54 protein-coding genes and 3 pseudogenes (1 of these 57 running past the window's edge) are annotated in these 56522 nt (G+C 69.6%); 26 read left to right on the forward strand and 31 right to left on the reverse strand.

What is annotated here, in order from left to right; genetic code table 11:
- Positions 1 to 378: pseudogene (locus AU194_RS21195) on the reverse strand (C40 family peptidase); the annotation flags it as partial.
- A gap of 335 nt (positions 379 to 713) precedes the next feature.
- On the opposite strand from AU194_RS21195, the gene AU194_RS21200 reads away from it, so the two are divergent.
- Positions 714 to 1427, forward strand: coding sequence for a metalloregulator ArsR/SmtB family transcription factor (locus AU194_RS21200; protein WP_059091242.1), 714 nt, complete (start codon positions 714 to 716; stop codon positions 1425 to 1427).
- Between the two features lie 3 nt (positions 1428 to 1430).
- Here AU194_RS21200 and AU194_RS21205 read toward each other — a convergent pair whose 3' ends face one another.
- Genes AU194_RS21205 through AU194_RS21220 form a run of 4 tightly spaced genes read right to left on the reverse strand, consistent with a single transcriptional unit; the run spans position 1431 to position 5362 of the window.
- On the reverse strand, positions 1431 to 2108 hold the full coding sequence (locus AU194_RS21205) for an alpha/beta hydrolase (RefSeq protein ID WP_059091243.1): 678 nt from the start codon (positions 2106 to 2108) through the stop codon (positions 1431 to 1433).
- Between the two features lie 4 nt (positions 2109 to 2112).
- Positions 2113 to 2553: a response regulator gene (locus AU194_RS21210; protein WP_059091244.1), complete on the reverse strand. Its 441-nt coding sequence runs from the start codon at positions 2551 to 2553 to the stop codon at positions 2113 to 2115.
- On the reverse strand, positions 2550 to 4142 hold the full coding sequence (locus AU194_RS21215; protein WP_059091245.1) for a CHASE3 domain-containing protein: 1593 nt from the start codon (positions 4140 to 4142) through the stop codon (positions 2550 to 2552). Before AU194_RS21215 ends, AU194_RS21210 begins: the two co-directional genes overlap by 4 nt.
- A complete protein-coding gene (locus tag AU194_RS21220) occupies positions 4139 to 5362 on the reverse strand; it encodes a fused response regulator/phosphatase (protein WP_082698764.1) in 1224 nt (407 codons plus the stop codon). The genes AU194_RS21215 and AU194_RS21220 overlap by 4 nt, the downstream gene beginning before the upstream one ends.
- A gap of 156 nt (positions 5363 to 5518) precedes the next feature.
- On the opposite strand from AU194_RS21220, the gene AU194_RS21225 reads away from it, so the two are divergent.
- The 3 genes from AU194_RS21225 to AU194_RS21235 all read left to right on the forward strand — a co-directional run bounded on the left by AU194_RS21225 (position 5519) and on the right by AU194_RS21235 (position 8433).
- The gene (locus AU194_RS21225; RefSeq protein ID WP_059091247.1) at positions 5519 to 6262 is read left to right on the forward strand and encodes a M15 family metallopeptidase; all 744 of its coding nucleotides are present in this window, start codon (positions 5519 to 5521) and stop codon (positions 6260 to 6262) included.
- A gap of 160 nt (positions 6263 to 6422) precedes the next feature.
- A complete protein-coding gene (locus tag AU194_RS21230) occupies positions 6423 to 7634 on the forward strand; it encodes an acyltransferase (RefSeq protein ID WP_059091248.1) in 1212 nt (403 codons plus the stop codon).
- A 106-nt stretch (positions 7635 to 7740) separates the two neighbouring features.
- Positions 7741 to 8433, forward strand: coding sequence for a GDSL lipase (locus tag AU194_RS21235; protein ID WP_059091249.1), 693 nt, complete (start codon positions 7741 to 7743; stop codon positions 8431 to 8433).
- 6 nt (positions 8434 to 8439) lie between these two features.
- On the opposite strand, the gene AU194_RS21240 is transcribed toward AU194_RS21235, so the two are convergent.
- The 3 genes from AU194_RS21240 to AU194_RS21250 form a co-directional block, all read right to left on the reverse strand.
- Positions 8440 to 9342 (reverse strand): aminoglycoside phosphotransferase family protein, encoded by a 903-nt coding sequence (locus AU194_RS21240; protein WP_059091250.1) that lies wholly within the window; start codon positions 9340 to 9342, stop codon positions 8440 to 8442.
- Positions 9343 to 9416: 74 nt separating this feature from the next.
- A complete protein-coding gene (gene katG / locus AU194_RS21245; RefSeq protein ID WP_059091251.1) occupies positions 9417 to 11666 on the reverse strand; it encodes a catalase/peroxidase HPI in 2250 nt (749 codons plus the stop codon).
- A 61-nt stretch (positions 11667 to 11727) separates the two neighbouring features.
- Positions 11728 to 12180, reverse strand: coding sequence for a Fur family transcriptional regulator (locus AU194_RS21250; RefSeq protein ID WP_059091252.1), 453 nt, complete (start codon positions 12178 to 12180; stop codon positions 11728 to 11730).
- Positions 12181 to 12371: 191 nt separating this feature from the next.
- Between AU194_RS21250 and AU194_RS21255 the strand changes: the two genes are divergently transcribed.
- The 5 genes from AU194_RS21255 (at position 12372) to AU194_RS21275 (ending at position 19365) form a co-directional block, all read left to right on the forward strand.
- A complete protein-coding gene (locus AU194_RS21255) occupies positions 12372 to 12803 on the forward strand; it encodes an SRPBCC family protein (RefSeq protein WP_059091289.1) in 432 nt (143 codons plus the stop codon).
- Between the two features lie 37 nt (positions 12804 to 12840).
- Entirely contained in the window at positions 12841 to 14352 is a 1512-nt protein-coding gene (locus tag AU194_RS21260) for an acyl-CoA carboxylase subunit beta (RefSeq protein ID WP_059091290.1), read from the forward strand.
- A 61-nt stretch (positions 14353 to 14413) separates the two neighbouring features.
- Entirely contained in the window at positions 14414 to 15760 is a 1347-nt protein-coding gene (locus AU194_RS21265) for an aldehyde dehydrogenase (RefSeq protein ID WP_059091291.1), read from the forward strand.
- A gap of 230 nt (positions 15761 to 15990) precedes the next feature.
- Positions 15991 to 16797 (forward strand): hypothetical protein, encoded by an 807-nt coding sequence (locus tag AU194_RS21270; RefSeq protein ID WP_059091292.1) that lies wholly within the window; start codon positions 15991 to 15993, stop codon positions 16795 to 16797.
- A 39-nt stretch (positions 16798 to 16836) separates the two neighbouring features.
- The gene (locus AU194_RS21275; protein WP_231743524.1) at positions 16837 to 19365 is read left to right on the forward strand and encodes a M50 family metallopeptidase; all 2529 of its coding nucleotides are present in this window, start codon (positions 16837 to 16839) and stop codon (positions 19363 to 19365) included.
- A 6-nt stretch (positions 19366 to 19371) separates the two neighbouring features.
- On the opposite strand, the gene AU194_RS21280 is transcribed toward AU194_RS21275, so the two are convergent.
- On the reverse strand, positions 19372 to 19593 hold the full coding sequence (locus AU194_RS21280) for a hypothetical protein (protein ID WP_059091254.1): 222 nt from the start codon (positions 19591 to 19593) through the stop codon (positions 19372 to 19374).
- Positions 19594 to 19677: 84 nt separating this feature from the next.
- On the opposite strand from AU194_RS21280, the gene AU194_RS21285 reads away from it, so the two are divergent.
- Positions 19678 to 20457: a hypothetical protein gene (locus AU194_RS21285; RefSeq protein WP_059091255.1), complete on the forward strand. Its 780-nt coding sequence runs from the start codon at positions 19678 to 19680 to the stop codon at positions 20455 to 20457.
- A 10-nt stretch (positions 20458 to 20467) separates the two neighbouring features.
- Here AU194_RS21285 and AU194_RS21290 read toward each other — a convergent pair whose 3' ends face one another.
- Positions 20468 to 20818 carry an MOSC domain-containing protein gene (locus AU194_RS21290; RefSeq protein ID WP_231743520.1) on the reverse strand — a complete coding sequence of 117 codons (351 nt, stop codon included), beginning with the start codon at positions 20816 to 20818 and terminating at the stop codon, positions 20468 to 20470.
- Positions 20819 to 20975: 157 nt separating this feature from the next.
- Between AU194_RS21290 and AU194_RS21295 the strand changes: the two genes are divergently transcribed.
- Complete coding sequence (locus AU194_RS21295; protein ID WP_059091256.1) at positions 20976 to 22010, forward strand: NADP-dependent oxidoreductase; 1035 nt, start codon at positions 20976 to 20978, stop codon at positions 22008 to 22010.
- On the opposite strand, the gene AU194_RS21300 is transcribed toward AU194_RS21295, so the two are convergent.
- A complete protein-coding gene (locus tag AU194_RS21300) occupies positions 21998 to 23095 on the reverse strand; it encodes a spore photoproduct lyase family protein (protein ID WP_059091257.1) in 1098 nt (365 codons plus the stop codon). The two genes, AU194_RS21295 and AU194_RS21300, sit on opposite strands and share 13 nt — an antisense overlap.
- A 46-nt stretch (positions 23096 to 23141) precedes the next feature.
- Positions 23142 to 23390 (reverse strand): DUF6480 family protein, encoded by a 249-nt coding sequence (locus tag AU194_RS21305; protein WP_059091293.1) that lies wholly within the window; start codon positions 23388 to 23390, stop codon positions 23142 to 23144.
- A gap of 226 nt (positions 23391 to 23616) precedes the next feature.
- Here AU194_RS21305 and ripD point away from each other — a divergent pair, with 226 nt between their 5' ends.
- Positions 23617 to 24231, forward strand: a complete 615-nt coding sequence (gene ripD / locus AU194_RS21310; RefSeq protein WP_059091258.1) for an NlpC/P60 family peptidoglycan-binding protein RipD — start codon at positions 23617 to 23619, stop codon at positions 24229 to 24231.
- A 14-nt stretch (positions 24232 to 24245) separates the two neighbouring features.
- Here the strand turns inward: ripD and AU194_RS21315 are convergent, their stop codons facing one another.
- Positions 24246 to 26291 (reverse strand): DUF4185 domain-containing protein, encoded by a 2046-nt coding sequence (locus AU194_RS21315; protein ID WP_059091259.1) that lies wholly within the window; start codon positions 26289 to 26291, stop codon positions 24246 to 24248.
- Between the two features lie 138 nt (positions 26292 to 26429).
- Here AU194_RS21315 and AU194_RS21320 point away from each other — a divergent pair, with 138 nt between their 5' ends.
- The 4 genes from AU194_RS21320 to AU194_RS21335 are packed head-to-tail and all read left to right on the forward strand — an operon-like array spanning position 26430 to position 30346.
- Complete coding sequence (locus tag AU194_RS21320) at positions 26430 to 27035, forward strand: TetR/AcrR family transcriptional regulator (RefSeq protein ID WP_059091260.1); 606 nt, start codon at positions 26430 to 26432, stop codon at positions 27033 to 27035.
- A gap of 8 nt (positions 27036 to 27043) precedes the next feature.
- Positions 27044 to 28111 carry a DUF1214 domain-containing protein gene (locus AU194_RS21325; RefSeq protein ID WP_082698765.1) on the forward strand — a complete coding sequence of 356 codons (1068 nt, stop codon included), beginning with the start codon at positions 27044 to 27046 and terminating at the stop codon, positions 28109 to 28111.
- Positions 28108 to 29358: a sulfotransferase gene (locus tag AU194_RS21330; protein WP_059091262.1), complete on the forward strand. Its 1251-nt coding sequence runs from the start codon at positions 28108 to 28110 to the stop codon at positions 29356 to 29358. Before AU194_RS21325 ends, AU194_RS21330 begins: the two co-directional genes overlap by 4 nt.
- A gap of 55 nt (positions 29359 to 29413) precedes the next feature.
- Positions 29414 to 30346 (forward strand): DUF808 domain-containing protein, encoded by a 933-nt coding sequence (locus AU194_RS21335; RefSeq protein ID WP_059091263.1) that lies wholly within the window; start codon positions 29414 to 29416, stop codon positions 30344 to 30346.
- Positions 30347 to 30495: 149 nt separating this feature from the next.
- Here the strand turns inward: AU194_RS21335 and AU194_RS21340 are convergent, their stop codons facing one another.
- Positions 30496 to 32025, reverse strand: a complete 1530-nt coding sequence (locus AU194_RS21340; RefSeq protein WP_059091264.1) for a class I adenylate-forming enzyme family protein — start codon at positions 32023 to 32025, stop codon at positions 30496 to 30498.
- A gap of 92 nt (positions 32026 to 32117) precedes the next feature.
- On the opposite strand from AU194_RS21340, the gene AU194_RS21345 reads away from it, so the two are divergent.
- Positions 32118 to 33218 (forward strand): spore photoproduct lyase family protein, encoded by a 1101-nt coding sequence (locus tag AU194_RS21345; RefSeq protein ID WP_059091265.1) that lies wholly within the window; start codon positions 32118 to 32120, stop codon positions 33216 to 33218.
- 4 nt (positions 33219 to 33222) lie between these two features.
- Here the strand turns inward: AU194_RS21345 and AU194_RS21350 are convergent, their stop codons facing one another.
- From AU194_RS21350 to AU194_RS21370, 5 genes are all read right to left on the reverse strand, one after another.
- On the reverse strand, positions 33223 to 33996 hold the full coding sequence (locus tag AU194_RS21350; protein ID WP_059091266.1) for an enoyl-CoA hydratase/isomerase family protein: 774 nt from the start codon (positions 33994 to 33996) through the stop codon (positions 33223 to 33225).
- Between the two features lie 19 nt (positions 33997 to 34015).
- Complete coding sequence (locus AU194_RS21355) at positions 34016 to 34378, reverse strand: RNA-binding S4 domain-containing protein (protein ID WP_059091267.1); 363 nt, start codon at positions 34376 to 34378, stop codon at positions 34016 to 34018.
- 9 nt (positions 34379 to 34387) lie between these two features.
- Complete coding sequence (gene mgrA, locus AU194_RS21360; protein WP_059091268.1) at positions 34388 to 35458, reverse strand: L-glyceraldehyde 3-phosphate reductase; 1071 nt, start codon at positions 35456 to 35458, stop codon at positions 34388 to 34390.
- A 29-nt stretch (positions 35459 to 35487) separates the two neighbouring features.
- On the reverse strand, positions 35488 to 36912 hold the full coding sequence (rox, locus tag AU194_RS21365; protein ID WP_059091269.1) for a rifampin monooxygenase: 1425 nt from the start codon (positions 36910 to 36912) through the stop codon (positions 35488 to 35490).
- A gap of 139 nt (positions 36913 to 37051) precedes the next feature.
- Positions 37052 to 37903, reverse strand: coding sequence for a helix-turn-helix transcriptional regulator (locus tag AU194_RS21370; protein WP_059091270.1), 852 nt, complete (start codon positions 37901 to 37903; stop codon positions 37052 to 37054).
- 97 nt (positions 37904 to 38000) lie between these two features.
- Here AU194_RS21370 and AU194_RS21375 point away from each other — a divergent pair, with 97 nt between their 5' ends.
- Positions 38001 to 38777 carry an SDR family NAD(P)-dependent oxidoreductase gene (locus AU194_RS21375; RefSeq protein ID WP_059091271.1) on the forward strand — a complete coding sequence of 259 codons (777 nt, stop codon included), beginning with the start codon at positions 38001 to 38003 and terminating at the stop codon, positions 38775 to 38777.
- A 67-nt stretch (positions 38778 to 38844) separates the two neighbouring features.
- Here the strand turns inward: AU194_RS21375 and AU194_RS21380 are convergent, their stop codons facing one another.
- From AU194_RS21380 to AU194_RS21390, 3 genes are all read right to left on the reverse strand, one after another.
- Positions 38845 to 39183: a hypothetical protein gene (locus AU194_RS21380; RefSeq protein WP_059091272.1), complete on the reverse strand. Its 339-nt coding sequence runs from the start codon at positions 39181 to 39183 to the stop codon at positions 38845 to 38847.
- Positions 39184 to 39289: 106 nt separating this feature from the next.
- Positions 39290 to 40714: a sugar porter family MFS transporter gene (locus AU194_RS21385; RefSeq protein ID WP_231743521.1), complete on the reverse strand. Its 1425-nt coding sequence runs from the start codon at positions 40712 to 40714 to the stop codon at positions 39290 to 39292.
- 82 nt (positions 40715 to 40796) lie between these two features.
- Positions 40797 to 43394 (reverse strand): LuxR family transcriptional regulator, encoded by a 2598-nt coding sequence (locus AU194_RS21390; RefSeq protein ID WP_059091274.1) that lies wholly within the window; start codon positions 43392 to 43394, stop codon positions 40797 to 40799.
- A 244-nt stretch (positions 43395 to 43638) separates the two neighbouring features.
- Between AU194_RS21390 and AU194_RS21395 the strand changes: the two genes are divergently transcribed.
- The 3 genes from AU194_RS21395 (at position 43639) to AU194_RS21405 (ending at position 46383) form a co-directional block, all read left to right on the forward strand.
- Complete coding sequence (locus AU194_RS21395; protein WP_059091294.1) at positions 43639 to 44169, forward strand: hypothetical protein; 531 nt, start codon at positions 43639 to 43641, stop codon at positions 44167 to 44169.
- Positions 44138 to 45319 carry a type III PLP-dependent enzyme gene (locus AU194_RS21400; RefSeq protein WP_059091275.1) on the forward strand — a complete coding sequence of 394 codons (1182 nt, stop codon included), beginning with the start codon at positions 44138 to 44140 and terminating at the stop codon, positions 45317 to 45319. The genes AU194_RS21395 and AU194_RS21400 overlap by 32 nt, the downstream gene beginning before the upstream one ends.
- A gap of 197 nt (positions 45320 to 45516) precedes the next feature.
- Positions 45517 to 46383, forward strand: coding sequence for a DMT family transporter (locus AU194_RS21405; protein WP_059091276.1), 867 nt, complete (start codon positions 45517 to 45519; stop codon positions 46381 to 46383).
- 3 nt (positions 46384 to 46386) lie between these two features.
- Here AU194_RS21405 and AU194_RS21410 read toward each other — a convergent pair whose 3' ends face one another.
- Together AU194_RS21410 and AU194_RS21415 are read right to left on the reverse strand one after the other, a co-directional pair.
- Positions 46387 to 47145, reverse strand: coding sequence for an SDR family NAD(P)-dependent oxidoreductase (locus AU194_RS21410; RefSeq protein ID WP_059091277.1), 759 nt, complete (start codon positions 47143 to 47145; stop codon positions 46387 to 46389).
- An 11-nt stretch (positions 47146 to 47156) separates the two neighbouring features.
- Complete coding sequence (locus AU194_RS21415) at positions 47157 to 48170, reverse strand: acetamidase/formamidase family protein (RefSeq protein ID WP_059091278.1); 1014 nt, start codon at positions 48168 to 48170, stop codon at positions 47157 to 47159.
- A gap of 99 nt (positions 48171 to 48269) precedes the next feature.
- Here AU194_RS21415 and AU194_RS21420 point away from each other — a divergent pair, with 99 nt between their 5' ends.
- Positions 48270 to 48686: a pyridoxamine 5'-phosphate oxidase family protein gene (locus AU194_RS21420; RefSeq protein WP_197417698.1), complete on the forward strand. Its 417-nt coding sequence runs from the start codon at positions 48270 to 48272 to the stop codon at positions 48684 to 48686.
- Here AU194_RS21420 and AU194_RS21425 read toward each other — a convergent pair whose 3' ends face one another.
- Positions 48687 to 49313, reverse strand: a complete 627-nt coding sequence (locus AU194_RS21425; RefSeq protein WP_059091279.1) for an FKBP-type peptidyl-prolyl cis-trans isomerase — start codon at positions 49311 to 49313, stop codon at positions 48687 to 48689.
- 117 nt (positions 49314 to 49430) lie between these two features.
- On the opposite strand from AU194_RS21425, the gene AU194_RS21430 reads away from it, so the two are divergent.
- Entirely contained in the window at positions 49431 to 50183 is a 753-nt protein-coding gene (locus tag AU194_RS21430) for an SDR family NAD(P)-dependent oxidoreductase (RefSeq protein ID WP_059091280.1), read from the forward strand.
- A 22-nt stretch (positions 50184 to 50205) separates the two neighbouring features.
- Complete coding sequence (locus tag AU194_RS21435; RefSeq protein WP_059091281.1) at positions 50206 to 50790, forward strand: TetR/AcrR family transcriptional regulator; 585 nt, start codon at positions 50206 to 50208, stop codon at positions 50788 to 50790.
- A 1-nt stretch (position 50791) separates the two neighbouring features.
- On the opposite strand, the pseudogene AU194_RS21440 reads toward AU194_RS21435, so the two are convergent.
- Both AU194_RS21440 and AU194_RS21445 read right to left on the reverse strand, forming a co-directional pair.
- Positions 50792 to 51147: pseudogene (locus tag AU194_RS21440) on the reverse strand (dihydrofolate reductase family protein); the annotation flags it as partial.
- A gap of 6 nt (positions 51148 to 51153) precedes the next feature.
- Positions 51154 to 51657 (reverse strand): MarR family winged helix-turn-helix transcriptional regulator, encoded by a 504-nt coding sequence (locus AU194_RS21445; protein ID WP_059091282.1) that lies wholly within the window; start codon positions 51655 to 51657, stop codon positions 51154 to 51156.
- Between the two features lie 54 nt (positions 51658 to 51711).
- Between AU194_RS21445 and AU194_RS21450 the strand changes: the two genes are divergently transcribed.
- Entirely contained in the window at positions 51712 to 52827 is a 1116-nt protein-coding gene (locus AU194_RS21450) for an FUSC family protein (RefSeq protein WP_231743523.1), read from the forward strand.
- Here AU194_RS21450 and AU194_RS21455 read toward each other — a convergent pair.
- The gene (locus tag AU194_RS21455; protein WP_059091284.1) at positions 52804 to 54159 is read right to left on the reverse strand and encodes an NAD(P)/FAD-dependent oxidoreductase; all 1356 of its coding nucleotides are present in this window, start codon (positions 54157 to 54159) and stop codon (positions 52804 to 52806) included. The genes AU194_RS21450 and AU194_RS21455 overlap by 24 nt on opposite strands.
- A gap of 36 nt (positions 54160 to 54195) precedes the next feature.
- Positions 54196 to 55089 carry an SDR family oxidoreductase gene (locus AU194_RS21460; protein WP_059091285.1) on the reverse strand — a complete coding sequence of 298 codons (894 nt, stop codon included), beginning with the start codon at positions 55087 to 55089 and terminating at the stop codon, positions 54196 to 54198.
- A gap of 79 nt (positions 55090 to 55168) precedes the next feature.
- On the opposite strand from AU194_RS21460, the gene AU194_RS31365 reads away from it, so the two are divergent.
- Positions 55169 to 55729 carry a TetR family transcriptional regulator gene (locus AU194_RS31365; protein WP_082698766.1) on the forward strand — a complete coding sequence of 187 codons (561 nt, stop codon included), beginning with the start codon at positions 55169 to 55171 and terminating at the stop codon, positions 55727 to 55729.
- 288 nt (positions 55730 to 56017) lie between these two features.
- Here the strand turns inward: AU194_RS31365 and AU194_RS32925 are convergent.
- A pseudogene (locus AU194_RS32925) lies at positions 56018 to 56197 on the reverse strand (LysR family transcriptional regulator); the annotation flags it as partial.
- A 223-nt stretch (positions 56198 to 56420) separates the two neighbouring features.
- Positions 56421 to 56522, reverse strand: the final stretch of a protein-coding gene (locus tag AU194_RS21475; RefSeq protein WP_059091288.1) for a thiamine pyrophosphate-dependent enzyme. Its footprint extends 336 nt past the window's final position; the window shows 102 of its 438 coding nt (coding positions 337-438); its start codon lies beyond the right edge, outside the window; it ends in the stop codon at positions 56421 to 56423.

Consider the following 56522-nt stretch of genomic DNA (forward strand, 5'->3'; position numbering starts at 1 on the left):
CTCCGGAGGGGCGGGCAGGAACATCTTGTTCGTGAACTGCGCCTGGTGGGCGCCGCCACCGCCGACTTTCACACCGGTTCCGCCCTCACCCGAGGACACCGGGGTGCCGTCGGGCAGCGTGACGGCGGCGTGGCCGCTGTTCCACCCGATCACCAGCGCACCGGGTGCCGAACCGTGTTGGAAGCCGCGGGCCAACAGTTCACTTTCCATGTTGGCGGTGGTGAACCGGTCGCCGTAAACGGGACGCCCGCTCGCGGCGTTGCTGATCCAGGAGGCCAGGCCCGAGCAGTCGGTCCCCGCGGGGCTGTCGCCGCCGGAGACGTACGGGGTGCCCGACACCGTGTTGACCAACGACATCAACGTGACTAGAGCAAACATGCGGCCGGACGTTAGCAGAGCCCGGCGACGCCCCCAAAACCTGTGTGCGCGTTCACGTTTGAGCATTTCTATGGCCTGAATCACCGCGCTGGCGTCCCGTTGACGTCGGCGTTTGCGTTCGACGGCCACCACGCCGTCGTGGCCGTCGAACCGGTCAGCCTGTCGCACTATGTCGCCTCATCTCGGCAAATGCCGCATACGGCCGCGAGTACGGCAAAGGAGACGCCTCAGCGCGCGCCCGGGAAGCGCCGTGCACCGATACCAACGTTGACGGGCAACCGTACGGGTGCATATGGTGACTCACGCAGCCAACGGGTTGCCTGATGGGACAACCAATGGACGAGGTCTTCAAAGCGCTCGCCGACCCGAACCGGCGCCGCCTGCTCGATGCGCTCAACCTGCGCGACGGTCAGACGCTGCGCGAACTGTGTGAGGGTGCGGAGATGACGCGCCAGTCGGTGAGTAAACACCTCGCCGTCCTCGAGGCCGCCGGACTGGTGCGCACCGAGCGTCGGGGCCGCGAGAAGATCCACCACCTCGACGCCGAACCGCTCGACGCGATGTCCGACCGGTGGTTGCGCCAATACGACCGTGCCCGCACGCCGACACCGGCGTCGCCCGAACCGGCCGGGGAGCCGGCGGACCGGCCGTTCGTCTACACCGTCTACATCAGGACCACGCCGGAGCGGCTGTGGCAGGCGATCACCGGACCCTCGCACTCCGACCGCTACCTGGGCCACGCGGTCGTCTCGACCTGGCAGCGCGGCGCCACCTACACCTGGGTGGAGGGCGACCGGGAACTCGACGATCCCGATCAGGTGATCCTCGAGGTGGATCCGTACCGGCGGCTGGCGTTCACGTTCCCGACGGACCGGGCGGAGAACGAGCCGCGCTCCCGGGTGTCGTTCGACATCGAACCGTCCGGCGAACAGGTCGCACTCACCCTCACCCACGGCGGTTTCGCGGCGAACAGTGTTGTGCGACAGAAGATTTCTCGAATCTGGCCGCGGAAGCTGTCCGACCTGAAGAGCGGTCTCGAGCGACGCTGAACGTCAGTCGGACGCGGGGGTCGCGACGATGCGGGCGACCTCGTCGGCGACGGCCAGGCTGGCCGGATCGTCGGACGGTTCGTACCGGTCGGCCTCGGCGTCGTACCGGGCGCCGACGATGTTGCCGTGGTCTGCGGCCAGTTCGATGTACTGCACCCGCCAGCCGGCCGCGCCCATGTCGGCGGTGTAGTCACGGCTGGTGTCGACCCGGACCACGTCGTCGGCGGTGCCGTGCACCAATGTGATCGGGACGCGTTGCCCACCGGCGGGCGGCGGCGGTGCCAGCGGTCGACCCGTGAGCGGATCCCGGGCCATGAACGCACCGGCCAGGCAGACCGTGCGCGCGATCGGCACCCCGTATTCGGAGGCGCCGAAGGTCAGCCCGGTCGCGGCGGCCCCGCCCATGGACCACCCCACGACGATGAGCCCGCCGGATCCGCCGGCATGCCCGGCGGCGAACCGGGCGGACTCCAGCAGGTCGGCACGGCCGTTGTCGTCAGCGTGCGAATTCCAGTCCGGCGCCACCACCGCGAGACCGCGCTGGGCGATCCGCTCGGCGAGCGGAGCGACCGCGGCACGCGAATCGGTCTGCATACCGTGCCAGAGCAGGACGACGGGGGCGTCGGCCGGGCCGTACAGGTCGACGGCGCGACCGGGGGCGTATTCGCTGGTCGTGACCACGGGGTCAGTTCTGCGGCAGCCGGACGACCTGCACGAAGAACTCGTCGATCTGCCGCACGGCGTTCATGAACTGGTCGAGGTCGACCGGTTTGGTGACGTAGGCATTGGCGTGCAGCTTGTAGCTGCGCAGGATGTCCTCCTCGGCCGAGGAGGTGGTCAGCACGACGACCGGGATGTGATTCAGGTCGGGGTCGGACTTCACGGTCTCGAGCAGCTGGCGGCCGTCGTACTTGGGCAGGTTCAGGTCGAGCAGGATCAAATCCGGGCGCGGCGCGTTCTCGAAGCCACCGCGGCGGTACAGGAAGTCCAGCCCCTCCTGCCCGTCGTGGGCGACGTGCAGGGTGTTGCTGATCTTGTTGTGCTCGAACGCCTCGCGGGTGATCAGCTCGTCGCCGGGATCGTCCTCGATCAGCAGGACGTCGATCGGTCGGGTGGATGGTGTCATGGCTGGGCTCCTTCCAGAACCGCGTCGGGTTGTTCATGGACGGCGACCGGCAAGGTCATCCGGAACCGCGTGCCTTCGGTGTAGCTGTTGTCGATCCAGATGCTGCCGCCGTGGTACTCGACGATCTTCTTGCACAGGGCGAGCCCGATACCGGTGCCGCTGTAGGCGTCGCGGCCGTGGAGCCGCTGGAAGATGACGAACACCTTCTGTGAGAACTCCTCGGCGATGCCGATGCCGTTGTCCGAGACCGTCAACAGCCACTGGCCGTCGCGGTCCCCGGTGCCTCGCTCACATTCGATCACGATCCGGGGTGCGGTGTCAGGTTTGCGGAACTTCACCGCGTTGCCGACCAGGTTCTGCCACAGCATCGTCAGCAGCGTGTCATCACCCTGAACCAGCGGTAACGGCTTCGCCGGTCGCACGATCTCGGCGCCGGACTCATCGATGGCTGTGTCGAGGTTCGACAGCGCGGCATCGAGCGCCTCGTCGAGTTCGACGTCGGTGTGCGCGGCGTTGAGGCGGCCGACCCGCGAGAACGTCAGCAGGTCGTTGATCAGCACCTGCATGCGTTTCGCGCCGTCGACGGCGAACTTGATGTACTCGGCGCCGCGTTCGTCGAGCTGGTCGCCGTAGCGCTTCTCCAGCAGCTGGCAGAACGAGGCCACCTTGCGCAGCGGTTCCTGCAGGTCGTGGGAGGCGACGTAGGCGAACTGCTCGAGTTCGGCGTTCGACCGGCGCAGCTCCACGGTCTGTTCGTCGAGTTGCTCACGGGCGGCGCGGGAGGCGTCGAGGTCCGCCACGATCCGCTGGCGCATGTCCTCGACGTCGGAGGCCATGTCGCGGATGTCGCGCGGGCCACGAGCGACGATGCGCTCCCCGAAGTGTCCCTCGGTGATGCGGCGACACGACGCGGCCAGCGCCGACAGCGGTCGCACCACGGCGCTGCGCGCCAGGACCGCCAGCACCAGCGCGGTCAGGAAGAACGTCGTGACGATGCCGGCGAGCGCGCGGTCGCGCCACCCGCGCACGTCCTCGAGCTCCTTGACACCGGCGGTACGGGCGGCGGCCAGGTCGACGTTCTGCACATGGAACAGCGCGCGGATGTTGTCGAAACCCTCTTTCCCGCGCTGGATCAGGGCGTTGTCGATGGTGGCCGGGGTGCCCGGCCGTACCCCGTCGATGAACGGTTCGGCGTAGTTCGTCCGCCATTCGGCGGCTGCCGCTTCGACGGCATCGAGGTCGGCGATGAGGTTCGGGTGATCGCCGATCAGCCCCCGGATCTCCTCGACCGCCTCGCGTTCGGTCTGCTGGCCCTCGTAGTAGGGCTCGAGGAACTGCTCATCGGCGGCGATCGCGAACCCGCGCACGGCGGTCTCCTGATCGCGCAGCGCCGCCTGCAGCCGGTAGGCCGCCACGCGAGCCGGCTGGATCCGCTCGATGAGCTCCTCGGACACCGCGTCGGTGCGGCTCATCAGGATCGCCGCGGCGACGGCGCCGGCGAGCACCAGGACGCCCATCACGGCGAGCACGACGTTCAGCCAGCCCTGCACCGCCAACTGGCTTCCCCGCCTGCGTGCGGGGGCCGTCACGTGGTGCGCTCCACGCGCACCACCGCGACGTCGTCGGTCAACCCGCCGTGCGGGAGCGCCCGCTCCTCGGCGCGGTCGATCAGCGTCTCGACGAACCGCGGCCCGGGCAGCGTCGCGATCGATCGGGCGAGCTCGAGGAGGCCGTCCTCACCGAGGCGTTCGTTGCCCACACCGGAGTGGCCCTCGAACAACCCGTCGGTGAGCAACAGCAGTCCGTGACCTGCGGGCAGCACCTGCTGAGTCAACGGCCACGCCGAGCCGCCCAGCCCGAGCGCGGGTCCGGCGGGCGGTTCCAGCCAGTCGACGGTCTCGCCGATGCGATTGTGCAGCAGCATGCCCGGATGTCCGGCGCGGACGGCGTCGAACGTGTTGTCCGTGGCGGAGAAGGCCAGGCTCATCACAGTCGCGAAAATGCCCGGACCCGGGCGCTCGGCGCGCAGGATGCGCTCGAGCTGCTGCATGCGCTCGTTACCGCGCAGGCCGGCGAAGGTCAGCGCTCGCCAGCCGATGCGCAACGCCACCCCGAGGGCCGCTTCGTCGGGTCCGTGGCCGGACACGTCGCCGACCATCACGTGCACGGTGCGGTCCGGGGTCTGCACGAAATCGTAGAAGTCGCCGCCGAGCAGGGCATTCGGCCGGCTGGGCCGGTATTTCGCGACGATGTCGACGCCCGGATCGTCCAGCAGGAGCGGGGACGGCAGCAGACCGCGTTCCAGGCGGGCGTTCTCCCGGGCGCGCAGGTGGCTGGCGTGCAGGTCGACCGCGGTCAGCTCGGACCGTTTGCGCTCGATCGCGTAGAGCAGCGAACGCCGCAGCATCTCCGGTTCGACCCGGCCCTTGACCAGGTAGTCCTGGGCGCCGGACGCGACCGCCGACACGCCGTAGCGGTCGTCGATGTTGCCGGTCAGCACCACGATCGGCAGCGTCGGGTCAAGGTTGCAGATCTGATCGACCGCATCGGTGCCGTTGGCGTCGGGCAGGTTGAGGTCCAGCAGCACACAGTCGGGCCGCGCGGCTTTGATCTCCCGCGCCGCGTCCGACATCGTTTCCGCCCACCGCAACCGGATGTCGGCCACCGCGTCCACGATGAGTTCCTCGACCAGCAACGCATCGCCACGGTCGTCCTCGACGAGGAGCACCGTCAACGTGTCGAATTGCGTCATGGGAGCAACGGCGGGATCCGGCACAGGCCTCAGTTCTGAGTCATGCGGCGCGAGCATCGACAAATCAGTCCTTCTCATTCATCACCGCGGCCGCGCTGACCTCTTCTTCAGTGATAGCTCCCTGACCATACCGAAGGTGGCTGCCAGAAGCGCTATTCCGACCGGCAGGGGTGTGCAGCACCACCCCGGCCGGCGGTAGCGTCGGCACTGCTCATGGCATCTCTCCCCGGATTCCGAACCCGGCGTGCGGCCCCGGCCCTCGCACTGGCGCTGGCACTGGCCATCGTGCTGGTCGGATGCGGTGCCGAACCGCAGCCGATTCCTGACCTCACGGCGCCCTCGACAACCACTCCGGCACCGCCGAGCTCTTCGGCACCGCCTACGCCGTCACCTGGACCGTCGCCGGCACGCGTCACCCCGGTGACCGCCGCCGAGCTGGGCGCCACCTGGCGCCCCGAATGCCCGCTGGGCCCCGAACAGCTGCGGCGCGTCGAACTCGACCACCTCGGCTTCGACGGCCGCACCCACCGCGGCGCGCTCGTGGTGCACGAACAACTGGTCCCTCAAGTCATCGAGATCTTCGAGCAGCTCCACCGGATCGGGTATCCCATCGAGAAGATGCGCACCGTCGACGCGTATCCCGGTGCCGAGGACGAACTGTCGATGGCCGACAACAACACCTCCGCCTTCAACTGCCGGGGGATACCGGGATCGCAGAGCTGGTCCTACCACGCCTTCGGCCGCGCGATCGACGTCAACCCGCTGCTCAACCCCTACATCGGCCGCACCGGCGCGGTCGAACCGGCCAATGCCGGGCCGTACGTCGACCGCAACCGCATCGACCCCGGCCTGCTGCACCCCGGAGACCCCGCCGTCCTCGCGTTCACCGACCGTGGCTGGGAGTGGGGCGGGGTGTGGCGCAGTGTGCGGGACTACCAGCATTTCGAGCTGCCCTGAGCCCTGCCGATACGCGAGTTGGCAGTCCCGCCACGGGTTTCGGACGCGCGTGCGCCCACGGGTCGCTGATACCCTGCCAATCGCTGCCCGGTGAGCGCGGGGGCGGCATACGAAACCGACCCGGTCGTAAAACAGCAGACTCCCTCACGAAAAGAGTGTTGTGCGCAGCGGAGAGATCAAGGCCCTTTCGGGTCTGCGCATCGTCGCCGCGGTGTGGGTGGTGCTGTTCCACTTCCGGCCGGTGTTGGCGCAGGCCGCACCGGATTTCAGCACCGCGATGGCCCCGCTGCTCGACTGCGGCGCCCAGGGCGTCGACCTGTTCTTCATCCTCAGCGGATTCGTGCTGACGTGGAACTACCTCGAGCGCATGGGCCAATCGTGGTCGACGCGCGCCACCGTGCGGTTCCTCTGGCTGCGGCTGGCCCGGGTTTGGCCGGTGTACCTGGTGACCATGCATCTGGCCGCGGCGTGGATCATCTTCACACGCAACGTCGGTCACGTCCCGTCCCCGGCGGTCGACCAACTGACCGCGACCAGTTATCTGCGTCAGCTGCTGCTGGTCCAGTTGTGGTTCGAGCCGTATTTCGACGGCACCAGCTGGGACGGCCCGGCGTGGTCGATCAGCGCAGAGTGGTTGGCGTACCTGCTGTTCGGTGTGCTGGTGCTGGTGATCTACCGGGTGGCGCGGGTGACCAGGGCGCGCGGGCTGCTGTGGCTGGCGTTCGCCGCATCGCTGCCTCCGACACTGCTGCTGATGGCCACCGGCGAGTTCTACACCCCGTGGAGTTGGTTGCCGCGCATCGTGATGCAGTTCACCGCCGGTGCGCTCGCGTGCGCGGCGGTGCGCAAACTGCGTCTGACCGACCGCACCCGCCGCGGCTTCGGGTGGTTGTCGGTGGTGATCACCGCGATCCTCGTCGGCGGTCTGTACTACCTCGACGCCTATCCTCCCGCATCCATCCGCGACGCCAGCGGGCTCGTCGACGTCTTGTTCGTCCCGCTGGTGGTGGCGCTCGCCGTCGGCACCGGCAGTCTGCCGCGGCTGTTGTCCACCCGCCTGATGGTCTACTGCGGCCACATCTCGTTCGGGCTGTACATGGTCCATGAACTGGTGCACACCGCATGGAACTGGGCGGTCGTCCAATTCGAGATCACGCTGACGGCGGGACCGGCGGGCAGTGCCGTGGTGATCGGACTGCTCGGCGTCGCGGTGGTGGGTGCGATCGCGCTGTACCACGGTGTGGAGGAGCCGGCGCGGCTGTGGATGCGCCGCATGGTCGACGTGCGCGACTCCTCGGGCACACCCGGTGCCCGGCCCACGCAGACAACGCGCACCGAGCGCCCCGATCCGGTACCCGCGCACGTCGGATGACGCGATTTCGTGACACTTCGGCGACCGCGTCGCCGACCGCCTGCGGCTACCCTTTCACTCATCGTGGGGTGCGGCGTCTCGATGCCGTTGACTGTGGAGGTAAGCGGTGAGTCGCCTTGTCACGTCGGTGCTGTCGGTTGCGCTGCTCATCGGTCTTGTGGTCGCCCGGCCGGCTCCGGTGCGCGACGACGAGATGGTGACGCTGCAGTTCGCGGGCAGCCGGGTGGCCGTGGTGGGGGATTCCTACACGACCGGCAGCGGCGAGGGCGGGGAGGGCCCGCGGGGCTGGACGACGCGGGCGTGGCAGCTGCTGGCCCAGCAGGGCATCCCGGTGCGCGCCGACGTCGTCGCCGAAGGCGGTGCGGGCTACGGCACCCGCGGTAACCGCGGCAGCGTCTTCGAGGATCTCACCGCGCGTGCGGTACAGCCCGACGACCATCTCGTGGTCTTCTACGGGTCCCGCAACGACGAACACGTCGAACCCACATTGCTGTCGATCATGGTGTACGGGGTGTTCCAGCTGGCCCGTCGCACCGCACCCGACGCCCGGTTCCTGGTGATCGGACCGCCGTGGCCGACTGCCGATCCGCCGCAGGCGATCCTGCGGATCCGCGACACCCTGCGGTACCAGTCCGGGCTGGCGAAGGCCACGTTCGTCGACCCGATCGCCGAGCGCTGGTTCGTCGACCACCCCGAACTCATCGGCGCCGACGGCGTCCACCCGACCGACGCCGGACACGTCTACATGGCCGACAAGATCGCCCCGCTGATCGCCGACCAGTTGACCCGGCGGGTGTGAAACCGGTCAGTCCACAACGGCTTTGGCCACCGCGACGCAGACCGTCAGCCACGCCGGATCCGGTGTCGCGGCGGTCTGCAGCTCCCACACGGCGTTGTGCACCATGCGGACGATGACCCAGGCGCGGGCGCGGTGCTCGTCGAATCCCGCGGTGTCGACCAGCGTGTAGAAGCGGCGACGCACGCCGTCGCGAACGTCGCCGGCGAGTTCGTCCCAGCGGTTCCACAGCATCGGGGCGATCTCGAAATGCGGGTCGCCGTCGAGCGGTTTGGGGTCGATCACCACCCAGGGCCGGTCGGCGCCGTCGTCGGTGGCGAGCACGTTGGCGTAGTGCAGGTCGGTGTGCACCAGGGTGCCGCGACTGGCGGGGTCGGCGTGCAGGTCGCGGGCCAGGCCGAGCGCCTGTTCGACCAGCCGGTGCGGTACCGGCGAATTCCGGGGCAGCGCAGCCAGTTCGGCGATGCGCTGATCCAACCACGTTGGCAGCGAACGCAACTGGGGGAGCGCCGGGACGTGGATGCGGCGGTACAGGTCGCAGACGACGACGCAGGCGTCGACGTCGGACAGTGCGCGTAGATCGCGGTCGCCCACCCGCTCGAGCAGTAGCGCGCGCCGGTGCGGTTGGGCGCTGAGCAGCCGCACCGCGCCGTATCCGGCCCACCGGCGCAGCGCGAGGTGTTCGTGTTCGGACTCGTCGTCGGGGAAGCCGAGCTTGAGGATCGCCGACTGGCCGCGCGGCGTACGTACCGGCAGCACAAGGGAAGTCGTGCCGTGGGTGGGCGCACCGTCGACGCGTAGCTCCCATTCGCGCAGCTGGATCTGCGTCCATGCCGGCAGCGTCTGCACCCACTGCGCCCACCGCGGGCCGCGAGCGGCCATCGCCTGGACGGCGTCGGGGAGGTCGCTCATGTCAACGAAACGCCCCGCGAACCGGGTGCGGTTCGCGGGGCGTCCGTGTTGTCGTGATGGCGATGGTTGCCGGGTCAGAACTTCTCGAGGTCGAACCGGTCGTTGTTCATGACCTTGACCCAGGCGGCGACGAAGTCCTCGACGAACTTGCTCTTGCTGTCGTCCTGGGCGTACACCTCGGCCACGGCGCGCAGCACCGAGTTCGAGCCGAACACCAGATCGTTGGCGGTGGCCGTCCACTTGAGCGCACCGGTGGCCCGGTCACGACCCTCGTAGACGTTCTCGGTGTTCTCCGACGGCTTCCACTCGGTGTTCATGTCGAGCAGATTGACGAAGAAGTCGTTGCTCAGCGCACCCGGCGCGTCGGTGAACACGCCGTGCTTGCTGCCGCCGTGGTTGACGTTGAGCACCCGCAGACCACCGATGAGGGCGGTCATCTCCGGTGCGGTCAGGTCCAGCAGGTACGCCCGCTCGACCAGCTGCTGCTCCAACGGGTTCTTGTCGCCGGGGCGGAAGAAGTTGCGGAACCCGTCGACCCGCGGTTCGAGGACCGCGAACGACTCCACATCGGTCTGCTCCTGCGACGCGTCGGTGCGACCCGGCGCGAAATGCACGTCGATCTCGTATCCGGCGTCCCTGGCGGCCTTTTCGACCGCGGCCGAACCGGCCAGCACGATGAGATCGGCCAGCGAGATCTTCTTCCCGCCGGAGGCCGACGCGTTGAAGTCCTGCTGGATCTGCTCGAGCACCGGCAGCACCTTGGCCAGTTCAACGGGCTCGTTGGCCTCCCAGTTCTTCTGCGGCTCGAGGCGCACCCGGGCGCCGTTGGCGCCGCCACGCTTGTCGGTGCCGCGGAAGCTCGACGCCGACGCCCACGCGGTCTTGATCAGCTGCTGCACCGACAGTCCGGAGTCGAGCACCTTGCTCTTGAGCGAGGCGATGTCGCCCTCGTCGACCAGTTCGTGGTCGACGGCGGGCACCGGGTCCTGCCAGATCTCCGGCTCGGCCACCCACGGGCCGAGGTAGCGGCTGATGGGACCCAGGTCGCGGTGCATCAGCTTGTACCACGCCTTGGCGAACGCCGCGTCCATCTCTTCGGGGTGATCGAGCCAGCGGCGGGTGATCTTGCCGTAGATCGGATCCATGCGCAGCGCGACGTCGGTCACCAGCATGGTGGGCTTACGCGGGGGACCGCCGAACGGATCCGGGATGGTGGCCTCGGCGTCCTTGGCCTCGAACTGCCAGGCGCCGGCGGGGCTCTTGGTCAGCTCCCACTCGTTGCCGTACAGGTTCTCCAGGAAGGCGTTGCTCCACTGCGAGTTCGTGCCGGTCCAGATGACCTCGAGACCGCTGGTCACGGTGTCGTTGGCGTTGCCGGTGCCGAACGGGCACTTCCAGCCCAGACCCTGCTGCTCGATCGGCGCGCCTTCGGGCTCCGGTCCGACGTTGACATCGGCGGCACCGTGGGTCTTGCCCAGGGTGTGGCCGCCGACGATTAGCGCCGCGGTCTCCTCGTCGTTCATCGCCATCCGGCCGAACGTCTCGCGGATGTCGTGGGCGGCGGCGAGCGGATCCGGCTTACCCTCGGGGCCTTCGGGGTTGACGTAGATCAGGCCCATGGTGGTGGCGCCGAACGGCTCGGCGAGCTCACGCTTGTCGTCGTTGGTGCCGCCGTAGCGCTTGTCGGTGCCCAGCCAGGTGTCCTCCTGGCCGTACAGGACCTCCTCGGGCTCCCAGATGTCCTCGCGACCGAACGCGAAACCGGCGGTCTGGAAACCGGACTGCTCGAGCGCGGCGTTGCCGGCGTAAGCGATCAGGTCGGCCCACGAGATCTTGTTGCCGTACTTCTGCTTGATCGGCCACAGCAGCCGGCGCGCCTTGTCGAGGTTCGCGTTGTCCGGCCAGCTGTTGAGCGGGGCGAAGCGCTGTGCGCCCTGACCGGCGCCACCGCGACCGTCGAAGATGCGGTAGGTGCCCGCAGCGTGCCAGCTCATCCGGATGAACAGGCCCGCGTAGTTGCCGTAGTCGGCGGGCCACCAGTCCTGCGAGGTGCGGATGACGTCGATGACGTCGGCCTTGAAGGCCTCGAGGTCGAGCTGGGCGAACGCCTCGGCGTAGTTGAAGTCCTCGCCGAGCGGATGGCCCTTGGGGTTCTGCTTGTGCAGGACCGAGACGTCGACCTGCTCGGGCCACCAATCCCGGTTCGTCAGAGGCGCATGGGATTTCGGCTTGGGCGACTCGATGATCGGGTTCTCGGACTCGCTGTGGCTCGCCGTGCCTGCATCGGAGTGCGGCGGGCGGGCGTCGGAGGTATCTGACGACACGGTGTTTCCCTTCAATTTCCGTACATCATTCGTGGTGATGGGGCTGCGATCACGGATGTGATCAGGAACTACTTGCGATGGAACTCTCGGACGCACAGTCGGGGCAGCGGCCCCAGTAGATGACCTCGGCCTCGTCGAGCACGAACCCGTCGAGTCCGTCGTGCTCGGACGGTGTCAGGCAGGGTGCCTCGCCGACGGCGCAGTCGACGTCGGCGATGGTCCCGCAGGACCGGCACACCACGTGGTGGTGGTTGTCGCCGACGCGGGTCTCGTACCGCGCCACCGAACCCGACGGTTGGATCCGGCGGATCAGCCGGGCGCCGGTGAGGGCGTGCAGGACGTCGTAGACCGCCTGCCGGGACACGTCGGGCAGGCTGGTGCGGACGGTCGCGAAGATGGTCTCGGTGTCCGCGTGGGGGTGGGTGTGGACCGCTTCGAGCACGGCGACCCGGGGTCGGGTCACGCGTAGATCAGCCCCCCGCAACAGCTCTACGTACTCGGGCGACGACGACACGACAGTATGAGACTCCCTTTTTTGGATTAAGTCAAGAGTTGGTCGCCGGCGTTTCGCCGCGGATCCCCGAGCCGTGGCTGCGGCGCGTCAATGACGTTCTGCACCAATCGGATTCCTTGACCGCCGCGCCCGCCGGCGCGGTATCGGGCCATTCGGCCGCTGGCCGGGCCTGGCGCCTCTACTATCGCAACGTGGCCAAACTCGAGCTGAGCCGGGAGCTCCCGCTGGACCCGGAGGACGCCTGGGCGCACGCATCCAACCTGGCCGAGCTGGGGGACTGGCTCGTCATGCACGAAGGCTGGCGCAGCGAGCTGCCCGACGAGCTGACCGCGGGCGCGACGATCGTCGGAGTGGCCGGGGCCAAGGGGATGCGCAACCGGGTGACGTGGACGATCCGGCGCGTCGATCCGCCGAAACTGCTCGTGGTCGACGGCAAGGGTGTGGGCGGCACCAAGTACGGCCTGAAGATGGCGGTGCGCCCCACCGCGTCGGGCAGTGCGTTCACCGTCACCCTCGAGCTCGGTGGGGCGCCGCTGTTCGGCCCGATCGGCGCCGCGGCCGCCCGTGCGGTCAAGGGCGACATCGAACGGTCGATCCGCCGGTTCGAGGAGCTCTACGTCTGAGCGTCCGTCCGCGGCGCCGCGGGCGGACCACATCGAACTGCTGCGCCGCCGGGCGCTGACCGAGGACGCCGCGCGCCCCGACGCGGTCGCACGCAGGCACGCCGCCGGTGGCCGCACCCCGCGGGAGAACATCGCCGATCTCGTCGACGCCGGGTCGTTCGTCGAGTACGGCCGGTTCGCCATCGCCGCCCAGCGGGCGCGCCGCGACCTCGACGATCTGATCGCCCGCACGCCCGCCGACGGTCTGGTGGCGGGCACCGCGCGGATCGGCGGCGCACCGTGTGCGGTGCTGTCGTACGACTACACCGTGCTGGCAGGCACCCAGGGCGCGCTCGGGCACCGCAAGAAGGACCGCTTGTTCGACCTCATCGAGCGGATGCGGCTGCCCACGGTCTTCTTCGCCGAGGGGGGCGGCGGGCGCCCGGGGGATACGGACTATCCGGTGGTCTCGTCACTCGACGTCCGCGCGTTCAAGCTGTGGGCGGCACTCTCCGGACTCGTACCGCGGATCGCGGTGGTCAAGGGCCGGTGTTTCGCGGGCAACGCCGTCATCGCGGGCTGCGCGGATCTGATCGTCGCGACGGCGGACACCTCCATCGGGATGGGCGGGCCCGCCATGATCGCGGGCGGCGGCCTCGGCGACGTGGCGCCGGATGCGGTCGGGCCGATCTCCACCCAGGAACCCAACGGCGTGGTCGACGTCGTGGTCGCCGACGAGGCCGAGGCGGTCGCGGTGACCAAGACCCTGGTCGGTTACTTCGGCGGAGCCGCGGCACCCGGCGCCGCATCCGACCAGAACGCCTTGCGCACAGCGGTTCCCGAGCGCGCGCGACGCGCCTACGACGTCGCACCGATCATCCGCACCCTGGCCGACGAGGGGTCGGCGACATTCCTGCGGGAGCGGTTCGCTCGTGAGATGGTCACCGCGTTCATCCGGATCGAGGGTCGCCCCGTCGGGGTGCTCGCCAACGACACCCGCTACATGGCCGGCGCCATCACCGCCGCGGCGTCGGACAAGGCGGCCCGCTTCCTGCAACTGTGCGACGCGTTCGACATCCCGGTCCTGTCGGTGGTCGACTGCCCCGGATACATGGTGGGTCCGGCGGCCGAGGCGGAAGCGTTGGTGCGCAGGGGTTCTCGGCTGCTGATCGCGGGCGCGGCACTGCGGGTGCCGTTGATCGCGGTGGTGTTGCGCCGCGGGTACGGCCTCGGCGCCCAGGCCATGACGGGCGGCGGACTGCACGAACCGCTGCTGACCGTGGCATGGCCGGGCGCCCACCTGGGCCCGATGGGACTGGAAGGCGCTGTCCGCCTGGGGATGCGCAAAGAGCTCGAGGCGATCGCCGACGACGCCGAACGCGAGGCGGCGGTGCGGCGCGCCACCGCCGCGGCACAGGACAACGCCGCGGCGCTCAACGCGGCGGCCATGTTCGAGATCGACGATGTGATCGATCCGGCGGAGACCCGCGGGCTGATCGCGGCCACGCTCACCGCCGCAGCCGCCGCCCCGCGGGAACCGGGTCCGCGGCGCTTCGTCGACACCTGGTGACCGATCATGATTGGCCACCAGTGTGCCGGGTACCACCTACGCCGTGTCCCAGCGCAGTGAACTGATCGTCACCGACCCCCGTACCGGCGAGACCGTCAGCCGGGTCCCCATCGCCGATGCGTCGACCTGCGCCGAGGCGGTGAAACGGGCCCGCGCGGCCAGTGCGGCGTGGGCGCGCACGCCGGCGGCCGAACGCGCGGCCGCGTTGACCGCCGCCGGGGGGGGGGGGGGGGAGGCCGCCGACGAACTGGCCGATCTCAACGAGCAGGAGACGGGTAAGACGCGCGACGACTGCCTCGGCGGTGTCGACGCCGGTGCGGGCACGCTGGTGCAGTACGCCGAGCTGGGGCCGCTGCACCGCGGGCGCAGCCTGCACGGCCAGTGGTCGGCGACCGACCTGATGGTGCCCGAACCGCGCGGCGTGGTCGCGGTGTTGACGCCGTGGAACGATCCGGTCGCGGTGGCCGCGGGTCTGCTGGGCGCCGCGCTGGTGAGCGGAAACACGGTGGTGCACAAGCCCAGTGAGCGGTGCCCGCGCACCGGGCGGCGGTTCGCCGAACTGCTCGCCGCGCAGCTCCCCGACGGGGTGCTCGAGATCGTCGACGGGGACGGCGCGGTCGGCGCCCACCTGGCGGGGGCCGAGGAGGTCGACGTCGTCGCGCATGTCGGCAGCAGTGCGACCGGCCGGGAGATCGCCCGCACCTGCGCCGACCGCGGCGCCAAGGTCATCCTCGAGAACGGCGGTAACGACGCGTTGATCGTCGATTCTGACGTGTCCCCGCGGTGGGCCGCCGAGCAGGCGGCGATGGGCGCCTTCGCCAACGCCGGGCAGATCTGCGTGTCGGTCGAGCGCATCTACGTCGTGGGGGCCGTCGCCGAGGCGTTCACCGACGCCCTCGTCGAGGAGGCGCGCGCGTGGGGCGAGCGCATCGGCCCGCTCGTCGACGAACGGCAGCGCGACGTCGTGCATCAGCACGTCACCGACGCCGTGGCGGCGGGCGCGCAGGTCCGCATCGGCGGGGAGCCGGCGTCGGGCCCGGGGTCGTTCTATCCGCCGACGGTGCTCACCGACTGCACCCCCGACATGCTCGTGATGCGGGAGGAGACGTTCGGCCCCGTGGCGCCGGTGCGGGTCGTGGCGGACTTCGCCACCGCACTCGAGGAGGCCGCGGCCGACCGCTACGGTCTCGCGGCGACCGTGCTGACGCGAGACATGGTGCACGCGCAGGAGGCGTGGCGGTCGCTGCCCGTCGGCACGGTCAAGATCAACGCCGCGTTCGGCGGGGCGCCCGGTGGGGCGTCGGAACCGCGAGGCGCCAGCGGTAGCGGGTTCGGTTTCGGACCCGAACTCCTCGACGAGTTGACGGCGATGAAGGTGGTGCATCTCGCGCCCGCCCCGGCCGATTGAAAATCATGCGATCCTACAGCAAACGTCCGCATCTACGGTGACCTGGGTCGCCGGTACCTCTTCCTGTACCGCAGTTAATTAGTGGGCAACTGTTTTCGCTGATCAACCCGCTCATTCCGACGATCGTTGTATTGATCATGGACACGGCGGGGTATCCCTCGCGGCATCACAGCTGGGCCGCGCGGCTCGGCAGCAACGTCGGTGACCGGATCGGACGGAAGGCGAACGACATGACCACCGAAGGATTGACCCCCGAGGACCTCGCGGCTGAGAGCGCGATCGCACTGCCCGACAAGGAAGTGGTGTCGATCCTCGACCTCAACGCCGATGTGGACGTCGCGATCGACGCCGCCTCACCCATCGACCTCGCCGCGGCGGCCAATCTCAACGTCGCGGCCCCCATCGACGCTGCGGCGGGCGCCAACGTGCTCTCGTCCGGCTCGGGCGCACAGGCCGTCTCCGACCAGGGCACGATGCTCACCCAGAACCTGGACGCGAACGCCTTCGCGACATCCACCCAGGTCAGCGGGATCGACCAGGGCGGCATGGACACCGACGCCGACGAGACGCCCACCGACGGCACCGGAACCGACACCGGAACGGACGGCACAGGCACCACCGTCGACACCAGCCCGACCGCCCTGCTCGACGGCAACCTGCTCAACGTCAACGTCAACGTCGACCTCGACACCGACCTCGCGGCCCCGATCAGCGGCGCGGTCGCCGCCAACGCGAACGTCGCGGCACCGATCAACGCCGGCGTGGCCGCCAACATCGGCTCGGTCGACTCCGACGCGATCTCGGTCGCCACCCAGGACGCGATCATCGAGCAGAACCTCACCGGCGAGGCCGTCGCGACGGCCGACCAGGAATCCGACATCTCCCAGGGTGACGGCGACGCCACCGGCGGCACCGACAGCACCGGCAGCACGGCCGAGTCCGGCAGCAGCGACTCCGGTAGCTCCGGCGACTCCGGCGGCACCGAGTCCGGCGGCTCGACCTCCGGCGGCGACGGCGGCGGTTCGACCGCGGGCTGACCCGCCCCACCCGCCAGCGGAGGCATACCCGTGACCACGATGGGCGCCGAGCCGACACAGGTCGGGCTGCGACGCGCCGACGGCGTCGAGCTGATCGGGGAGATGGCGGGGTCCGGATACCGGACCCCGCCGGCCCTGGTCCGGCGTGCCGACGGCCAGACGGTGCAGTTGACACCGTTGCTGTACGCCGTCCTGCGCGCGATCGACGGCCATCGGTCGCCGGCCGAGGTCGCCGAGGCGGTCTCCGCGGCGACCGGCCGCACGGTGAGTGCCGACAACGTCAGCCAGCTCGTCGACGCGCGGCTTCGGCCGCTGGGTCTGCTGGTGCGCGCCGACGGTGGACAGCCCGAGGTCAAGAAGCGAGACCCGTTGCTGGGGTTGAGGTTTCGCTATGCCGTCACCGATCCGGAGCGGACCCGGCTGCTGACCGACCCGTTCCGGGTGCTCTTCCGGAGCTGGGTGGTCGTACCTGCGCTCGCCGCATTCGCGGTCGTCTGCTGGTGGGTGTTCTTCGAGAAGGGTCTTGCGTCGGCGGCGCACGACGCCTTTCAACGGCCGGGACTGCTGATCCTGGTCTTCGTGGTGACCATCCTGTCGGCGGGTTTCCACGAGTTCGGCCACGCCGCGGCGGCGCGGTACGGCGGCGCCACCCCCGGCGGCATGGGATTCGGGCTCTACCTCGTGTGGCCTGCGTTCTACACCGACGTCACCGATTCCTACCGCCTCGGCCGCGGCGGGCGCATCCGCACCGACCTCGGCGGGCTGTACTTCAACGCCCTGGTGGCGATCGTCATCACCGGGGTGTGGCTGTGGCTCGGCTACGACGCACTGCTGCTCGTCGTCGCCACGCAGATCCTGCAGATGCTCCGCCAACTCGCGCCGCTGGTGCGGTTCGACGGCTACCACGTGCTCGCCGATGTGACCGGGGTGCCCGATCTCTACTCGCGCATCAAACCGACCCTGCTGGGTGCGTTGCCGTGGCGGTGGGGCGATCCGCACGCCCGGCTGCTGAAACCGTGGGCGCGGATCGTCGTCACGCTCTGGGTCGTCCTCGTGGTCCCCGTGCTGCTGGCGACGCTGGCGATCGCGGTGTGGACGCTGCCGCGGCTGCTCGGCAGCGCGTGGGCGGGGCTGACCACACAGCGCGACGTCCTGGTGACCGCATGGGCCGACGGCGATCTGGTGCAGGCCGTCGCGCGGGTGCTCGCGATGATCGCGATCGTCATCCCCGTCGCGGGGGTGCTCTACATGCTGGGCCGGTTCGTCCGCCGCAGCGCCACAGGCGTTTGGAAGAGCACGGCCGGGAAACCGGTCATGCGGTTGCTCGCCGTGGTCGGGGGTGCGGCGATAAGCGCGGGTGTCGCCTACGCCTGGTGGCCGGGTGACGGGAACTACCGGCCGATCGAACCGTGGGAGCGCGGCACCATCGGCGACATCGTCTACGCGCTGAAGTCCGACACCATGTCGGACTCGCCGGCGCGGCGCGACGGCGACCCCCGCTTGGTGTCGGCGCCGACTCTGGTGAAGGGCGAGCAGGGTGTCATCCGGGCGGTCTGGGACACCGCCAGCCCGATGCCGACGCAGCAGTCGCCACAGCTCGCGCTGATCATGGTGCCGCGGCAGGACGTCGACTACACCGGCGGCCGGGGTGGTGCGGGGTACTCGGGCGTCGCAGGTACCTCGGGCAGCGCGGGCGGGGGCGCCGGCGACGGCTGGGTGTTCCCGGTCGACAGACCGCTCGCCCCGGAGCCCGGCGACAATCAGGCGCTGGCGGTCAACACCACCGACGAAACCACCGTCTACGAAGCGGCGTTCGCGATGGTGTACGTCACCGACAACTCCGACGCGATGAACGTCAACGAGGCGCAGGCGTACGCGTCGTGCGACTCCTGCGCCGCGGTCGCGGTGGCCTATCAGGTGGTGTTCGTCGTCGACAGCGACGCGACCGACGACAACGTGGTGGCGCCGCAGAACCTGGCGGGCGCGCTGAACTACGAGTGCGCGAACTGCCTGACCTACGCGCTGGCGCGGCAGGTGTTCATCACCCTCGACGAACCGCTGTCCGAGGACGCGACGAAGGAACTCGACGCGGTGTGGGCCGAACTCGCGCAGTTCGAGAAGGACATCGAGGCGGGGAAGGTGCCGCCCGACGAGATCGAGACGCGCCTCGACGGCTACACCACCCGCATCCTCGCGATCGTCGAGAAGGATCAGCCCGGGACCATCCCGACGACGTCAGGCACGTCCACGCCGCCGACCACGAGCACGAGCGTCGCGACGTCCACCACCGTCGCCCCGGAGACCTCCGCGGTCACCCCGACGGTGCCCGAGACTTCCTCCGCGCCTTCGACTTCCGCGGACGCCACCGCGGTACAGAGCGCAACCGCGACGCCCTCGCCGTCGGCGACGGCCGCGGCGCCCACCACCGCCGAGACGGCCGAGTCGACGGCGCCGGAGCCCACCTCGGACGGCACGACCTCCGGGGACACCACGGCCGGGGACACTTCGGCGGACACGGACAGCACGAGCGGCGCCGACAGTTCGACCGGTTCGGGCACCGCGCCCTGACCGGGGTCAGTCCTCGTCGGGCCGGTTCAGCGCTGCGCGGATCATCGGCAGGAACCACCCCGACAGCGGCCACACGGCGGCCAGTGCCACCGCGCACAGCACGCTGACGGTGTTGAAGACCATGCGGTCGCGCCGGCCACGGTCGTCGTCGCCGAACTGCCGCCGCAGCAACGCCACGGTGGTCACCAACCAGCCGCCCAGATACAGGGCGATGAGCAGATACCTCATCCCCCGCCGTTGTACACCACTGCGGGGGGACTCGCTGGCGGCGACTGCCGTCGGTCTCACAGTAAGCCCCTAGACTGGCCCCCCGTGGGCATCGTTCTGGGTTTCGCACCGTGGGTCGTGTACTGGATCCTGATGGGCAACGTGCCCTTCCTCGTCGCGGGGGTGGCGGCTCTGGTCGTCGCGATCGCCGCGGTGGCGCTCGGTCCCACCAAGCACGCGGCGGGGCGCACCCTCGACGTCGGGGCGGCGGCCACCTTCGCCGTGCTGACCGTGCTGACCTTCGTGGTCAGCGACGCGGCTGCGGAGCGCTGGTTCGCGCCGCTCAGCTTCCTCGGGATCTTCCTCACCGCCTTGATCGGCGTCCTCACCAAGCGGCCGTTCGTCCGCGAGTTCGCCGCGGCCGGACAGCCCAAGGAGATCGTGGCCACCGACCTGTTCGAGCAGATCACCCTGCGGCTCACCTGGATCTGGGTCGGGGTGTTCGCGGCGATGGCGGTGTCGTCGGCGATCCCGCCGCTGGTCCGCTCCGACGCGTCGATCCTCGACACCGACACCCCGCTGACGTTCGTCTGCTACTGGGTCATCCCGTTCCTCCTTGTTGCAGCGGGTGCGCTGGCATCGCGGGTGCTGCCCGAGCGGATGATGGCGGGCGCGGGGGACATCGAGCGCAAGACGACCTTCGTCGCCTACAGCGAGGCCGCCATCGACGAGCTGTACTACCTGGCCCAGGAACACGTGAACCGCGAGGTCGGGCCGGGACAGGAGGCCTACAACGTCAAGGTGGGCGGTAAGGGCACCCCGCTGGTGGGCGACGAGTCGCGGCAGTCCTGGCCGGCGACCTACAAGGTGCGCGAGCGCCACTGAGAAACGGGCATCACTCGGGCGGATCGGTGAACGTGACGGGGTCACCGATCCGGATCGTGCCCGAGGTGAGGACCCGGCACGCCGAACCGGCCCGCCGGCGCAGTGCGGCGGCCGCACCGGCGCCGATCTCGTCGTCGAGCAACCGGCACGGCGCCAGGATCCGCACCACCTCGAGTTCGACCTCGCCGATCGACACCCGGGTGCCCGGGCGGGTCGGGATCTCCCCGGAGTCGACGGTGACGTTGCGCCGGGTGGCGCCCGGGTCGAAGTCGTGGCCGAGGTCGCGGGCGGCGAGGTCGAGCAGTTCGGCGGACTGCAGGGACACGTGGCGGTGCCGGGTGCCGTGATAGCGGTCGCCCACCAGACCGTTGCCGGCCTCGGCGACGACTTCTTAGACCGGCCGCACGGGCAGCCGGCGGGCCTTGGCGATGTGCAGAGCGACCACCTTCACCGCCGCGATTGTACGGAAGCTGTCCGGTCTGGCCACGAAATAGGCTGTGGTGCCGTAGGTTCGGGCCGTGCCGGATGTGCTGAACCGCCAGATCGTGTTGCGCCGCCGCCCCGTCGGGTTGGTGGCCCCCGGGGACACCGAGCTGATCGAGGCGCCCGCGCCCGAACCCGCCGACGGAGAAGCGTTGCTGCGCACCACTTTTGTCGGCATCGACGCGGCGATCCGCACCTGGCTCGACGACCAGCGCGGCTACCTGCCCCCGGTACAGCTCGGCGAGGTGATCCGGGCCGCCGGTATCGGTGAGGTCGTGGCCTCGCGGTGCGATGCCTTCGAGGTCGGGGACGTGGTCACCACGCTGTCGGGTTTCCAGGAGTACGTGATCATCCGCGACGACCTGTTCAGCACGCCGATCCCGGGCCGCGAGAAGGTCGACCAGCCCGCGGTGATGTCGGTGTACGGACCGACCGGCGTCACCGCGTACTTCGGGATGACCGACATCGGGCGGCCGCGGGCGGGGGAGACCGTCGTCGTGTCGGCGGCCGCGGGTGCGACGGGTTCGGTGGCCGGGCAGATCGCCAAGATCGCGGGTGCCAGGGTGGTCGGCATCGCGGGCGGCCCGGAGAAATGCCGCGCCGTGGTCGAGGATTTCGGGTTCGACGCGTGCATCGACTACCGCTCGGAGGATCTGCGGACGGCGCTGAAACTGCACTGCCCCAAAGGCGTCGACGTGTACTTCGACAACGTCGGCGGTGCCGTCCTCGACGCGGTGCTCGGCCGGCTCGCGCAGAACGCCCGCGTGGTGCTGTGCGGGGTGATCTCGAGCTACCTCGACGGCCACCATCCCGGACCCGCCAACTACGTGAACCTGTTGTCGCGCACCGCGCTCATGCAGGGATTCAACGCGCTGGACCAGTGGGGCAGGTCCGAGGAGGCGTTCGCCGCGCTGCGCGCATGGGACGAGCAGGGCCTGCTCGTGCACCGGGAGCATGTCTTCGACGGCATCGCCTCGTGCGTCGACGCCCTCAACGGGCTGTTCGCCGGCGTGAACATCGGCAAGATGCTGGTGAAGGTCGGCGAACCGTCAGGACCTCAGGTCCAGTAGAGCGTGCGCGCGCCCGGCAGCGTCGTGGCCAGTTCGGCGTCGAACCACGACCGCAGGTCGGCCATCACGTCCTTGGGATAGACGTACTTCGCCGAACCGTACTTACCGAACTTGCGGGTGCGCGCCGCCTCGTCCATGTCGAGTTTGGTACGCGGGTACCACCCGGTCAGGACGTCCTTGCTGGTCGCGGTGAAGCGGTGAGTGATGCACTCGACGGTCAGGTCGAGGTCGTCGACGTCGGCCACCGCGTCGGCGACGTCGCGCAGCAGCGCGCCGTACTGCTCGCGCCAGTCCGGGATCGGCATGATCGGGGCGATGGTCAGGCCGACGCGGTATCCGGCGTGCGCGAGCGCCCGCAGCGCTGCGACCCGGCGGGGCAGTCGCGCGGTGCCCCCTTCGAACCGGCCCGCGATTTCCTCGGCGTTGACCGACACCCGGACTCGGGTGCGGCGACCGTGCGGCAGCGCGAGCAGCGGCGCGACATTGTCGTACTTGGTGGTGAACCGCAGCCCGACCGGCCCGGACCAGTCATGGGTGCCGACGTGGGCGATGGTCGCCGACAGCGACCCGGTGAGGTGTTCGAGGGCGAGCGGGTCGGTGTAGCAGGACGCCTCGAAGGTGGTGCCCTCCCCGGACCGCTCCGCCGAGGACGACGTGATGGTGCCGCGGCCGACGTGCTCGTCCATCCCGGCGAGGATCTCCGGCAGGTTCGCATACACCCGGGTGATCGGCGGACCCGACAAAGAACCCGCGAGGTAGCAGTACTGGCAGTGGCCGGGACACCCCTGCGCCAGGTCGATGCGCCAGTCCGCGCTGGGCGGGATCGGCTGCAGGCGCCGTTTGCTCGGTGGGGCGACCACCACCGCCAGCGTGCGTTTGGCCAGCGCGTACGCGGCGCGGTCGGTGTCGGCGCCCAACGGTGGGAGCCGGTCACCGGACAGCAACCGGATGTCGTCGACGCGTGCGGCTTCGCAGCGCGCCACGATCTCGGCGCCGTGGGGGAGTTCGGCGGCCGACCGGGTGACCAGCACGCGGCTGGGGATCCACAGGGTCGGGGTCGGGGTGTCGAGAGTCGGCAACGTCATCGCCTGTGGTGCAACACCGGCCGCGTTGCCGGGATTCCGGTGGAGATCAGCCCCAGACGCCGGTCATGTTCAGCACCACACCGACCGCGATGGCGAGGAAGACCAGCGCGAAGATCACCACCAGCGCGATGGTGGTGACCGAACCCGGGGTGATCCGGTGTTTGGGGCGCGGCAACGCAGGACCCACCCCGGACATCTGATCGGAGTCGGGTGGCGTAGCCCCGGGCGTCACCCCGCCGCCGGATTCGAGGTCCGGTGTCTGCGCCGGCTCGGGGTCTGGGGGTATCGCTGTCATCGCGGGGTCGGCCTCCTCGTTCAACAAGTCTCGGTCAGTCGACGCGTACCCCGTCGCGGTCGGCTCACACGCATGTCCTCGGTCACCGGATCACCGTTGGGTCTCACTCCGGCATCACTTCGCCCCGAAGGGACGTCTCACATAGCGAGACGGTTGTTACGGACGGTACAAGTGATGCTGGTGGGAAGTGCCCACCCGGGTTGTCGATCGAAGAGGTGAACTTGAGATGAGGCGCATATACGCCGTCGTCATCTGTCTGATGCTGGCCCTGGCAACGGCCGGTACCGCGAGCGCGGACCTGTTTCCCCTGCCGACCCGGAACCAGAAGGCGATCGACGTGGTGATCGCCCGCGCGTTGTCCCAGCGCGGCGTGCCGTTCGCGTACGGCGGCGGCAACACGGCAGGTCCGTCGCTGGGTAACCCGGCGGGCAGCAGCACCCCCGCGCCGGCCGCACCGCCCGCGGGCGTCATCCCGGTCGACGGCAGCGGCGCCGCCATCCCGGTCGCCGGCCTGCCCGGCGCCGTGCCCGGCCTGGTCATGCCCGAGCCGCCGCGGCCGCAGGTCGTCGGTTTCGACGCCTCGGGGCTGATGGTCTACGCGTTCGCCGGCGCCGGGCTGAAGATCCCGCGGACCTCCGGCGACCAGTACCTCGTCGGGCGCAAGGTGCTGCCGTCACAAGCTCTGCCGGGCGACCTGATCTTCTACGGCCCCAACGGGACTCAGAGCGTCGCGATGTTCCTCGGCGGCGGGCAGATGATCGAGGCCAGCGATACCGGAGTACAGGTCTCCCCGGTGCGCACCAACAACATGGCGCCGTACCTGGCGCGCTACATCGACTGAAGCGCTCGTCGCCGTCAGACGTAGACGGCCTTCAGCGGTGACAGGTCGGTCTGCATCAGCACGACGTTGTAGTCACCCCACAGCGACATGTTCCAGTAGAGGCTGCTGAGGTCGGGATCGCCGTTGGAGTCCTTCAGATCCCCAGTGCCCGACCAGGGGTGGATCATCGGCGCGTACAGCCCGGGGTACTGCTTGGACGTGGCGATCGTGACCGGCGCCGACCACGGACCCTCCGGAGTGTCGGCGGTGCGCAGCTGGATGTCGTTGTTGCCGTCGCCGTAGAGCACGACGTACTTGCCGAGGTACTCGTTGTATTGCACCGACAGCTCGCTGACGTTGCCGCCGGTTTTCGCGCCGAACAGCCCACCGAGGTAGCCGCCGAACACGTTGGGGTCGTTGGCCCAGTCGACGACGAAGCCGAACAGCCCCGACGACTTCTTCGAGTCACCGATGATCGGGGTGGCGGCCACGGGCTTGTTCTTGACCCACTTCTTGCCGTTCCAGTATTCGTACTTCGACAGGTCGGTCACCTGACCCTCGGGGACGCGCGAGAGGTAGGCCGAACCGGCGCGACCCGACGGCGTACCGAACGCGTACAGGTACCGGACGCCGTCCTCGCCGACCTGATCTTCGGGCTGCAGGACGTAGGCGGCCTGCTGAAAGTTCTGGTTGCCGGGCACGTACGGCGTGGTCGACCGGAACCACCCCGCCGAGCGGATCGTCGACGCCGCGAGCACCCACTTGTCCTTCGCCTCGTCATAGACGCTGATCGCGGAGTAATTCGTGGTCCACCGGCCGGGGGTGTCCCACGACTTGACCGACATGAAGTTCACGAACTGCTTGCCGTCGATCTGGATGCCCGACGTCGGGATCTGCGTGACCTCGGATCCGAAGATCCCGAGCCGGCCGCCGAAGGGGCCGATGAACCGGCCCGCGTATCCGGTCTGCAGGAGCTGCAGCCCGTTGGTCAGGTTGTGGTCGGTGCTGACGAGCAGCACGTTCGACCGCCAGTCGCCGGTCATGTTGGCGTTGGCGAACGTGTCGCCGAACGCGACGTGCACGAAGCGCTCACCCAGCCGGATGCCACCGTCCCACATGATGCCGAGGTCGGTGCCGCCGATACCGAAGTTGTTGGGCACCTTGCCCGTCACCCAGCCCTTGTTGACCGACGGCAGGGTGCTGGGGAACGGGTTCGCCGCCGCCGCCGTCACGATGCTCGACTCCGAAGCCCCGGTGTTCGCGGGCCGGATGAACGCCCGCTCGAATTCGCGTCGCGCCCAAGCCAACACAGCCCACAGCGTGGGCGGGGGAGCCGGGGCGGCAGGCAGGTTGGCGATCAGGGGCGCCAGGCCGACGGCCGCGAGCAGTCCGGAGAACGTCTTGGGCAGGCTCGGCGCCGTCGACGGCACCGCACGGGCCGTCGAGGCGGCCGTGTTCACCACCGGCTCGTCGGTGGGCAGAGACTCCGCGACCTCGTCGGTCACGGTTTCGGACGTCGCGGGGGTGTCGACGACGGTGGGCTCGTCGGCGGTGGGCAGGACCTCGTCGGCAGGCTCCTCGATGACCTCGTCGGTGGTGTCCTCGCCCACTTCCTCGACCGTCTCCTCGACGGCGGTCTCCTCCTCGGCAGCGCTCGTCGACGAGCCGGCCTTCGGCGACTGCGGCACGGACGGTTCCGGATCGGTCGCGGGCTCCTCGGCCGGTTCCTCGGCGTCCTCGTCTGTGGCTGCCTCTTCGTCTGCGTCCTCGTCGTCGCCCAGGTCGAGGTCCGCGTCCGCGTCGTCCTGGTCGCTCGACTCGGTCGGCCCGGCGTCCTCGTCGTCGTCCGACGACGGTGTGGCGTCCTTCTCGGTGCCTGACGTTTCGGTCGACGCGCTCGATTCCGAGGCAGAGGGATCGCCGGCCGATGCAGATTCGGACGAGGAATCAGAGGGGGACGAACCCGTCGTATCGGCCACCGCGACACCGTGACCCAGGGTCACCGCGGCGCCGACACCCAGCGCGACGGCGAGAGCGCCGATCCGGCCCACGTGCGCGGCAGCGCTGCTCTTCGATCTCATCCGTGCATTCCCCTGTCGTCGCGGCGTCGATACCGACTTGATATCGCCGGCTGTGGCCAGAGTGTTTCAAATCGCAAACTTCGGGGTAGTCCGCGCAATCCGGACCAAATTACGTGACGCTGTGTCACGATTTGCGGCGTGGAGCTTGCCGACAGCGTCGACGCGGACGCGGGCCGCCCGGCACGGGGACGCCGTCGCGACCCGCTGACCCGCGAGAACGTGCTGGCCTCGACACGGCGGATCCTCGCCGGGCAGGGCTACGACCACGTGACCGTCGAGCGAGTGGCGCGGGAAGCGGGGGTCAGCAGACCGACCGTCTACCGCCGCTGGCCGTCGAAGGCGCACATCGTGTTCGACGCCGCGTTCCAGACCGCGGACTCCGCCGAGATCCTTTCCAGCACCGGCGATTTCGCCGCCGATCTGCGGCGTTTCGTGCGCGCGGTTCTCGAATTCTGGCGTGAGCCCGCCGTGTACGCCGCGGCACTGGGCATCCTGGCCGAACGACAGCGCGATCCGGAGCTCAGCATCCGGGCACAGCAGCTGCTCGACAAGGCCACCCAGGCCGCGTTCACCGAGCTGGTGCACGACGGCGTCCGTCAGGGTGCCGTACCCGCCGACGTCGATCCGGAGTTCCTGTACGACACCGTCGTCGGCAGCGCCTTCTACGCCGTCCAGGTCCGCGGTGTCACCGACTTCGACGCCTTCGTCACCAACCTGTGCACCCTGGTCACCCGACAGAGATGAGACCCACGATGAGCACCGAACTCTCCCAAGCCTTTCGGGAACTGCTCGACGAACTACGCGCCGTCGAGGACAAGATCCTCACCGCCGATCCGCCGCTGTCGGAGGCCGATCTGCTCGACGGATACCGCCTGACGTTCAGCCTGCTGCGCGTGGCGGTCGACACCTACGTCTGGGGGGACAAGGACAACCCCCGGTTCGTCGACGTCATCGGTCCCTATCAGAAGTGGGGTGGCGACAACTCGGACGCCTTCTACCAGGTCGCGCCGGTCGATCCGCGCCGGACGTACCGGGTTCGAGGTAACCGCGGCGACGCCGTGTATCTGTCGATCACCGTCTACGGCGGACCCGACGACGGCCACTACAGCACCCGCATCGTCGGCACCCTCAACGACCGTGACCTCGACTTCGACGCCGACGGCAACTTCGAATTCACCATGAGCCCCCACCCGCAGCCGGCGACCTGGCTGCGCCTCGACGATGATGCGGTGACCGCGCTGACCCGCGACTACCTCACCGCGCCAGACACCGGCCGCCGCACGCAGTGGGTGATCGAGAGCGTCGACCCACCGGCCCGGCGCCACGACGACGCCGAGGACCTCGCGCGCCGAATGCGGGCCGCCCGCACCTGGATTCGTGAACAGTGCTCGTTCCTGCCGACGCGGATCGACCCGCCGAACGAGATACTCGAACCGTTCCCGGTACCGCAGAACGCGTACGGCTGGTCGGCGGCCGACGCGGCGTACGCCATGGGCGCCTACGCACTCGAACCCGACCAGGCGCTGGTGGTCGAGGGCACCTCGCCGCCGTGTGCGTTCTGGAACCTGTGCCTGTGGAATCCGTTCCTGCACACCTACGACTACACCTACGAACGGGTCACCCTCAACGGCGCGCAGGTCACCTACGAACCGGACGGATCGTGGCAGATCGTGATCGCCGATCGCGATCCCGGCCACCCGAACTGGGTGTCCACCGCCGGCCGCGGCACCGGCCTGATCTGGCTGCGGTGGTTCCTGCCCGACGAGACGCCGGCGCGGCCACTGTGCCGGGTCGTGGATCTGGCGCAGGTGGCCCGGTGACCGCCCAGGTCGCCCGCCCGGCGCCGATCGCGTTCGACGACCTCGCCGAACCGGTGTTCCCGGCCGCGGCCGGGCCGATGCGCGAGGCGCTGGCCGCCTACGGCGCCGCGCTGGACCTGTCACCGCAGGCGCTGCTGGCGACGGCTCGAGACCGCGCCGGGCTGACCGACTTCGGCGACGACGGGTTCCGCGCCCGCCTCGAGGTGCTGTGCGCATCGCTGACCACCGAGGCCGCACTGTCGGACGTCGGCCAAGCGATGGCCTTCGAACAACTCACCCAGCACCTCGTCAACCGCCTGCGGCTGACCGACCTCGTCGCGAGGCATCCCGAGATCCTCGATGTCCGGATCGAGCGCCCGATCATCATCTGCGGGCTGCCCCGCACGGGAACGACCCACCTGCACAACATGATCGCCGCCGATCCGGCGATCCGCTACCTGCCCTACTGGGAGAGCCTGGAACCCGTCCCCGCACCGGGGGAGACGGGGACGCAGGGCCGCCGGGAGCGCTGTGCGGCGGGTCTCGACCTGCTGCACACCGCGATGCCGGAGTTCCGCCGCATGCACGACATGACCGTCGACCATGCGCACGAAGAGATCCAACTGCTGGCCAACGACATCGGCGGCATGCTCTTCGAGACCACCTTCCACGTCCCCGGATACGCGGCCGACTACCAGGCCCACGACCAGACCCCGTCGTACGCATTCCTCAAGACGACCCTGCGGGCGTTGCAGTGGCTGGGCGGGGGACGCCGGTGGGTGCTGAAGTCCCCGCAGCACCTCGAACAGTTCCCCGCCCTGGCGGCCACTTTCCCCGACGCGACTTTCGTTGTCACCCATCGTGATCCGGTCGAGGTCGTGCAGTCGATGGCGACGATGATCTGCTACGCGGCCCGGATGTCGTGTGACCGGCCCGATCCCGTTGCGCTGACCCGCTATTGGGTCGACCGCGCCGCCGACCTGCTCACCGCCTGCGTACGCGACCGCGACGCGCTGCCCGCCGACCGGTCCGTCGACATCCGTTTCGACGACTTCATGGCCGACGAAGAGGGCACGCTCGCAGCGATCTACGCGCTGGCCGACCAGCCGTTCGACGATCCCGCCCGCGCGGCGATGGCCCGGTTCCGCACCGCACACCCCCGCGGCATGTACGGCGGCGTGATCCACCGGCCGGCCGACCTCGGCCTGGACGCCGAGGCGGTGGCCACCCGGCTCGGCGATTACCACCGTCGCTTCGTCACGCGCTGAGCAACACGCGTCAAGCGCAGCAGGGCGGGTACCCTCGCGCCATGGGAGACAAGCGATGAGCGCGGGTCTGTTCGGACTGCTCGACGACGTCGCGGTGCTCGCGCGGATGGCCGCGGCATCGGTGGACGACATCGGCGCCGCCGCGGGGCGGGCGACCGCCAAGGCCGCGGGCGTGGTCGTCGACGACACCGCGGTCACCCCGCAGTACGTGCACGGCATCGCCGCCGAGCGGGAACTCCCGATCATCAAACGCATCGCGATCGGGTCGCTGCGCAACAAGCTGCTGTTAATCCTCCCCGCGGCGCTGCTGCTCAGCCAGTTCGTGCCGTGGTTGCTCACCCCGATCCTGATGCTGGGAGCGACCTACCTCTGCTACGAGGGTGCCGAGAAGGTGTGGGGCCGCATCCGCGGTCATGACAGCCATGCCGTCCCGGCGGCCGAGGCAGGGGAGGACGCCGAGAAGTTCATGGTCACCGGCGCGATCCGTACCGACTTCATCCTGTCCGCGGAGATCATGGTGATCGCGCTCAACGAGGTCGCCGCCGAGTCGTTCTTCCCGCGGCTGATCATCCTGGTGATCGTCGCGCTGGTGATCACCGCTGCGGTGTACGGCGTGGTGGCGGGCATCGTGAAGATGGACGACATCGGGCTGCGGCTGACGCAGCGCACGTCGCGCTTCGCGCAGTCGGTGGGGCGAGGGCTGGTCACCGGGATGCCCAAGCTGCTGGCCGCCCTGTCGCTGATCGGCACGGTCGCCATGCTCTGGGTCGGCGGGCACATTCTGCTGGTCGGCTCCGACGAATTAGGGTGGCACACGCTCTACGGGTGGGTGCACCACGCGGAGGAGGCCGTCCACCACGCCGTCGACGGCGTCGGCGCGGTGCTGGCCTGGCTGGTCAACACCGGGGCCTCGGCGGTGATCGGCCTGATCGTCGGTGCCGTGGTGCTCGCGGTCGTACACCTGCTGCCGTTCGGCCGCAAGCACTGATTGGCCGCCGCGGCCGCCGGGTAGCCCGACACGGTGACCCCACGTGAGACACCCGAGGACGAGGACCACGTCACCGCGGCCGAGGACGACGGTTCGGCGGAGTTCCAACCCGAGGACGGCGGGGCGGCCCCACCGTCGGCGCCCGAACGCTAGACGAACATCTCCTTGACCGCCCTGCGGTTGAGTTTGCCGCTGGGCAGCACCGGCAGCTGGTCGGTGGTGGTGACCAGCCAGCGGGTCGGCACCTTGTAGGACGACAGCTGGGTCCGCACCCGCGCCGACAGGTCGGCGACGTCGAGGTCACCCGCGGCGGGTACGACGGCCGCGCAGACCTGTTCACCGCGCTCGGGGTCGTCGACGCCGACCACCACGCACTGCACGACGTCGGGGAACTGTTCGACGACCGCCTCGACCTCCAGCGGGGAGACGTTGGCCCCTGCGGATTTGATGAGTTCGCTGGTGCGGCCGACGTAGAACAGCCGCGGGTCATCGGGTCGGCGGTAGACCCGGTCGCCGGTGTGGTACCAGCCGTCGGCGTCGAACGTCTCGGCGCGTTCGCGTTTGTTGTACCCGGCCATCACCCCGACCCCGCGGATGAGCAGTTCCCCGACCGTGCCGTCGGGCACTGGGCCGCCGTTCTCGTCGACGATCGCCATCTCGGTGAACGTGAACCCGCCCGCGGTCTCCGACATCGTCCGGTGCACCGGGTAGCCGTCGGGCACGTCGGTCATCGCGATGTCGAGCGGACCGTGCACCAGCGTGGGGGCGCTGCTGAGGTCGCGGGCGGCGAACGACGGGTGGTCGCGCAGCCGCTGGGTGAATGCCGGCCACCCGATCAGCCCGGTCGCACGTTCGCGTTCGATGAGATCCAGCGCGGTCTGAGGGTCCAGCCGCGGCAGCACCAGCACCGTCACCGGTTCGTGCAGCGCCCCCGTCGCCGCCAGCAGGCCGCCGACCCAGAAGAACGGCATCGCGCACAGCACCCGCACCTCACCGGCCGTGCCGGTGACCACCCGCACCGCGGCGGGCCAGCCCGACGTCTGGCGCACCACGGTCCCGTGGGTGTGCAGCACCCCTTTCGGGTCGGCGGTGGATCCGGAGGTGTGCACCATGACCGCGAGGTCGGCGGGGTACACCTCCCGTTCGACCGCGGCCAGCACGTCGCGGGACACCGTGGCGTCGGCCGTGTCGTCGTGACGGGTCACCCACGGCTTGTCGGCGCGGCCGGTCACGACGACGGTGCGCAGATACGGGGCCGCGCGAAGCGCCAGGCGGCCCGCGGTCTGTCCCGTCAACTCGGGCAGCGCCGCCTCGAACCGCTCGGCGACATCGGTGCCGAGGACCTCGGCGGGCGCGACGACCAGCGCGACGTCGGCCAGCCGCACCACCTTGGCCAGCTCGGCCGGGGTGTACATCGTGCTCAGCGGGACCGCCAGCGCGCCGACGCGGGATACCGCCAGCCACCACACGATCCACTCGGCGCCGTTGGGGAAGAACAGCCCCACCCGCACGCCCTTGCCGACGCCGCGGTGCAGCAGCCAGCAGGCCAGCTCCGCCGAGCGGCGTTCGGCATCGGCGTAGGTCAGCCGCTCGGTGGGGGTGACGAGGTAGTCGTGGTCGCCGAACTCGGCGGCGCTGCGGGCCAGCAGCGCCGGGATCGTCGGATGCGACGGGGTCATCCGCCGATCTTCTCCGACACCCCGACCGCGCGTGTCACGGGGCTCACGTCGGATACCGGAACAGTGCCTCGCGCACACTCGTTGGACGGGCTATGGCGTCACAATCCCAGACCCACCGGACGCCGGTCGACCTGGCAGATCGTCTTCTCGACATCAAACGCATCTACCACGAACGCGGTATCGATCGGTTCCCGCGGGCCCGCGAGGTGCTCGACCGGTTCCCCGATGCCGAACGCATCGAAGTGCTCTCCCATCAGGCGATCCCCGGGCTGTACGGCAACGAGGGCAACGTCGAGGACTGGGTGCGCAACAAGCGCGAGGTGCTCGTACTCGGCGAGAAGAAGAGCCTGAGCGCGCGCCGCAACGAACGCTCCAGCGACTGGATCGCACCGTCGACGGCCAACGGCTGCGCGATGGCGTGCTCGTACTGCTACGTGCCGCGCCGCAAGGGTTACGCCAACCCGATCACGGTGTTCGCCAACATCGAGAAGATCACCGGCTACCTCGAGCTGCACGCCGCCCGGCAGGGACCCAAACCCGAACCGAACCAATGCGATCCGGTCGACTGGGTGTACGACATCGGCGAGAACAGCGACTGCTCGGCCGACGCCCTGGTCTCCGACAACGTGCGCGATCTCGTCGGCCTGTTCGCGCGGATCCCGAACGCGAAGGCCAGTTTCGCGACCAAACTCGTCAACCGCGACCTGCTCACCTACGACCCGCGCGGCGGTACCCGGGTGCGGTTCAGCCTGATGCCCGCCGAGACGTCCCGGCTGGTCGACGTGCGCACCTCCAAGATCGCCGACCGGATCGCCGCGATCGATGACTTCGTCGAGGCAGGCTATGAGGTGCACCTCAACTTCAGCCCGGTCATCGTGCACGAGAACTGGCTGGCCGACTGGGCTGAACTGCTCGACCAGATCGCCGACAACACGAACGACCGCACCAAACGCCAGCTGGCCGCCGAGATCATCTTCCTCACCCACAACGAGGGTCTGCACGACGTCAACCTCGGTTGGCATCCGAAGGGCGAGGAGTTGCTGTGGCGGCCGGATCTGCAGCAGCTCAAGCGCAGTCAGAACGGCCAGTGGAACGTCCGCTACAAGAGCCCGTGGAAGGGCAAGTGGGTGCAGCAGCTGACGGACCTGATCGGCGACCGGCTGCCGGACTGCCGGATCCGCTACGCGTTCTGACGCGTCAGCGGGCCTTCCACCGCGGGCGCCGTTTGTCGCGCCACGCCGCGATGCCCTCGGCGACGTCCTCGGTGGCCGCGGCGACCTTGCGCATGGTCTCGCCGAACCGCACGGATTCGATCCACCCCATGTTGGCGGTGCGCCACGCGACCTCCTTGGTCGCCCGCTGCGCCAGCGGTGCGGCCTCGGTGAGGGTGCGCGCCCAGTTGCGCGCCTCGGCCTGAAGATCCTCGGGTTCGACCAGCCGCCAGACCAGGCCGACCTCCTTGGCGCGCTGTGCGGTCATCGGTTTCCCGGTGAGCAGCAGCTCCATCGCGTCGGCCCACCGCACACGTTCGGGCAGCCGGATGGCGCCGACGATGGTGGGCATGCCGAGCGACACCTCGGGGAACGAGAAGGTGGCCTCGGTGCTGGCGATCACGAAGTCGCAGAACAGGACTCCGGTCACCCCGTAGCCAACGCACGGACCGTGTACGGCGGCGATGGTCGGTTTGAACAGCTCCATCCCGCTTTCGAAGCTGTTGATCGTCGGCTTCTCCCAGAAGGTTCCGCCGAAGGTCCCCACCGAACCCTGGCCGTCCTTGAGATCGCCGCCCGCGCAGAAGACGTCGCCGGTGGCGGTGAGGATGCCGACCAACGCGTCCTCGTCGTCGCGGAACCGGTCCCACGCGGTGTTGAGATCCTGGCGCAACGTACCGTTGATCGCGTTACGTGCCTCGGGCCGGTTCAGCGTGATGGTGGCGACGTGTTCGTCGAGCTCATAGGTGACTAGAGGCATGCTCGCACCCTAGTTGCGCTCACCCGCCTGCGAGCCACCTGTCCAGGCGACGCCGGTCCCGTTTGGTGGGCCGGCCCGCCCCGCGGTCACGTACCGCCACCGGGATCTCGGTCGTTTTGGGCGCCGGCGGGCTCCGGTCCAGGTAGCAGGTCACCGCATCGGCCGCGCCGACCCGCTTCTGGATCACCCGTACCACCTCGACGATCCGCGTCCGGTCACCGATGTGGGCGCGTACCTGATCGCCCGGAACCACCGTCGTCGCCGGTTTGGCGGGCCGGTCGTTGACCCGCACGTGCCCACCCCGGCACGCCGCCGCGGCGTCCGGTCGGGTCTTGGTGAGCCGAACGGCCCACAGCCACCGGTCTATTCGGGTCGATTCCATACCGGCTCGCTACACGTCGGAGCTCGTGCGCCACAGGTCGATACCGGAATCGGTTGCGTACCGGTCGATCTCGGCGAGCTCCTCCGCGCTGAACTCCAGGTTGTCCAGGGCGCCGAGGTTCTCCTCGAGCTGCGCGACGCTCGACGCGCCGACCAGCGTGGAGGCGACGGTGGGTTCGCGCAACACCCACGCCAGCGCCAGCTGGGCCAGTGTCTGGCCGCGCCGTTCGGCGACGCCCGCGAGGCCGCGCAGCTGTTCGCGCACCTGCTCGGTGACCAGGTCGTCGTCGAACGACGGGCGTGCGGTGGCGCGGTCGATGTCGGCCGGCGGCGCCTGCAGGTAGCGGTCGGTGAGCAGCCCCTGGGCCAGCGCGGTGAACGCGATCGCGCCCATCCCGGCGTTGCCCAGTTCGGTGGTGAGGTCACCTTCGATCCACCGGTTCAGCAGCGAGTACGACGGCTGGTGGATCACCAGCGGGGTGCCCAGCCGTTTCGCGATCGCCGCGGCCTCGGCGGTCTTGGCCGCCGAGTACGACGACACCCCGACGTAGCGGGCCTTACCGGTGCGCACCGCGGTGTCGAGCGCGCCGATCGTCTCCTCGAGCGGGGTGTTGGGGTCGATGCGGTGGGAGTAGAAGATGTCGACGTAGTCGAGCCCGAGCCGGTCCAGGGATTCGTCGAGGCTGGCCAGCAGGTAGGCCCGGCCGCCGAGCTGGCCGTACGGGCCCGGCCACATGTCCCAGCCCGCCTTGGTGGAGATGATGAGTTCGTTGCGGTACGGCTTGAAATCCCGCCGCAGCATGCGGCCGAAGTTCTCCTCCGCCGACCCGTAGGGCGGGCCGTAGTTGTTGGCGAGGTCGAAGTGCGTGATCCCACGGTCGAAGGCGTAGCGCAGCACCTCACGCTGTACGTCGAACGGCCGGTTGTCGCCGAAGTTGTACCAGAGTCCGAGCGAGATGGCGGGCAGCAGCAGCCCCGAGGTCCCCACCCGGCGGTACGGCATGGAGTCGTAGCGCTCTCGTTTGGCCACCCAGGGGTCGTGGGAGAAGGGGACGTCACCTATCAGCAGGTTCTCGGACATGTCCGCAATCGTAGTGACGCGGCGTCGGATCAGGCCGCGGCGCCGAACCACGTCGGCAGGTGAGCGCTCAGATCGTCCTGATCGGAACCGGTCCACGACACGTGCCCGTCCGGCCGCAGCAGGATCGCGGGGACATCGAGGGCGTCGCTGGTGTCGACGACGTGGTCCACCCGGTCCTGCCATCCGGTCACCGAGAGCCTGCCGGTCTGGTCGAGCAGTAGGCCACGGCCGCCCCGCATCGACTCGTAGAGCCGCCGTCCCGTCAGCGGCAGGTCGCGCATACGGCGACCCAGCAGCGGGTGGCCCGTGCCCATGTCGTAGCCTATGCCGATCGCGGTGGTCTTCTCGATCAGGGCGCGGGTGACGTCCTCGATGTCCATCAGCTCGGCCAGCAGCCGGCACACCGCCTGCGGTCCCGGTTGCCTGCTCAGCAGGTGCATCTGCGCCCGCGTGGCGGTCAGGACGTCGGCGGCCACCGGGTGCCTTTCGCTGTGGTAGCTGTCGAGCAGTCCACCCGGCGCCCAACCGTCGATCACCGCGGCCAGCTTCCATCCGAGGTTGACCGCATCCTGGATGCCGAGGTTGAGACCCTGTCCGCCGGTCGGCGGGTGCACGTGCGCGGCGTCCCCGGCGAGCAGTACGCGCCCGACTCGGTAGCGGTCCGCCTGCCGGGTGGCGTCGCCGAACCGGGACAGCCATCGGGGTGAGTGCGCCCCGAAGTCGGTACCCGCCGTGGCGCGCAGCCGCTCCCGAAACCCCGCCAATGTGACTGGTGCCGAACGATTCTCGGTGACCCCGTCGGCGGGGGCCATCACCCGGTACCACCCGTCGCCGATGGGCATCGCCCCGAACAGTGATTCGCTGCGGCGGACATCGCTGACGACGGCGGCGATGGTGTCCGGATCCGCGCTCAGCGCCATCTCCCCGAGCAGCGTCTCCACCGTGCTGGGCTCGCCGGGGAATCCGACGCCGATCAGTGCGCGGACGGTGCTGCGCCCGCCGTCGCATCCGACGAGGTAGCGCGACCGGATCCGGCTGCCGTCGGCGAGTTCCGCGGTCACCCCGTCGGCATCCTGGCTCAGCGCGACGAGCGCCTCGCCGCGCCGGATCTCGGTGCCGAGTTCGGCGGCGCGTTCGGTGAGCAGGCGGTCGGTGACGGGTTGGGGGATGCCGAGGATGTAGCCGTGCGCGGTGTCGAGTCCGTTCGGCGGCGGTTTGACGACGCCCGCGAAGGAGCCGTGCAGCGGATGCTTGATGCCCTGCGCCAGGAACCGGTCCAGTAGGCCCCGCTGATCCATGATCTCGATGCTGCGCACGTGCAGCCCGAGTGAGCGCACGTGCGGTGCCGGTTCGGCGTCACGCTCCACGGCCACCACCTGTACCCCGTGCAGTCGAAGCTCCGCCGCCAGCATCATCCCGGTGGGTCCGCCACCGACGATCGTCACGTCGTACATCCGCTCACCTGTCTCTCGTGCCGCGAAAAGGCCACCAGATCAGCCACTTTCGCCGTGGTCGGACGATTGTGGGGGATGACCGGGGTCTTGCCGCAAGCCCCGGGGTGCGCGCTACAGTGAGAGTGGGACGGCGAGGGTCTCAGCCCGGCACATCCATCCGCTGAGTTCCGATCACCGACAACAGCCGCAGCGCCTGCTCCGACGGCGAACCCGGTTCGGCGGTGTAGATCACCAGACGCTGATCGCGGTCGGCGATGTCGAGGGCGTCGCAGTTCACCGACACCGGACCCACGGCGGGGTGATCGAACGTCTTGCACAACACCGGCCGGGTGACGACGTCGCGACCATCCCATAGAGTCGCGAATTCCTGACTGCCCGAACGTAGTTCGTCGATCAACGCGATGGTCTGCGGGTCATCCGGATAGCGGGCGGCGCTGGCGCGCAGATGCAGGGCGCAGGTCCGTGCGAACTCGTCGGCGTCCGAGACCCCGTAGAGCCGACGGCCGTCGACGGCAGGCCCGAGGAACGCCCGGCGAGCCAGGTTGCGGTCGCGCACCGGCAGGGCGGAAAAGTCCTCCATCAGCGCGCAGGCGAGATCGTTCCAGGCGAGCACCTCGTAGGTCGCGGAGACGACGATCGCCGCGGCCTGCGGTAAGCGGTCGATCAGTTCGAGGATGCTCTGGCGCACCGTGCGCGGTGGACCCGGCGGACCGGCCGGGGCGACGCCGGCCAACCGGTACAGGTAGGCGTCCTCGGCGTCGGACAGCCGCAACGCCCGGGACAGACCCCCGACGACCTCACGGGACGGGTGCGGGGCGCGGCCCTGTTCGAGGCGCGTGTAGTACTCGGTCGAGATATACGCGAGCTGGGCCACTTCGTCGCGGCGCAGACCTGGGGTGCGTCGGCGGCTGCCGCGCGGGAGCCCCACATCCGTGGGGTCGATGCGCTCCCGCCTGCTGCGGAGGAACGCCCCGAGTTCCTGTTTCTGCACACCCCCATTCTGCGTGCGCCTTCGCCGCACCGCCCACCGCAAGCCAGGTACTGCCGATACCTGGATAAGTCGCGAAGCCGTCACCACGCTCGACGACATGGACAACGCAGAGAAGACAGGGCTGCTGGCCGACAAGGTCGCATTCATCACCGGAGCGGGACGCGGCATCGGTGCGGCGGCGGCACGACTGTTCGCGCACGAAGGCGCGGCGGTGCTGCTCGCCGCGCGCACCGAGGACGAACTCGCCACGGTCGCCGACGAGATCACCGCCGACGGCGGCGCCGCGGCGTACGCGGTGTGCGATCTGGCCGACGGCGACAGCGTGCGCGCCGCGGTCGCCAGGACGGTCGAGGTGTTCGGCCGGCTCGACGTCGCGTTCAACAACGGCGCGACGATCGTGCCGCCGGGCCCGCTCGACCAGGTCAGCGAGGCCGATTTCGACCGCGTCTACGACGTCAACCTCAAGGGGGTCTTCCTGGCGATGAGCGCCGAGGTGGCCGCGATCCGGGCCACCGCGGGCTCCGGCGCGATCGTCAACACCTCCAGCGTCGGCAGGCTCAAAGGCAATCCGGAGCTCCCGGCCTACGGCGCGATGAAGCGCGCGGTCAACAGCCTGACCGAATCCGCGGCCGTCACCTACGGTCCGGAGAACATCCGGGTCAATGCGATCACCCCGGGCACCACGCTGACCGAGATGATCCGGGAATGGGAGCGGGCGACACCGGGCGTCATCGACCGGCTGGTCGCGGACTGTCCACTCGGACGCGCCGCCGACCCCCGCGAGGTCGCCGAAGCCGCGGCCTGGCTGCTGAGCGAACGCGCCTCATACATCACCGGCGCGGTGCTGCGGGTCGACGGCGGCACTGCGGTGTGACCTCGTCGAAGCCGACTCGGCCACCGCAGGATTCACCTGCGGTGGCCGAGTGTTTGTCGTGCTCGCGTCAGAAGGTCGGCACGAAGACGCCGTTGAGCCAGACGCCCCAGTGCTGCCAACCCTCATCCCAGACCTGCTGGTTGCCGTTGGCCCACGCCGGTGCGACCGGCTGCGGCGGCGCCCATGCCGGAGCGGTGCCCGGGTTCGGGCCCGCGGGCGGAGCCGGCGGGGGAGCGGGCTGACCCGGTGCCGGCGCCCACGCTGCGGGGGCGGCCGGTGCGGCGGCGTCACCTGGTGCCGGTGGCGGCGGAACCGGCTCGGCGCTGGCGGTGGCCGCGGCGAACCCCATACCGGCCATCACACCGCCGGCGACTGCGGCTCCGCTGATCATCTTCCTCAACCTCATCGCGTGACTCCCTCCTTTGTCGTGTCATCCCGTAATCGGTACGAGGCCTTCGTCATTGACCAACGCGGGGCAGGTAAACCCTGATGTGGCCCACGACATGGCCGGCTCAGCGGGCGAACCCGGCCGGGCTGAACTCCCCGTCGGCGAGTTTGCCCTCGATCTCCTCGAGGCTGCGCCCGGTCAGATCCGGCATGCGGAAGAAGACGAACAGCCAGGCCGCCACGTTGAACGCGGCGTACAACCACATCGACGGACCGACCCCGATCGCGGTGATCAACGACAGCAGCGTGAGCGTGATCAGCAGGTTGGTGCCCCACAGCGCCGCGGACTGGACGGCGGTACCCGCGGGCCGCACGGCCAGCGGGTAGGTCTCCGAACCGGTCAGCCACCCCATCAGCTGCAACCCGCCGGCATTGAACAGCATGAACACCACCAGACAGGCGATGATGAACGGCATGGAGTCCCGGCCGCTGTTGCCGGTGACGAACAGCAACCCCAGGACGAACAGGCTCAGCGCGGCGCCCGGGATCATGATCAGCGTCAGTCGGCGCCGCCCGACCCGGTCGATGATCGAGAGCCCGACCAGTTGCGCCACCAGATACGCGACACCGAGCGCGACCGAGACCTGCAGCGCGACCGACGTGTCGAAACCGTTGTCGGTCAGGATCGTCGGGGAGTAGTAGATGATCATCTCGATACCGCTGAGCTGGGTGAAGATCGCGATCCCGCAGCCGAGGATCAAGGCCGGACGCACCCATGCCGCACGCAGACCGGACCAGCCTCTGGTGCCGGCGTTGCGTTCGGCGCGCACCAGGTCGGCGGTCTCGTCCAGTTCGGTGCCGACGTCGTAGCTCGACGGCCGCACCCGCTCGAGCACCTCGCGCGCGGCGACCGCGTCGACGTTCTTGACCAGCCAGCGCGGGCTCTCGGGCAACCGCAGCATCAGGCCGAGCATGATCGACGCCGGGATCGCGGCGGCACCGATCGACCAGCGCCAGTCGATGGACTCCGAGGCGCCGACGATCGTGGCGATGACGATCCCGACACCGATCGCGATCTGAAAGCACAGCACCAGCCGGCCGCGGTACTTCGGCGGCGCGAGTTCGGCGACGTACATGGGGGCGGTCTGGGTCGCGCCGCCGACGGCGAAGCCGAGCACGAGCCGGCCCAGCGACAGCAGCACGGGATTGGGCGCCAGTGCGCACCACACCGCCCCGACGGCGAAGACGACCGCGAGCAGGACCAGCGTGCCCTTGCGGCCGCGACTGTCCGACAACCGGCTGCAGGTCAGCGCGCCGATCACCGCGCCGAGCAGGATGCTGGCGGCGATCACCTGCTTCCACAGCTCCTCGATCCCGAAGTCGTCGGTGATCTGCAGCAGCGCCCCGGAGATGATGCCGGTGTCGTAGCCGTACAACATGCCCGAGATCGCCGACACCAGCGCCACGATGACGACCGAGCCGGTGAGTTGGCCGGAGCCGCCGCGCCGTCGCTCGGGGGCTTCCGACGACACGCTGTCCAAGGATGTCACGGGCGGTCCCTTTCATCGCGGCGCGTTGGCAACGTCGCGCGGTTACCCACAGCAACGCCCCGGCAATCGCAGGACGACCCGGTCAGCGGCGGGTGACGATGTGGCCGAGCGCTTCGCGGTCGCCAACGCCGACCTTGGCGCAGGCGCGGTAGATGTGGCCCTCCACGGTGCGCACCGACAGCACCAACCGCTCGGCGATCTGTTTGTTGCTCGCCCCGGCGGCGATGAGCTCGGCGATCTCGCGTTCGCGCGCGCTGATCGGCAGGGGATTGGCGGCGGCCTTGAGCGCCGGGGTGCGGATCCCGCCGGATTCGGCGGCGAGCCGGTCGGCGTGGGCGGCGGCATCCACGGCGCGCCGTTTGTCGTCGGCCGCCCGGTACAGCGTCGAGGCGTCGGCGAAGGCGTCGGCCGCCGACAGCAAGGCACCGAGCCGTTCGAAGCCGTCGGCGGCGGCTCGCACCGCGTCGGCGTCGGAGTCGACGAGTGCGGTGGTGTGGTCGCGGATCAGCCCGGCGAGCGCCCCGCCCACGGTGTCGCAGAGTTCGAGGAGCCGTGGGGCGCAGTCCCGGTCGCCGAACCGCACCGCATCGTGGAGCGCGATCAGTTCGAAGCCGTGCTGACCGCCTGCGGCGGCGAGCCGTGCGGCCTCGAGCGTCTTCTCGACGGCGAGGCTCACGGTGCCCTCCGCGGCGGCCAACCACCCCTCGGTCAGCCGCAGCTGCGGTTCGAACACCGCGACATGGCGGCCCAGCCGGGTGCGCAGCTCGGCGACGATGCGGTGGGCGGCGTCGAGTTTGCCCAGTACGCAATAACATTGGGCCAGCAGCAGGCGTGCCGGGAAGCTCCAGGTCGCCGCGCTCTCGGCGGTGAGGGCCGCCACGGTCTGTTCCATCGCCGCGACCGCGTGGCCGAACCGGCCGCGGGCGACCTGGACGGTGCCCGCCAACACGTTGGCCATACCCCAGGCCAGGTACTGGCCGGGGGAGGAGATGCGCAGGATGTCGCCGCACCGGCGTTCGGCGGCGCTGAAGTCACCGGCGAGGATCAGGGCCCGGATCTCGCCGAAGGCGCTGAGGTACCGCAGCAGCCCGTCGACCTTCTCCTCGACGGTGAGACCCCGTTCGGCGACGGACTTCACCTCGTCGAGCTCACCGGCCTGGGCCAACGCCAGCGCACCGCCGATGATGGCCCACTCGACCGCCGAGGCCGGTGCGTCCGCGGCGGCGAGTACGCGGCGGGACAACCGGATCGCGTCGGGCAGCTGGTTCTCGAACGCCAGCGACGCCGCGGACAACCCGTCGAGGAACAACGTGAGCGACGGATGGCGCAGGCGGCTGCGCAGCAACGCGAGCACCTCGTCGGCGGTGTCGGCGTCGCCCATCGACCACTGCAGGTTCGCGATGCGGGCCGCACCCCACAGTGTCAGTTCCAGTTCGTTGAGCTGTTCGGGGTCGTATGCGGTCAGAATCTGATCCGATTCGGCCGCTTCGCCTTTCCACAGCAGGGCGCGGGCCAGCAGTTCACTGGCGGGGAAGCCGCCGCCCCGGTTCACCGCCGCACGGGCCAGTCGTTCGCCGAGGGTGATGTTGCCCAGGGCGACGGCGTCGCGGGCGGCGGCGACGAGCAGGTCGACACTCGGGAGTTCGTCGCTGTCCAGGGTGAGTTCGGCCAGACGGATCCGCTGCCCGGGGCTGACCGCGGGCCGCTCGCGCAGCGTGCGCACCAGTTCACCGCGGACCCGCCGCGCCGCGGCCACTCCGAGGCGGCGCCGGATCACCTCGCCGAACAGCGGATGGGTGAACTGGACGTCGAGCCGGTCGACTTCCTCGGTGATGCGGATCAGCCCGCGGACCTCGGCCTGTTCGACGGCGTCGGCACCGGCGAGCGCGGTGAACGCGTCGAGTTCCAGCGGCTCCCCGAAGGTGAGCAGGTGCAGGGCGTGCAGGATGTCCTGCGGCAGCTGCTCGACCCGCACGTCGAGCAACGACGCGAGTTCCGAAGTGACAGAGGCACGTCCGCGCAACTGCCAGACGCCCCGCACCTGACGCAGGGTGCCCGCCTCGAGCGCACCCTCCACCAGGTGCCGCACGAACATGGCGTTACCGCCAGAGGCCTCCCAGATCAGATCGGCGGACAGCCCCTCCACCCGACCTCCCAGCGCCTGCTCGATCAGTCGCGAGCACTGGATCTTGGTGAACGGCTTGAGGTGCAGCCGCTGCAGGTAACCGTCCTTCCACAGGGAGGTGATCGCGTCGGGCACCGGTTCACCGTCGCGGATGGTGGCGACGATGCGCACCGAGCCGTCAAGCGCCAACTGGTGCAGCAGCGTCGCCGACAACTGGTCGAGTAGATGGGCGTCGTCGACGCCGATGATCGAATGTTCCTCGGCGAGAATCGTCTGCCGCGCGGCGGCCAGGAACGCCATCATGTCGCGTGCCGTGGCCGATCCGACGAGGTGCGCGAAGACCCCCAGCGGAATGCTGCGCGCCGACTCGGTCGCCGCGATCCACTGCACGTGGTCGGGCAGTGATTTGGTCACCAGTCGGGCCAGCGTGGTCTTTCCCACGCCGGCGTCGCCGAACAGCACGATGCCGCATCCGCCGCTGTCCGGGAGCAGCGCGGATTGGATCAATTTGAACTCATTGTCCCGCGAGACAACGGGCCACGGCTGCGACGCCACGAAAACACACAATACTCACCTCCGCCATTTCTGCATTCCCGTTGTGCCATAGCTCCGCTTATCCGCATAACGCAGCCGCGCAAGTTGCGAAATGGGCGTCTGCCTGCTTTTTGCTGGAATTCACGACGGTGGTCCCATTTGTTTACATCTACAAATTCCGGCCCAAGTGGAATTGCTGCGAAAAGCCGATCGCGTACCGCACTACTCGCGACGGTCCGCACCGGTGGACGCCAAAGTCACGGCCATGAACAGACGCCGAATCAGCCGCCGCAGGGCCGTCATCTGGATCCGACGCTATCTGCCGTGTGAGATCGCGGGCACCGCAGTCGAATTCGGCGGTGCGGCCGCGGTCTACCTGTGGACCGGATCGTTCGTCGCGGCCGCACTCGCAGGCACCGTCGGCGCCTCGGTCGGGTACTACGCGACCGCCTACACGGCGGCGCTGCGGTGGTCGTACCACACCATGCACGGCGGGCGCCCGATGCGGATACTCAAGGCCAACGCACTCGCCCTGCGCAGCGTCGCGATCGAATTCGGCCCGGCCGAGGCGGTCGACAGCATCGCCGTGCGCCCGTTGGCCTTCTACCTCGCACCACAGCTGCTCGGCGGGCTGGCCGTGGGGTGGATCGCGGCAAAGGTGTTCGCCGACATTGTCTTCTACGCCTTGGCCATCGGCAGTTTCGAACGCTTCGGGACCCTGCTCGCCCGCAGGCCCGGCACCCACGACGAGAAGGAAGCGGATCATGAGATCGACACGGCGCCAACGGCTGCATGACACCCTGGGCGCGCAGGCGGCCAGGCAGGACTGGGCCGGCCTCCTCGAGGCGCACGGCACGCCCCTGCTCGTCCTGGACCCCGACGCGGTCCGCGCCGCCTACCGTGAGCTCAGCGCCCGGCTACCGGGATTCGGGCTGCACTACGCGGTGAAGGCCCTGCCACACCCGGCGGTGCTGGCGGCGGTCGCCGGCTGCGGTGGCGGCTTCGACGTGGCCACCGGCGCCGAGGTGGATACCGTTCGCGCACTGGGCATCCCGATGGACCGCTGCATCTACACCCACCCGATCAAGAAGCCCGCCGACATCGACCATGCCTACCGCGCGGGGATCCGGACCTTCGTGGTGGACAATCCGATCGAGGCGCAGAAGTTCACCGGCCGTGGCCGCGACGTCGAGGTGCTCGTCCGGTTGGCGTTTCCGAATCCGTCGGCCAAATCGGACCTGTCGACCAAATTCGGGGTCGCGCCGAACGACGCCGAGCTCGTCGTCAAACAGGTACTCGGAAGCGGGGTGTCGTTCGCGGGCTTCAGCTTCCACGTGGGCAGCCAGGGCACGTCGGTGCAGCCCTATCGGACGGCGCTGCGCGCGACCCTCGACCTGTGCGAGCACCTCGAACGCGCGCTCGAGGTGCCGGTGCGCACCATCGACATCGGCGGCGGCTTCCCGGTGACCTACCGCGATCCGATGCCCACCGTCGACCAGGTCGCCGGTGTGGTCGACGAGGTGCTCGGGAAGCGGCGCACGGCCTTCCGGCTTCTCGCCGAACCAGGCCGGTTCCTCGCCGCCGACGCGATGACGCTGATGACGAGCGTGACGGGGACCGCCATCCGCGACGGCAGGACGTGGCACTATCTCGACGACGGCCTGTACGGCAGCTACTCGAACATCCTCACCGAGGACGTCCACCCGCCGATCCTGGCGCTTCGGGAGATCACCGAGCTGCGTGCTGTCGCCGTTCCCGACATGGAACCGGTCACGCTGGCCGGACCCACGTGCGACAGCATCGACGTCGTCGCCACCGACTACCCGATGCCGCCGCTGCGGGTCGGCGACATCGTGGTCAGCCCGTTGATGGGCGCCTACACCGCGGTGACCTCCTCGCGGTTCAACGGCATCGCGCCGACACCGATCGTGGTGGTCTCCCGGTGAACTCGCCCCCCAGGGAAGGCGGCTCCGCGAATCGCCCAACCCCCGGGAGCGATTCGCGAAGCCGCTTCATGACGATCGCAGGACGAGGCCATCAGGGTCGCGAGTAGTGCACTACTCGACTTCTGACCGGGGCCTCGAAAACGTATCGGTCTCAACAACCCGGGGACACGATCCACCATCGTCGGTTCAATGCACGGGTGACTACAGACCAGGCGCGCAACGGCGTCCTGATGGCCATCGGCGCGCAGGTCCTCATCCAATTGGGCATGGCGGTCGCGGTGGGCCTCATCGACTGGATCGGCTCCGACGGCACCGCCTGGCTCCGGTTGGCGTGGGCGGGGTTGCTGCTGCTGGTGGTGGTGCGCCCGCGGCCGTCGGCCTTCACCTGGCGCACGTTCGGGATGTGCATCGTGCTGGGATGCGTGACCGCGGCGATCACGCTGTTCTTCATGGCGTCGCTGGACCGGCTCTCGCTCGGCACCGCCACGGCCCTGGAGTTCCTCGGCCCGCTCGCGGTCGCCGTGGTGCACGGCAAGGGGCGGCATCGGATCTGGTGGCCCGCGCTGGCGGGACTCGGCGTGGTGCTGCTGTGCCAACCGTTCGACGGCGGCATCGACGGCAAGGGTGCTTTCCTCGCGATTGCCGCAGGTGTGTGCTGGGCGGTCTACATCCTGCTCACCCAGCGGGTGGGCGACGAGGTCTCGGGCGTCAACGGGCTCGCGGTGTCGATGCCGGTCGCCGGGATCGTCTCCAGCCTCTTCGTGAGCACCGATGTGTTCGGGCGGATGACCCCGGAGCTGCTGCTCATCGGCCTCGGTATGGCCGTGCTGCTGCCGGTGCTGCCCTACGTGCTGGAGCTGCAGGCGCTGCGCCGGTTGACGACCGCGGCGTTCGGCACGCTGATGGCGCTCGAACCGGCGTTCGCGTTGGTCGTCGGATTCCTGCTGCTCGACCAACGGCCCGACATCGCAGGCATTGTCGGCATCGCCGCAGTGGTCGCCGCGGGCATCGGGGCTGCGCGCGGCGGCGGCCGGGAGATGGCCGTGCCCCTGGAAGTCGGGTGAGGTCTACAGCTGCACGCCGCGGGTCAATGCCCCGTCCACGACCAGGTTGGTGCCGGTGATGAAGCTCGCCGCCCCGCTGGACAGGAACACCACCGCGTTGGCCACCTCCTGCGGGGTGGCCATCCGGCCGGTCGGGTTCAACGCCAGCGCGGTGGCGAACAGGTCAGGGTTGTTCTCCTCGATCGACGTCCACACCCCGCCGGGGAAGTAGGTGTTGCCGGGGCTGACGGTGTTCGCGCGGATGCCCTCGGCGGCGTACTTGTACGCCACGCCCTGGGTGTAGTGGATGATCGCGGCCTTCATGGTGCCGTACGGTCCTGCAGCGAAATCGATCTCGCGTCCGGAGACGCTGGAGATCGTCACGACCGAACCGCCGCCCGCCGCGCGCAGGTGCGGGAGCGCGGCATCGACCAGGCCCACGGTGCCCATCAGATCGACGTCGAACGACGTGCGCCAGTTGTCCGCCGATTCCGGGATCGCCAGGGCGCTGACGTTGGCGACGACGCCGTCCAGACCGCCGAGTGTGTCGGCGGCCGCGCCCACCCACGCCGTCAGCGCCGCCGTGTCGCCGACGTCGACTGCGGTGCCGACCGCGGTTCCGCTGCCCGCGAGTTCGGCCTCGGCCTCGGTGACCGCCTCCGGGGTGCGGGCGCAGAACGCGACCGCCGCCCCTTCGGCGAGTAGCCCTTCGACGACCGCGCGACCGATACCGCGGGTGCCTCCGGTGACCGCGAATCGCTTGCCGGTCAGGCCTAATTCCATGACGGTCCCTCTCAGTAGGTGATCGTGCCGAATGATGCTGCTGCCGAACGGAGTTCGGCGTGGATACCCGAGTAGGCCGCCGCGGCGGGCAACAGCCGCTTGTCGATCTTGGTCACGGAGCTGTAGTTGGTGTCGACGACGTTGGCGATCGGCGCCAGCGAGATCTGGGTGAGAAGCTGGTAGGCGTCGAGTCGGTCCAGCCCGTAGAGCTCACCGAGCCAGGTGATCATCTCGACCTGACCCGCGCGCCACGCCTCCTCCAGCGGCCGACCCGAGCCGACCGTCACCAGATGGGTGTCGGTCTCCAACCGCGGCCACGCGGGGCCGCCACCCTTGACGAGATCGACGATCACGGTCACGTTCATCGCGCCTTCGACCGCGGTGCCGCACGATTCGCCTTCGCCCTGCCGGTAGTGGCCGTCGCCGAGCGAGAACAGCGCCCCGGGCACATTGACCCCCAGGTAGCAGGTCGCACCGGCGGCCATCTCCGGGGTGTCCATGTTGCCGCCGAAGACGTCGGGTACCAGCGAGGTGCGGACCTCGCGGCGACCGGGGGCGACGCCGACCGTACCGAGCATGGGGTTGGCGGGCAGCGCGAGCTCGAAGTCGCTGCCATGTGCGGAGAACGCGAGAGTGTCTGCGGCCGAGTCGTATTCGTAGATGTAGGTGCGTTCGGGCAGCGGGTCCTGCAGGGTCGGGCTGACTGGCACGCTGGTCAACCCGCCGAAGAACGGGATGAGCGTGGACGCGCCCCACGTACGGGCCGGGGTGAGGTCGACGAGGTGGATCGCGAGCGTGTCCCCGGGTTCGGCGCCCTCGATCCAGAACGGCCCGGTCTGCGGGTTGAGGTCGGGGGTGTTCAGCACGCTGCTCGCGACGTCGGAGACGCTGGTGATGCGTCCGCCGTAGGCGTCCTCGGTCCACAGCGTCAGCGCGGTCGGCGTCGTGATGCGCATGACCGGCGCGGCGCCACCGAAGGTGTAGGCGAACTGCTCCGGTGTCGGGACGAAGGTGCGGTGATCCATGGCAGCCATCCTTGTCCTCGATCGCCGGTGCCGCAGTGTTTCCCGACGGGCACGCGTGTCGCCGGGAATGTGACGGCGGCCATACCGGTTGCCATCGGCATGGCGAAGATGAGCAGAGACGAGCGCGAACAGTTTCTGGCTGACGTCCACGTCGGTGTGATCGCGGTGGAGCGGCCCGACCGCGCGCCGCTGGCGGTGCCGATCTGGTACGGCTACCGGCCAGGCGGCGAGGTGGTGCTGTGGACCGAATCGGACTCGTTGAAGCACAGGCTCATTCGCGACGCGGGCCGCTTCGCGATCACCGCGCAGGACGAGCGCCCGCCGTACCGGTACGTCACCGCCGAGGGCGATGTCACGAGCATCGAACCCGCCGAGGACGCCGACGTGCGCGAGCTGGCGGTCCGTTACCTCGGTGCCGAGGCCGGTGCGGCGTTCGCCGACGAGAACCTGACCCCGACGTCGATCGTCATCAGGATGGCGCCCGAACGCTGGTTGAGCGTGGACTACTCCGAGTGATCAGCTGGAGGCGTCGAGGATCTTGATCGCGAACACGAGTGAGTCACCGGGCTGGATGCCCGCGGCGGGCTGGCCCTCGGGATAGCCGTCGGCGGCCGTCATCGCGACGGCGACGGTGGAGCCGACCTTCTGGCCGGCGATCGCCTTCTGGAAGCCGGTGATGACGCCGTCGAGCGGGAAGTCGACCGGCTCGCCGCGTTCGTAGCTGCTGTCGAAGATCGACCCGTCGCGCCCGTTGACGCCCATGTAGCAGACGGTGACCGACGCCGTGTCCGCCACGACCGGCCCGTCGCCGGGCTGCAGGGTCTGCACCTGCGTCTCGGTCACGCTGAACGGCGCGGTGACCTCGACGGTGGGGGACGCGGTGTCGGTGGATCCGGTGACCGCGACGCTGCCGGTCGCGCCGGGCAGCGTCCACTCGGGCGCCCCTGCGCCCTCCGGCGGGGCCGTCGGGCAGGCCAGTTCGGCCGCGGAGCTCTCGACGACCGACGACGGCGGCAGCAGGTCGGCCATCGCCGAGGTGCTGGGCGACGAGCTCGACGCCGCGGTGTCCTCGTCGGACCCGCAGGCGGCGAGGGTGACGACCAGGGCGGCGGCGCAGGGAACGAGCGCGGCGGAGGTAAGCACACGAGTCGGGTTCACCGTCGTCACGCTACAGCCGCCGCGGGCGCGCCCCGGAGCCCACCTTGCGGAATAACCATCGCAACGATACGTTTCGTATCGATGAAGAAAGGAGTCATGAGAATGGCACACATCAACATCAGCGATGACCTGCAGGGCAAGGTCGCCATCGTCACCGGCGCCGCGAGCGGTATCGGCCGCGCCACCACCCGGCTCTTCGCCGAACATGGCATGACCGTGATCGCCGAGGACGTCGATTCCGGTGTCGAGCAGCAGTACGCCGACACCGACTCCGTCGTCGCCTTCGTCGGCGATGTGGGGCAGGAGCGGACCGCCGTCGAGGCGGTTGACCTGGCGACCCGCGAGTTCGGCAGGGTCGACGTCCTGGTCAACAACGCGGGGACCATCGTCAACAAGACGGTCGTCGACACCACGCTCGACGAGTGGAACCGCATCCTGACCACCAATGTGACCGGGGCGTTCCTGCACACCCGCGAGGCGATGAAGGCCATGATCCCGCACGCGAGCGGTTCGATCGTCAACATCGGGTCCTACGCCTGCTTCCAGGCGTTCCCCACGATCTCGGCCTATGCCGCCTCCAAGGGCGCACTCGCCCAGCTGACCCGAACGGCGGCGCTCGAAGGTGTCGAACACGGCGTGCGCGTCAACGCGATCGGCGTCGGCGACACCGTCACCAACATCCTCGGCGACCCGAACGACCTCGCCGAGCACGGGAAGGGCGCACCCATGCGGCGGGCGGCGGATCCGAGCGAAATCGCCAACGCCGTCGCATTCCTCGCCTCGGACCTGGCGAGCTACGCCGTCGGAGCGGTGTGGATGCTCGACGGCGGGATGAGCGTCGCCGTCCCCAACTAGCTCACGAGGAGGCCTCGGAACCATGACCGATGCCACGGTGCGCCCCCGCGGTGCGGCAGTGACCGGTGCGATCCTGTCCGCCGCCCGGGAACTGATCGACCAGAACGGTCTGGACTCGCTCACCGCGGAGGGCGTCGCGGCGCGGGCCGGGGTCGGCAAGACCACGGTGTACCGGCGCTGGCCCAACGTGTGGGCGCTCGTCGTCGACGCCTTCCTCGAGGACGTCAGCGCGATCGCGCCCATCACCGAGGGGGCCACGGTGCGCGAGGGTTTCCGAGCCTCGATGCGGTCCCTGGTGCGGGCGTACCGCGGCCCGACGGGTCAGTTGCTGCGTGCCGTCATCGGGCGGGCGCAGGTGGACGACGTGCTGCGCGAGGAGGTCCGCAACCGCTGGGTCGAACCCCGCCGCGACGCCGCCCGTGACCTCGTGCGGCGGGGGATCGAGTCCGGGGAACTGCGCGACGACCTCGACGTCGACGTCGTCCTCGACACCCTGTACGGGCCGATCTACCACCGAATCCTGGTGCCCTACAACGGCGCCGACCTCACCGACGCGTTCGTCGACGCCATCGTCGACCATGTCTTCGGCGGACTGGAGAGGCCATGAGTCAGGCGCGTTCGCTCATATCACCGGTCGCCGGCGTGCCCTCGGCGAGGCCGTAGCGCAGGTACACGGTGCCCTTCGGACTCGCCGCGGGCGGATCGAGCAGGACCAGATTGGTGGGAACGGCGCCGCCGTCGAACACCTTCTTGCCGGCGCCGAGCACGATCGGGTGGATCCACAGGTCGATGCGGTCGAACAGCTTCTCGCGCAACAGGGTCTGCACGAACCCCAGGCTCCCGACGACCTTGATCCGCTCGTGGCGGTCACGGAGACGCGTGACCTCACCGGTCAGATCGTGGCCCAGCTGTGTCGAGCCCTCCCATGACAGGTCCGGACGGCCCGGGAGGCCACGTACTTGGGGCCGGTTCAGTCGCCGACCGCGGCACACACCTTCCTGAGCAGATCCGCGAGCGTCACCCGCTCGGCGGGGGTCAGTGCGGCGATCAACTGGCCGTCGGCGGCCAGGCGGCGCGGTAACTGCTCGTCGATGACGGCCCGTCCCACGTCAGTCAGCGCGAGCAGGACCACGCGGCCGTCGCGTTCGGACTTCTGCCGCACCACCAGTTCCCGGCGGACCAGGCTGTCGGCGATCTTGGTGATCGACGCGCCGCTGAGCAGCGTGGTGGACACGACTTCGCTGGCCCGCAGTGGTCGCTCGGCCCGGGCGAGGGCGCTGAGCACGCTGAACTCCGACCGGGTCAGGCCGTGTGGTTCCAGTTCGAGGTCGAGTCGGTGATTGCAGATCGAGGCGATCCGCTGGACGCGGCCGAGGATGTCGATGGGTGAGGTGTCGAGGTCAGGCCGCGTGTGTGCCCACTCGCGGCGGACCTGGTCGACGGTGTCGCCGGCCGCCTGAACTGCACTGCTCACGGGGCCAGCCTACCGAATTTAGTTCATTGGTAAAACAACGGTAAAATGAATCGAGTGTCTGTCACCCTCACTCGACATCTCGGTCATCGATGGACCGCCCTCACGCACGCCGTCTCACCGAGCGCATGGCGGGGCGTGCTGCGCATCGACGCGCACAGGGCCGGTTTCGCCGCACCCCTGCGCGTCGGTGTCGCGGTCACGGTCGTCTTCCTCGTCGGGGGCCTGACAGGCCAGCACCTCCTTGCCGGATTCGCCGCGCTGGGGGCGTTGGTGTCGGCGTTCTGCCGACCGGATCCCTATCCCGTGCGTGCCGGCCGGCTCGCCGTCCTCGGCGTCGGGATCACCGCCGCGATCGGCATCGGTGCGACGCTCGGGGCGACCGGCGCCGACAGCTACGTCGTGACCGCCGTGATCGCCGTATTGGCCGGTGCGGCGGCGTATCTCGTGTGGGCGCTGCACATCGTCGGACCCGGTGCCGTCGTCTTCGTGTTCGGTGCCGCGGGCGCCCAGTCGTTCGCACACGACGCCGGTGACATCGCGCTGGCGATGGGCGTCACGCTCGGGGGAGCGGTCATCGGCGTCCTCGCCGCACTCGCGCCGTGGCTGCTGCACGGGCTGCGCGGGGAGCGGAGTGCCGCCCGGCGGGAGTCGTTGTGGGTCACGCTGACCCGGGCGCCCCACCGGGCGCTGCTCACGCGCGGCGTCCGCATCACGATCGCGGGTGTGCTGGCCGCGGCGATCGCGATGGCCCTCGGGTTCGACCACCCGCTGTGGGCGACGATGGGTGCGGTGGCCGCGATGCAGGGCGTCGGTTACCACGTCACGGTTCATCGCGGAGTGCAGCGACTGCTCGGCAACGTCGCGGGCGCTCTGCTGGCGGCCGGACTGCTTGCGCTGCCGCTGGGCTACTGGGGTGCGGTGGCCGCGATCATCGTGTTCCAGGTCGTGGCTGAGGTCGCCTCGACAGTGAACTACGCGGTGACGTCGATGGCCGTGACGCCGATGGCGCTGCTGCTCACCGGACTCGGCGCCGGACTCGCGCCGGCGGTGGCCCTCGACCGGGTGCTCGACACCGCCGTCGGAATCGTGGTGGGGATCGTCGTCGCGGCGGTCACGATCAGCGGCGCGGACGCCGAGCACCTGCGCTCACGCGCTGCGGTCGGGTCGTGAATTGTTGCCCTGATGCACGGGCGACTCCCAGGTGTAGGGCTCCTCGGGGTGGCCTGACCCGCCGAGGATGAAGGTGCGGTCGCTGCGGTTGGCCCGCACGATGGTCGCCAGCCACGTGCCCACCGTGCTGAACCGGTTGCGCACGCCCGTGAGGAACGCGATGTGGATGAACCCCCATCCGAGCCAGCCCGGCAGACCGGTCAGCTTGACCGGACCGGCCTGCAACAGGGCGTGCCCGCGGCTGATGTAGGCGGCGGACCCGAGGTCGCGGTAGCGGAAGTCCTTGCGCCGCTTGTGTTCCAGGTCCCGTCGGATGCTCGCCGCGGCGTGCAGACCGCCCTGCATGGCGTTCTCCGCGACCCCGGGCAGACCGTCACGGCCGGCGAGGTCACCGATCACGAACACCTCGGGATGGCCGGGCACCGACAGGTCGGCGTCGACCGTGATGCGCCCCGACCGGTCGGTGTCGGCGCCGAGTATCTCCGCGGCATGCCGCGCGAACGGCACCGCCTCGACACCAGCCGTCCACAGCACCGTGCGGGTCGCGTGATCCGTGCTCGCGCCGCCCTTCTTCGCCGTCACGGTGATCCCGTCGCGCCGGACATCGGTGACGTGCACGCCGAAGTGCAGCTCCACGCCCAATCTCTCGAGTTGGTGCCGGGCCCGCTCGGAGAGCCCGGGCGCGAAGCTCTTGAGCACCCGGTCGCCGCCGTCGAACAGCAGCACCCGGGCCTCCTCCGGGTCGATGCTGTGGAACTCGTTGGCCAGCGCCCGTGTGGCGAGTTCGCGGATCTGGCCGGCCAATTCGACACCGGTCGGGCCCGCCCCGGTGACCGCGAACGTCAGCCACTGGTCGCGTTCCGGCCCGGCGGGCAGCGTTTCGGCGATCTCGAACGCGGCGAACACGCGCCGACGGATGCTCAGCGCATCGTCGAGTGTCTTCATCCCGGGCGCCCACGCGGCGAATTCCTCTTTCCCGAAATAGGACTGCCGCATGCCCGCCGCGATCACGAGATAGTCGTACTCGAGCTCGAACGTCGACTCGTCGGGGCGCCGCGCGGTGACCCGGCGGGCGTCCGCGTCGAGCCGGACGGCCTCCCCGAGCAGTGTGGTGACGTTGCGGTGTTCGGCCAACTCCTCACGTAGCGACCGGCTGATCTGGCCGATGCTCAGCGTCCCCGTCGCGCACTGGTAGAGCAGCGGCTGGAACACATGGCAGGCGGCGCGGTCGAGCAACGTGACGTCGACGTCGACGTTCCGGAAGCGGCGAGCGCAGAACAGGCCGCCGAAGCCGCCGCCGATGATCAGTACCTTGGGTCGTCCGTTTCCCATGCCGCATTATCTCCTCGCGGAGATCGCGGCTCGGCACTAGACCGGTTGGGCCGCGAGGTAGTGGCCCTGCGCGAGGTCGTCGAGCAGGCCGGGGCGCGTGGGCTGCCAGCCGAACCGATCCCGGGTGAGCGCACTGGACGCCGGGAGATCCTGGCCGAAAAATGCGCCGAGCCAACCGAAATGGTCGTAGATGGTGTCGGCGGGTACGGACCTGGTCGGCAGCGACAGCCCACGCCCGATGGCCTCGGCGATGTCGCGGGTGGGGATGCCCTCCTCGGCGATCGCGTGCAACACCGTCCCCGCCGGAGCCGACTCGACCGCCGACCGGAACAGCACCGCCGCATCGTCGCGGTGCACCGCGGGCCAGCGGTTGGCGCCGTCGCCCGGATAGGCCGAGACCCCCTTATCGCGGGCGATGGCCACCAGCCGGGCGACGAATCCGTGGTCCCCGGCGCCGTGCACGGTCGGCGCCAACCGGACCACCGAAGCCCGTACGCCCTTGTCGGCGAACGCCAGCGTCGCCTGTTCGGAGACGCGCGGCGTGCCCTCACCGGCGGGCAGGTCTTCGGTGAGGAGCCGACCCGGTGCGTGGCCGGCCGTGCCGCTGGCGACCACCAGCGGCCGGTCCGATCCCGCCAGCGCCCGCCCGAGCGTCTCGATGGCGCGACGGTCGAGTTCGCCCGCCGCCGAGAAGTTCTCGAAGTCGTGGCGAAAGGCCAGATGGATGACGCCGTCGGCGTTCTCGGCGCCGCGGCGCAGCCCGTCGAGGTCCTCCAGGTCACCGCGGTGCACCTCGGCGCCGTGTGCGGTGAGTGCCTGCGCGGAGTCTTCGGAACGGGCGAGGCCGAGCACCTGGTGGCCGCCGTGGATCAGTTCGGGCACCACCGCCGACCCGACCCAGCCGGACGCTCCGGTGACGAATACACGCATTGCTTCCTCCTTGATGTCAGTAACTGTCATCGACAGTAATGCTGATGACAGCCGCTGTCATCCCGGTAGTATTCCCGCCGTGGGCCGCTGGCAGCCGAATGCTCAGGGTCGCCTCGAGGAGGCGGCCCTGTCGCTGTACGCCGAACGCGGCTTCGACCAGACGACGGTGGCGGAGATCGCTGAACGCGCCGGCCTGACGGAGCGGACGTTCTTCCGCCATTTCGCCGACAAGCGCGAGGTGCTCTTCGGCGGGCAAGACCAGTTGCTCGGCGTGATGACAGAAGCCGTTGCAGCGCAGCAGGATTCGAGCAGGCCGTTGGATGTGGTCAGCGCCGCCCTGCAGTCTGCCGCCGAGGCTCTCGAGGACCGGCGTCCCCGTTCGCGAATCCGGCAGCAGCTGATCAACAGCCATCCCGGGCTCCGGGAACGTGAGCTCATCAAGCTCACCGCGCTGGCGGACGGACTGGCTGAGGCGCTAGTCCGGCGGGGTGTGCAGGACCGGATTGCGCGGTTGTCCGCCGAAGCCGGCGTCGCGGTGTTCAAGGTGGCGTTCGAGCAGTGGATCGAAAGCGATGACCACGACCTCGCGCACTACGTCCGTGCCGGCATCGACGAACTCAAGGCGCTCACCGCGGGCTGAAGCTCCCGAGCAGAGCGGCGATCCCGGGACGTCGGAACAGACCAGCGCGACGTCGGCCCGGCCGTCGCGCACCGCGGCGGTCTGATCGCGGGTGAAGACGAGCTCGACGGTGTCACTGCCGAACCGCGCAAGATAGGCGCGGACCGGTTCGCGGAGCAGGCGCGCACCGGTACCCGGTGGAGTCGCGACGCGCAGCGGGGTGCGGCCGGCGCGCTGCACCAGGCGGACCGCGCGGTCGAGGGCGGCGAGGGTGTCGCGCGCCTCCCGCGCGAAGACCTCCCCGCCCGCGGTGAGGTCGACGCGACGGCTGGTGCGGTCGAACAGGGGAGTACCCAGCCGTCGTTCGAGCTGTGACATCGCCCGCGACAGCGGGGGAGCGGCGATGCCGAGTTGTTCGGCCGCGCGGGCGAAGTAGCGTGTCGGCACGGCGAGCAAGTACTCCAGCTCACGGACCTCGACGCGTTTCATGTTGACGGTGGTGTCCGCCGTCCATGGCCGGGTGCGCGCGCGGTCGGCATGCCCACCTCAGATGTCCACGACGAGTTCGCCGCCGATGTCGACCGCGATTGGACGCCTCGACCTCCTCACCGTCCTCGATCGCCTGGGCCAGCGCATCGGCCACCTTCAGGAATCGGGCGTCGTAGCGCCCCTGCACCGCTTCGGCCATACCCTCGACAACGACGCGTCGCAGTCAGCCATTCGAGGTCTGAGGCGAATCCCGGTTGATCTTCGCGTGGATCAGATGAGGTCTTGGTGCGACGAGCGCCGGTTCGAACTGCCGGGCGAGGTCGGT

Source organism: Mycobacterium sp. GA-2829, from assembly GCF_001499965.1.
Taxonomy (GTDB): domain Bacteria; phylum Actinomycetota; class Actinomycetes; order Mycobacteriales; family Mycobacteriaceae; genus Mycobacterium.

What these genes read in the sequence shown, in the direction of transcription:
- AU194_RS21200 (WP_059091242.1), top strand. Translation starts at nt 714, where the DNA reads ATGGACGAGGTCTTCAAAGCGCTCGCCGACCCGAACCGGCGCCGCCTG.
- AU194_RS21210 (WP_059091244.1), bottom strand. Translation starts at nt 2,553, where the DNA reads ATGACACCATCCACCCGACCGATCGACGTCCTGCTGATCGAGGACGAT.
- AU194_RS21220 (WP_082698764.1), bottom strand. Translation starts at nt 5,362, where the DNA reads ATGCTCGCGCCGCATGACTCAGAACTGAGGCCTGTGCCGGATCCCGCC.
- AU194_RS21225 (WP_059091247.1), top strand. Translation starts at nt 5,519, where the DNA reads ATGGCATCTCTCCCCGGATTCCGAACCCGGCGTGCGGCCCCGGCCCTC.
- AU194_RS21240 (WP_059091250.1), bottom strand. Translation starts at nt 9,342, where the DNA reads ATGAGCGACCTCCCCGACGCCGTCCAGGCGATGGCCGCTCGCGGCCCG.
- AU194_RS21270 (WP_059091292.1), top strand. Translation starts at nt 15,991, where the DNA reads ATGACCACCGAAGGATTGACCCCCGAGGACCTCGCGGCTGAGAGCGCG.
- AU194_RS21275 (WP_231743524.1), top strand. Translation starts at nt 16,837, where the DNA reads ATGGGCGCCGAGCCGACACAGGTCGGGCTGCGACGCGCCGACGGCGTC.
- AU194_RS21280 (WP_059091254.1), bottom strand. Translation starts at nt 19,593, where the DNA reads ATGAGGTATCTGCTCATCGCCCTGTATCTGGGCGGCTGGTTGGTGACC.
- AU194_RS21300 (WP_059091257.1), bottom strand. Translation starts at nt 23,095, where the DNA reads ATGACGTTGCCGACTCTCGACACCCCGACCCCGACCCTGTGGATCCCC.
- AU194_RS21305 (WP_059091293.1), bottom strand. Translation starts at nt 23,390, where the DNA reads ATGACAGCGATACCCCCAGACCCCGAGCCGGCGCAGACACCGGACCTC.
- ripD (WP_059091258.1), top strand. Translation starts at nt 23,617, where the DNA reads ATGAGGCGCATATACGCCGTCGTCATCTGTCTGATGCTGGCCCTGGCA.
- AU194_RS21315 (WP_059091259.1), bottom strand. Translation starts at nt 26,291, where the DNA reads ATGAGATCGAAGAGCAGCGCTGCCGCGCACGTGGGCCGGATCGGCGCT.
- AU194_RS21325 (WP_082698765.1), top strand. Translation starts at nt 27,044, where the DNA reads ATGAGCACCGAACTCTCCCAAGCCTTTCGGGAACTGCTCGACGAACTA.
- AU194_RS21335 (WP_059091263.1), top strand. Translation starts at nt 29,414, where the DNA reads ATGAGCGCGGGTCTGTTCGGACTGCTCGACGACGTCGCGGTGCTCGCG.
- AU194_RS21340 (WP_059091264.1), bottom strand. Translation starts at nt 32,025, where the DNA reads ATGACCCCGTCGCATCCGACGATCCCGGCGCTGCTGGCCCGCAGCGCC.
- AU194_RS21345 (WP_059091265.1), top strand. Translation starts at nt 32,118, where the DNA reads ATGGCGTCACAATCCCAGACCCACCGGACGCCGGTCGACCTGGCAGAT.
- AU194_RS21350 (WP_059091266.1), bottom strand. Translation starts at nt 33,996, where the DNA reads ATGCCTCTAGTCACCTATGAGCTCGACGAACACGTCGCCACCATCACG.
- AU194_RS21355 (WP_059091267.1), bottom strand. Translation starts at nt 34,378, where the DNA reads ATGGAATCGACCCGAATAGACCGGTGGCTGTGGGCCGTTCGGCTCACC.
- mgrA (WP_059091268.1), bottom strand. Translation starts at nt 35,458, where the DNA reads ATGTCCGAGAACCTGCTGATAGGTGACGTCCCCTTCTCCCACGACCCC.
- rox (WP_059091269.1), bottom strand. Translation starts at nt 36,912, where the DNA reads ATGTACGACGTGACGATCGTCGGTGGCGGACCCACCGGGATGATGCTG.
- AU194_RS21375 (WP_059091271.1), top strand. Translation starts at nt 38,001, where the DNA reads ATGGACAACGCAGAGAAGACAGGGCTGCTGGCCGACAAGGTCGCATTC.
- AU194_RS21380 (WP_059091272.1), bottom strand. Translation starts at nt 39,183, where the DNA reads ATGAGGTTGAGGAAGATGATCAGCGGAGCCGCAGTCGCCGGCGGTGTG.
- AU194_RS21395 (WP_059091294.1), top strand. Translation starts at nt 43,639, where the DNA reads ATGAACAGACGCCGAATCAGCCGCCGCAGGGCCGTCATCTGGATCCGA.
- AU194_RS21400 (WP_059091275.1), top strand. Translation starts at nt 44,138, where the DNA reads ATGAGATCGACACGGCGCCAACGGCTGCATGACACCCTGGGCGCGCAG.
- AU194_RS21410 (WP_059091277.1), bottom strand. Translation starts at nt 47,145, where the DNA reads ATGGAATTAGGCCTGACCGGCAAGCGATTCGCGGTCACCGGAGGCACC.
- AU194_RS21415 (WP_059091278.1), bottom strand. Translation starts at nt 48,170, where the DNA reads ATGGATCACCGCACCTTCGTCCCGACACCGGAGCAGTTCGCCTACACC.
- AU194_RS21420 (WP_197417698.1), top strand. Translation starts at nt 48,270, where the DNA reads ATGGCGAAGATGAGCAGAGACGAGCGCGAACAGTTTCTGGCTGACGTC.
- AU194_RS21430 (WP_059091280.1), top strand. Translation starts at nt 49,431, where the DNA reads ATGGCACACATCAACATCAGCGATGACCTGCAGGGCAAGGTCGCCATC.
- AU194_RS21435 (WP_059091281.1), top strand. Translation starts at nt 50,206, where the DNA reads ATGACCGATGCCACGGTGCGCCCCCGCGGTGCGGCAGTGACCGGTGCG.
- AU194_RS21455 (WP_059091284.1), bottom strand. Translation starts at nt 54,159, where the DNA reads ATGGGAAACGGACGACCCAAGGTACTGATCATCGGCGGCGGCTTCGGC.
- AU194_RS21460 (WP_059091285.1), bottom strand. Translation starts at nt 55,089, where the DNA reads ATGCGTGTATTCGTCACCGGAGCGTCCGGCTGGGTCGGGTCGGCGGTG.